Source organism: Delftia sp. ASV31 (genome assembly GCF_016428765.1).
In the GTDB taxonomy this organism is placed as follows: domain Bacteria; phylum Pseudomonadota; class Gammaproteobacteria; order Burkholderiales; family Burkholderiaceae_C; genus Comamonas; species Comamonas acidovorans.
The window spans coordinates 1-56,827 of the sequence record NZ_JAELTK010000032.1 but is presented as its reverse complement, the minus strand read 5'-3'; the positions used below and the strand labels follow the sequence as shown (position 1 = coordinate 56,827).

46 protein-coding genes (1 of these 46 cut by a window edge) are annotated in these 56,827 nt (G+C 67.8%); 25 read left to right on the top strand and 21 right to left on the bottom strand.

Going from position 1 to position 56,827, the window contains the following annotated elements; all coding sequences use genetic code 11:
* Window positions 1–320, bottom strand: partial view of an ureidoglycolate lyase gene (locus tag JHD82_RS13740; RefSeq protein ID WP_034396397.1) — the 5' portion only. 223 nt of this gene lie to the left of the window's left edge; the window shows 320 of its 543 coding nt (coding positions 1–320); the start codon lies at window positions 318–320; the stop codon falls past the left edge of the window.
* Window positions 321–523: 203 nt separating this feature from the next.
* Here JHD82_RS13740 and JHD82_RS13735 point away from each other — a divergent pair, with 203 nt between their 5' ends.
* The 3 genes from JHD82_RS13735 to JHD82_RS13725 all read left to right on the top strand — a co-directional run bounded on the left by JHD82_RS13735 (window position 524) and on the right by JHD82_RS13725 (window position 4,072).
* Window positions 524–1,858 (top strand): MFS transporter, encoded by a 1,335-nt coding sequence (locus JHD82_RS13735; protein WP_013801125.1) that lies wholly within the window; start codon window positions 524–526, stop codon window positions 1,856–1,858.
* 97 nt (window positions 1,859–1,955) lie between these two features.
* Window positions 1,956–2,675, top strand: a complete 720-nt coding sequence (locus JHD82_RS13730) for a FadR/GntR family transcriptional regulator (protein WP_123690737.1) — start codon at window positions 1,956–1,958, stop codon at window positions 2,673–2,675.
* A 98-nt stretch (window positions 2,676–2,773) separates the two neighbouring features.
* Entirely contained in the window at window positions 2,774–4,072 is a 1,299-nt protein-coding gene (locus JHD82_RS13725; protein WP_199136980.1) for a sensor histidine kinase, read from the top strand.
* A 94-nt stretch (window positions 4,073–4,166) separates the two neighbouring features.
* On the opposite strand, the gene bfr is transcribed toward JHD82_RS13725, so the two are convergent.
* Complete coding sequence (gene bfr, locus JHD82_RS13720; RefSeq protein ID WP_012206872.1) at window positions 4,167–4,643, bottom strand: bacterioferritin; 477 nt, start codon at window positions 4,641–4,643, stop codon at window positions 4,167–4,169.
* A 368-nt stretch (window positions 4,644–5,011) separates the two neighbouring features.
* Here bfr and ahpC point away from each other — a divergent pair, with 368 nt between their 5' ends.
* The 5 genes from ahpC to JHD82_RS13695 all read left to right on the top strand — a co-directional run bounded on the left by ahpC (window position 5,012) and on the right by JHD82_RS13695 (window position 11,485).
* A complete protein-coding gene (gene ahpC / locus JHD82_RS13715) occupies window positions 5,012–5,575 on the top strand; it encodes an alkyl hydroperoxide reductase subunit C (RefSeq protein WP_012206871.1) in 564 nt (187 codons plus the stop codon).
* A gap of 103 nt (window positions 5,576–5,678) precedes the next feature.
* On the top strand, window positions 5,679–7,235 hold the full coding sequence (ahpF, locus tag JHD82_RS13710; RefSeq protein WP_012206870.1) for an alkyl hydroperoxide reductase subunit F: 1,557 nt from the start codon (window positions 5,679–5,681) through the stop codon (window positions 7,233–7,235).
* 402 nt (window positions 7,236–7,637) lie between these two features.
* On the top strand, window positions 7,638–9,926 hold the full coding sequence (locus JHD82_RS13705) for a TonB-dependent hemoglobin/transferrin/lactoferrin family receptor (protein WP_199136978.1): 2,289 nt from the start codon (window positions 7,638–7,640) through the stop codon (window positions 9,924–9,926).
* A gap of 66 nt (window positions 9,927–9,992) precedes the next feature.
* Window positions 9,993–10,364, top strand: coding sequence for a hypothetical protein (locus JHD82_RS13700; RefSeq protein WP_233174725.1), 372 nt, complete (start codon window positions 9,993–9,995; stop codon window positions 10,362–10,364).
* Entirely contained in the window at window positions 10,361–11,485 is a 1,125-nt protein-coding gene (locus JHD82_RS13695; protein ID WP_199136974.1) for a hemin-degrading factor, read from the top strand. Before JHD82_RS13700 ends, JHD82_RS13695 begins: the two co-directional genes overlap by 4 nt.
* Window positions 11,486–11,533: 48 nt before the next feature.
* Here JHD82_RS13695 and JHD82_RS13690 read toward each other — a convergent pair whose 3' ends face one another.
* Complete coding sequence (locus tag JHD82_RS13690; RefSeq protein WP_071956558.1) at window positions 11,534–11,824, bottom strand: DUF2798 domain-containing protein; 291 nt, start codon at window positions 11,822–11,824, stop codon at window positions 11,534–11,536.
* Window positions 11,825–11,968: 144 nt separating this feature from the next.
* On the opposite strand from JHD82_RS13690, the gene JHD82_RS13685 reads away from it, so the two are divergent.
* Window positions 11,969–12,913, top strand: a complete 945-nt coding sequence (locus JHD82_RS13685) for a LysR family transcriptional regulator (protein ID WP_199136973.1) — start codon at window positions 11,969–11,971, stop codon at window positions 12,911–12,913.
* A 15-nt stretch (window positions 12,914–12,928) separates the two neighbouring features.
* Here JHD82_RS13685 and JHD82_RS13680 read toward each other — a convergent pair whose 3' ends face one another.
* The gene (locus tag JHD82_RS13680) at window positions 12,929–13,750 is read right to left on the bottom strand and encodes a pyruvate, water dikinase regulatory protein (RefSeq protein WP_012206864.1); all 822 of its coding nucleotides are present in this window, start codon (window positions 13,748–13,750) and stop codon (window positions 12,929–12,931) included.
* A gap of 209 nt (window positions 13,751–13,959) precedes the next feature.
* Between JHD82_RS13680 and ppsA the strand changes: the two genes are divergently transcribed.
* The 4 genes from ppsA to JHD82_RS13660 all read left to right on the top strand — a co-directional run bounded on the left by ppsA (window position 13,960) and on the right by JHD82_RS13660 (window position 19,551).
* Window positions 13,960–16,350, top strand: a complete 2,391-nt coding sequence (gene ppsA, locus JHD82_RS13675) for a phosphoenolpyruvate synthase (RefSeq protein WP_012206863.1) — start codon at window positions 13,960–13,962, stop codon at window positions 16,348–16,350.
* A gap of 17 nt (window positions 16,351–16,367) precedes the next feature.
* Entirely contained in the window at window positions 16,368–16,748 is a 381-nt protein-coding gene (locus tag JHD82_RS13670; RefSeq protein WP_012206862.1) for a DUF4212 domain-containing protein, read from the top strand.
* Complete coding sequence (locus JHD82_RS13665) at window positions 16,741–18,840, top strand: VC_2705 family sodium/solute symporter (protein WP_199136971.1); 2,100 nt, start codon at window positions 16,741–16,743, stop codon at window positions 18,838–18,840. The genes JHD82_RS13670 and JHD82_RS13665 overlap by 8 nt, the downstream gene beginning before the upstream one ends.
* Window positions 18,841–19,026: 186 nt before the next feature.
* Window positions 19,027–19,551, top strand: a complete 525-nt coding sequence (locus tag JHD82_RS13660; protein WP_199136969.1) for a hypothetical protein — start codon at window positions 19,027–19,029, stop codon at window positions 19,549–19,551.
* Window positions 19,552–19,668: 117 nt separating this feature from the next.
* Here JHD82_RS13660 and JHD82_RS13655 read toward each other — a convergent pair whose 3' ends face one another.
* From JHD82_RS13655 to JHD82_RS13645, 3 genes are all read right to left on the bottom strand, one after another.
* Window positions 19,669–20,022 carry an FKBP-type peptidyl-prolyl cis-trans isomerase gene (locus tag JHD82_RS13655; RefSeq protein ID WP_012206859.1) on the bottom strand — a complete coding sequence of 118 codons (354 nt, stop codon included), beginning with the start codon at window positions 20,020–20,022 and terminating at the stop codon, window positions 19,669–19,671.
* Window positions 20,023–20,131: 109 nt separating this feature from the next.
* Window positions 20,132–20,437 (bottom strand): helix-turn-helix domain-containing protein, encoded by a 306-nt coding sequence (locus tag JHD82_RS13650; RefSeq protein ID WP_012206858.1) that lies wholly within the window; start codon window positions 20,435–20,437, stop codon window positions 20,132–20,134.
* Between the two features lie 220 nt (window positions 20,438–20,657).
* The gene (locus JHD82_RS13645; RefSeq protein ID WP_199136967.1) at window positions 20,658–21,737 is read right to left on the bottom strand and encodes a tripartite tricarboxylate transporter substrate binding protein; all 1,080 of its coding nucleotides are present in this window, start codon (window positions 21,735–21,737) and stop codon (window positions 20,658–20,660) included.
* Between the two features lie 395 nt (window positions 21,738–22,132).
* On the opposite strand from JHD82_RS13645, the gene JHD82_RS13640 reads away from it, so the two are divergent.
* From JHD82_RS13640 to JHD82_RS13615, 6 genes are all read left to right on the top strand, one after another.
* Entirely contained in the window at window positions 22,133–22,771 is a 639-nt protein-coding gene (locus JHD82_RS13640) for a PepSY-associated TM helix domain-containing protein (protein ID WP_012206856.1), read from the top strand.
* 20 nt (window positions 22,772–22,791) lie between these two features.
* Complete coding sequence (locus tag JHD82_RS13635) at window positions 22,792–23,319, top strand: DUF2271 domain-containing protein (RefSeq protein WP_034396360.1); 528 nt, start codon at window positions 22,792–22,794, stop codon at window positions 23,317–23,319.
* A 100-nt stretch (window positions 23,320–23,419) separates the two neighbouring features.
* Window positions 23,420–24,238: a DUF4198 domain-containing protein gene (locus JHD82_RS13630; protein ID WP_199136965.1), complete on the top strand. Its 819-nt coding sequence runs from the start codon at window positions 23,420–23,422 to the stop codon at window positions 24,236–24,238.
* Between the two features lie 53 nt (window positions 24,239–24,291).
* Window positions 24,292–25,368, top strand: a complete 1,077-nt coding sequence (locus tag JHD82_RS13625) for an FAD:protein FMN transferase (protein ID WP_199136985.1) — start codon at window positions 24,292–24,294, stop codon at window positions 25,366–25,368.
* 45 nt (window positions 25,369–25,413) lie between these two features.
* Window positions 25,414–26,799: a sulfite reductase subunit alpha gene (locus JHD82_RS13620; RefSeq protein WP_199136963.1), complete on the top strand. Its 1,386-nt coding sequence runs from the start codon at window positions 25,414–25,416 to the stop codon at window positions 26,797–26,799.
* A 212-nt stretch (window positions 26,800–27,011) separates the two neighbouring features.
* Window positions 27,012–29,192 carry a TonB-dependent receptor domain-containing protein gene (locus JHD82_RS13615; protein WP_199136961.1) on the top strand — a complete coding sequence of 727 codons (2,181 nt, stop codon included), beginning with the start codon at window positions 27,012–27,014 and terminating at the stop codon, window positions 29,190–29,192.
* On the opposite strand, the gene JHD82_RS13610 is transcribed toward JHD82_RS13615, so the two are convergent.
* The 3 genes from JHD82_RS13610 to gabT all read right to left on the bottom strand — a co-directional run bounded on the left by JHD82_RS13610 (window position 29,180) and on the right by gabT (window position 33,084).
* A complete protein-coding gene (locus tag JHD82_RS13610; protein WP_012206850.1) occupies window positions 29,180–30,157 on the bottom strand; it encodes a ketopantoate reductase family protein in 978 nt (325 codons plus the stop codon). The two genes, JHD82_RS13615 and JHD82_RS13610, sit on opposite strands and share 13 nt — an antisense overlap.
* A 128-nt stretch (window positions 30,158–30,285) precedes the next feature.
* Complete coding sequence (locus JHD82_RS13605; RefSeq protein ID WP_199136959.1) at window positions 30,286–31,743, bottom strand: NAD-dependent succinate-semialdehyde dehydrogenase; 1,458 nt, start codon at window positions 31,741–31,743, stop codon at window positions 30,286–30,288.
* Window positions 31,744–31,773: 30 nt separating this feature from the next.
* Complete coding sequence (gabT, locus tag JHD82_RS13600; protein ID WP_199136957.1) at window positions 31,774–33,084, bottom strand: 4-aminobutyrate--2-oxoglutarate transaminase; 1,311 nt, start codon at window positions 33,082–33,084, stop codon at window positions 31,774–31,776.
* Window positions 33,085–33,229: 145 nt separating this feature from the next.
* On the opposite strand from gabT, the gene JHD82_RS13595 reads away from it, so the two are divergent.
* Window positions 33,230–34,738 (top strand): PLP-dependent aminotransferase family protein, encoded by a 1,509-nt coding sequence (locus JHD82_RS13595; protein ID WP_199136956.1) that lies wholly within the window; start codon window positions 33,230–33,232, stop codon window positions 34,736–34,738.
* Between the two features lie 41 nt (window positions 34,739–34,779).
* Window positions 34,780–35,286 carry an N-acetyltransferase gene (locus tag JHD82_RS13590; protein ID WP_199136954.1) on the top strand — a complete coding sequence of 169 codons (507 nt, stop codon included), beginning with the start codon at window positions 34,780–34,782 and terminating at the stop codon, window positions 35,284–35,286.
* A gap of 85 nt (window positions 35,287–35,371) precedes the next feature.
* Here the strand turns inward: JHD82_RS13590 and JHD82_RS13585 are convergent, their stop codons facing one another.
* From JHD82_RS13585 to JHD82_RS13565, 5 genes are all read right to left on the bottom strand, one after another.
* A complete protein-coding gene (locus JHD82_RS13585; protein WP_199136952.1) occupies window positions 35,372–35,851 on the bottom strand; it encodes a CYTH domain-containing protein in 480 nt (159 codons plus the stop codon).
* Between the two features lie 149 nt (window positions 35,852–36,000).
* Window positions 36,001–38,442, bottom strand: coding sequence for an RNA polymerase sigma factor RpoD (gene rpoD / locus JHD82_RS13580; RefSeq protein WP_199136950.1), 2,442 nt, complete (start codon window positions 38,440–38,442; stop codon window positions 36,001–36,003).
* Between the two features lie 263 nt (window positions 38,443–38,705).
* Window positions 38,706–40,739, bottom strand: a complete 2,034-nt coding sequence (gene dnaG, locus JHD82_RS13575; RefSeq protein ID WP_199136948.1) for a DNA primase — start codon at window positions 40,737–40,739, stop codon at window positions 38,706–38,708.
* A gap of 41 nt (window positions 40,740–40,780) precedes the next feature.
* Complete coding sequence (locus JHD82_RS13570) at window positions 40,781–43,003, bottom strand: HAMP domain-containing sensor histidine kinase (RefSeq protein ID WP_199136946.1); 2,223 nt, start codon at window positions 43,001–43,003, stop codon at window positions 40,781–40,783.
* The gene (locus tag JHD82_RS13565; protein WP_012206841.1) at window positions 43,000–43,725 is read right to left on the bottom strand and encodes a response regulator transcription factor; all 726 of its coding nucleotides are present in this window, start codon (window positions 43,723–43,725) and stop codon (window positions 43,000–43,002) included. The genes JHD82_RS13570 and JHD82_RS13565 overlap by 4 nt, the downstream gene beginning before the upstream one ends.
* Window positions 43,726–43,991: 266 nt before the next feature.
* Here JHD82_RS13565 and JHD82_RS13560 point away from each other — a divergent pair, with 266 nt between their 5' ends.
* The 3 genes from JHD82_RS13560 (at window position 43,992) to JHD82_RS13550 (ending at window position 48,920) form a co-directional block, all read left to right on the top strand.
* On the top strand, window positions 43,992–45,326 hold the full coding sequence (locus JHD82_RS13560; protein WP_199136944.1) for an SPFH domain-containing protein: 1,335 nt from the start codon (window positions 43,992–43,994) through the stop codon (window positions 45,324–45,326).
* Between the two features lie 3 nt (window positions 45,327–45,329).
* Window positions 45,330–46,802 carry a hypothetical protein gene (locus JHD82_RS13555; RefSeq protein ID WP_199136942.1) on the top strand — a complete coding sequence of 491 codons (1,473 nt, stop codon included), beginning with the start codon at window positions 45,330–45,332 and terminating at the stop codon, window positions 46,800–46,802.
* A 471-nt stretch (window positions 46,803–47,273) separates the two neighbouring features.
* Window positions 47,274–48,920: an acyl-CoA synthetase gene (locus JHD82_RS13550; protein WP_012206838.1), complete on the top strand. Its 1,647-nt coding sequence runs from the start codon at window positions 47,274–47,276 to the stop codon at window positions 48,918–48,920.
* A 27-nt stretch (window positions 48,921–48,947) separates the two neighbouring features.
* On the opposite strand, the gene JHD82_RS13545 is transcribed toward JHD82_RS13550, so the two are convergent.
* Genes JHD82_RS13545 through JHD82_RS13535 form a run of 3 tightly spaced genes read right to left on the bottom strand, consistent with a single transcriptional unit; the run spans window position 48,948 to window position 50,364 of the window.
* Window positions 48,948–49,283: an SMR family transporter gene (locus JHD82_RS13545; protein WP_012206837.1), complete on the bottom strand. Its 336-nt coding sequence runs from the start codon at window positions 49,281–49,283 to the stop codon at window positions 48,948–48,950.
* A gap of 2 nt (window positions 49,284–49,285) precedes the next feature.
* Window positions 49,286–50,092, bottom strand: coding sequence for a type I methionyl aminopeptidase (map, locus tag JHD82_RS13540; protein WP_199136940.1), 807 nt, complete (start codon window positions 50,090–50,092; stop codon window positions 49,286–49,288).
* Window positions 50,089–50,364: a ParD-like family protein gene (locus JHD82_RS13535; protein ID WP_012206835.1), complete on the bottom strand. Its 276-nt coding sequence runs from the start codon at window positions 50,362–50,364 to the stop codon at window positions 50,089–50,091. Before JHD82_RS13535 ends, map begins: the two co-directional genes overlap by 4 nt.
* Before the next feature lie 397 nt (window positions 50,365–50,761).
* Here JHD82_RS13535 and JHD82_RS13530 point away from each other — a divergent pair, with 397 nt between their 5' ends.
* The gene (locus tag JHD82_RS13530) at window positions 50,762–52,084 is read left to right on the top strand and encodes an NAD(P)/FAD-dependent oxidoreductase (protein WP_013801159.1); all 1,323 of its coding nucleotides are present in this window, start codon (window positions 50,762–50,764) and stop codon (window positions 52,082–52,084) included.
* 16 nt (window positions 52,085–52,100) lie between these two features.
* Here JHD82_RS13530 and JHD82_RS13525 read toward each other — a convergent pair whose 3' ends face one another.
* From JHD82_RS13525 to JHD82_RS13515, 3 genes are all read right to left on the bottom strand, one after another.
* A complete protein-coding gene (locus JHD82_RS13525; protein WP_199136938.1) occupies window positions 52,101–53,744 on the bottom strand; it encodes a phospholipase D family protein in 1,644 nt (547 codons plus the stop codon).
* A gap of 23 nt (window positions 53,745–53,767) precedes the next feature.
* A complete protein-coding gene (gltS, locus tag JHD82_RS13520) occupies window positions 53,768–54,997 on the bottom strand; it encodes a sodium/glutamate symporter (RefSeq protein ID WP_071956542.1) in 1,230 nt (409 codons plus the stop codon).
* Between the two features lie 137 nt (window positions 54,998–55,134).
* Window positions 55,135–56,769 (bottom strand): alkaline phosphatase, encoded by a 1,635-nt coding sequence (locus JHD82_RS13515; RefSeq protein WP_012206831.1) that lies wholly within the window; start codon window positions 56,767–56,769, stop codon window positions 55,135–55,137.
* Between the last annotated feature and the right edge of the window lie 58 nt (window positions 56,770–56,827).

Here is a 56,827-nt window from a genome sequence, read left to right as displayed (position 1 = left end):
GGGGCCACCACCACGATGAAGGGCTGTGCATCCAGCGGCATGAAGGCCTGGCTGCCCAGAGGGTGGCGCTCCATGCTGGTCAGCCGCAGGGGCAGCGCATAGGGCCGGGCATGGAACAGGTTGATCAGCCCATGGCCTTCGCTGCCGCCCGTGTCCACGCGGGCCAGGGCGTGGTAGCGCTCGGTCATGCCATCGTTGATGAGCAGCGGTGTGTGGCCCGTGCTGTCCAGGACCTCGCCAAACTCGGCAAAGGCCTCGGCGGTCAGCGGCTGGGCGCGCAGGCAAAGGCTGGCGGGGCGGGTCTCTGACAAGGTGTTCACGAAGTTTTGCCTCTTGTTTTCATACTGGTAATACCAGTTTGCAGTTGGACCGGTTTTTTGTCAAACCTCGGGGAATTAGTTTTGCTTGCGTTGAATTGGGGTAAATGCGAGTGCACATGGCAAAGCGCTGGGGGTACCGTTCGCTTCGTAATTTCATACCGGTAATACCAGTTGGTCGCAACTCCTCAACCAAGGACTCCCTGATGTCATCTCTTCCCGCATCTGCCGAGGTCGCCGGCGCGGCGCCGGCGCTGGCCAGCGAAACGCCGGCCGAGGCCGCCGTCTACCGCAAGGTGGCCTGGCGCCTGCTGCCCTTCATCATGGCCTGCTATGTGGCGGCCTACCTGGACCGGGTGAACGTGGGCTTCGCCAAGCTGCATATGCTGGCCGACCTGCAGTTCAGCGAGGCCATGTACGGCCTGGGTGCGGGGCTGTTCTTCATCGGCTACTTCTTCTTCGAGGTGCCCAGCAACATGCTGATGCACCGCATAGGCGCCAAGGCCACCATCTCGCGGATCATGATCATGTGGAGCCTGATCTCGGCGGCCATGATGTTCGTGAGCACGCCCACGCAGTTCTACGTGCTGCGCTTTCTGCTGGGCGCGGCCGAGGCGGGCTTCTACCCCGGCATGATCCTGTACATGACCTACTGGTTTCCGTCGTACCGGCGCGCCCGCATGGTGGCGCTGTTCATGTGCGCGATTCCGGTCTCGGGCATCCTGGGCGGCCCGCTGTCGGGCGGCATCATGGACCTGATGCAGGGCGTGGCGGGGCTGCGCGGCTGGCAATGGCTGTTCCTGCTCGAGGCCATCCCCTCGATGATCCTGGGCCTGGCCGTGCTCTGGTACCTGGACAACGGCATCCGCGCCGCACGCTGGTTGACCGAGGCGGAAAAGACCCTGCTGGAGCGCAACATCGCCCGCGAGAACGCCAGCAAGAGCGATAGCCATGTGACGCTGCGCGCGCTGTTCTCCGACCCGCGCATCATCAAGATGGCCCTGATCTGCTTTTGCACCGTCATGGGCCAGTACGGACTCACGTTCTGGCTGCCCAGCCTGATCCGCCAGTCGGGCGTGGAGGGGGCCTTTCACATCGGCCTGCTGACGGCCGTGCCGTTCTCGGTGGCCGTGGTGTCCATGAACCTGGTCAGCCGCAGTTCGGACCGCATGCGCGAGCGCCGCTGGCACCTGATCGTGCCGTTTTGCGTGGGCGCAGCGGGCCTGATGCTGTCGGCCATCTTCAGCGGCAACGTCTATCTGTCGCTGGCCGCCCTGGCGCTGGCCGCGGGCGGCAGCCTGGCGACCTCTCCGCTGTTCTGGAGCCTGCCCACGGCCATCCTGTCCAGCGCGGGTGCGGCAGCCGGCATTGCGTTGATCAACTCCTTTGCCAACCTGGCCGGCTTCATCAGTCCCTACATGATCGGCCTCATCAAGGATGCGACACAGAGCACCAATGCCGCCATGTTCGTGCTGGCCGGCGTGCTGCTGTTCGGCGCCTTCCTGACCTATACGGTGCCGGCCAAGCTGGTCAACAAGTAGAGGCACCAACGCTGCACGACCCACGACCATGCGGCAGCGGTGCGCAGTCGCTAAGATCAGCGCACCTGCCGCCCCCGACCCCGAGACCTGCCAACGCATGGAACCCAGCACCGCTTCCAGTCCTTCCGCCAGCACCGCCGTTGCCGGCAATGCCGCCCGCGTGATCCGCGAGTGGATCGAGGGCGGCGTGTATCCGGTGGGCGCGCTGCTGCCGTCGCAGCGCGACCTGTCGGAGCAACTGGGCATCAGCCGGACCTCGCTGCGCGAGGCGCTGTCCACGCTGCAGGGGCTGGGCCTGGTCGTGGCGCGGCCCGGCAAGGGCATGTACGTGACCGAGGCCACCGACGCCCCGGCCTCTGCCGCAGAGGCCTGGCGCTTTGCCGACTCGCATGCGCTCACCGATGTCTATCAGCTGCGCTATGCGCTGGAGGGCTTTGTCGCACGCCTGGCCGCCCTGGTGGTGCAGCCCGAAGACGTGGCGGCCCTGCAGGCCAACCTGCAGGCCATGCAGCAGAGCATTGAGCTTGCCGATTTCGTGCAGGCCACGCGCCTTGATTTCGAATTTCACCTGCAGATCGCCACCATCTCGGGCAACCATGCGATTGCCGACGTGCTGCGCGGCAGCGGCGAGGTCATGCAGGAAAGCCAGCGCCTGCCGTATTACAAGCGCGGCGCGCGCCATGCGACCGCCGAGGAGCATGCCGCCATCATCGACGCCCTGTCCCAGGGCCGGCCCGAGCTGGCGCAGCAGGCCATGGCCACGCACATCGTGCAGGCTGCCCAGCGCGCGGGCGTGCACTTTCCCACCGGCCTGTAGGCGCGCCGGCACGAGCCCGATCGGCCGGGTTTTTGGCCTTACCATCCTTGGCGCAACGCATTTTTTCCCTCTCTACAGACCGCCACGGATGCCGATCCATGACAAGCCAAGGAAATGAACTCTGCATACTGGCAGACGCCCTCGCGGCGCAGCGCGAAGGACTCTTGCAGACTTGGCGCAAGGCCGTCAGGCGGGACCCGGCACTGACCGCCGGCGAGGCGCTTCCCCGCACCCAGTTGAACGATCACATTCCGGCCGTGCTGGCCGCGTTCGAGCAGCAATTGCGGGCCCTCGGCGGTGCCCCGGCAGGCGCTGCCGAGCAGCCGGTCGATGGCGAGCAGGCTGCCGCCCACGGCCTGCACCGCTGGCAACAGGGCTATGACCTGCATGAAGTCGTGCGCGAGCTGGGCCTGCTCAACGAAGTCATGGTGGCGCAACTGGAGGCCTATGCCGAGGAGCATCCCGATGCGCATGGCGCCATGCCCGTTGCGCGCAAGGCCTGGGCCGCCACCTACACGCGCGACGTGCAGGACAGCAGCACCCAGTATTTCCGCCTGCAGCAGCAGGAGGCCGAGGGCCATGTCCGGGACCTGGAAGCGGCGCTGCATGACGTGAGCACGCTGGACCTGCAGCGCTCGCAACTGTGGGAGCAGGTCGCGCATGACCTGCGCAGCAACGTCGGCGTGGTGGCCAATGTGACGCATGGCCTGGGCATGCAGCATGCGCCGGCGCAGTCGCGCGAGAAACTCCTGCGCATGCTGGACCGCAACGTCCAGTCGCTGCGCCATCTGCTGGATGACGTGACGGAGCTGGCCAAGCTGCACGCCGGGCGCGAGCATCGCCAGCTGACCTCCTTTGACGCAGCCGAGGTGATCACCCATCTGTGCGAGGGACTGCAGGCCCTGGCCAACGATCGCGGCCTGTACCTGCACCTGCAGGGGCCGGGGACGATGCCGGTGGAAGGCGATGCCTTGAAACTGCGCCGCATCGCGCAGAACCTGATACTCAACGCGCTCAAGTACACCCAGGAGGGCGGTGTCACGGTGAAGTGGGCTCTGGGCGATGGGGAGGACCGGCGCCGCTGGATGCTCTCCATCGGGGACACGGGCCCTGGCATGGCGCCTGCGGCGCCTTTGGTTGCCGCCCTCAAGCAGGCCACGGACATGGACCCTTCGGGCCACCTGGGGACGGCGGCGTCCGGGGAGGTCCGCACCGGGGGCGCGCCGCAGCAAGGCGGTGCGGCGGCCAGCTACCGCAGCGGCGCAGGCGAGGGGATCGGCCTGTCCATCGTCAAGCGGCTGGCGGAATTGCTGGACGCCACGATCGAGGTGCAGTCGGCCGCGCAGACCGGCACGACCTTTCTTCTGTTGTTTCCGCTGCGATATGCCGACGAGTGACCGATAGCCGGGCCAGAGGATGAAAAAACGGGCACACAGGCCCGTCGTTTCGAGTGCGGGGTGCGGCCTGTGCCGCCGCCCCTGAGTCCGATGCTCAGGACTCTTCGTCCATCTGCGACTGCAGGTAGTTCTGGATGCCGACCTTGTCGATCAGGTCCAGCTGGGTTTCGAGGTAGTCGATGTGCTCCTCGGTATCGTCCAGGATCTTTTGCAGCAGGTCGCGCGAGACATAGTCGCGCACGCTTTCGCAGTGGGCGATGCCGTCCTTGATGGTCTGCTGCGCGGTTTTCTCGCTGCTCAGGTCGCAAGCCAGGGCTTCGGGCACGTCCTCGCCGACTTGCAGCTTGCCCAGGTCCTGCAGGTTGGGCAGGCCGTCGAGCACGAAGATGCGGTCCATGAGCCAGTCGGCGTGCTTCATCTCGCCGATGGACTCCTTGTATTCCTTCTTGGCCAGCCTGTCGAAGCCCCAGTGCTTGTACATGCGGTAGTGCAGGAAGTACTGGTTGATGGCCGTCAGCTCGTTCTTGAGCTGGGCTTGCAGCCAGGTGATGACTTGTGCGTCGCCTTGCATGGGGAACTCCTTTGTTGTACGTGGGGGACCGCGCCGATCGCCGGCCGCTATAGGGGTGGATTGTCTAGGGTTTCTGCGTCAGATCAAGCAAACCCCTGTTATCGCGCATTGGCTGCTTATGAGGCGCGTTCTCGTTTGCGGGCCGGCTGCCGACGCGGCTGCGGGGTTGCTGCATTGCCTTGTCATATTTCGGCCCAAAATAGCCTCTTCAGGCCGGTGGCAGGCTGGTCAAGCCCGCAGGCCTGGAGACCAAGGATGTTCACATAGTTTTTGGCAATCGGATAAATTCAATCAATTCATTGGATCAATCGATTGCCTGGGCCTAGACTTCGTCCTGTGTTCACTCACCAACCACAAAGGAAACAGCAATGTCCGTGATCAACACCCAAATCAAGCCCTTCAAGACGCAGGCCTTCAAGAATGGCAAGTTCATCGAAGTGACCGAAAAGGACGTCCTGGGCAAGTGGGCCGTGTTCTTCTTCTACCCCGCTGACTTCACCTTCGTGTGCCCCACCGAACTGGGCGACGTGGCCGACCATTACGACGAACTGCAAAAGCTGGGCGTGGAAGTCTTCTCCGTGTCCACCGACACCCACTTCGTGCACAAGGCATGGCACGACACGTCGGACACCATCCGCAAGATCAAGTACACGATGCTGGGCGACCCCACCTGGGAAATCAGCAACAACTTCGAAGTCCTGCGTCCCGGCCAGGGCCTGGCTGACCGCGGCACCTTCATCGTCGATCCCGATGGCGTGATCCAGGCCGTGGAAATCACCGCCGAAGGCATTGGCCGCAACGCCGTCGATCTGCTGCGCAAGGTCAAGGCTGCCCAGTACGTCCGCAACCACCCCGGTGAAGTCTGCCCCGCCAAGTGGGAAGAAGGCGACAAGACCCTGGCTCCCTCGCTCGACCTGGTCGGCAAGATCTAAGCGGTACACCGCTTCCTGTTCACAGTTGAACTGTTGAAGACGCCCGGGTGCCTGGCGCCCGGGCTTTTTTTTCCGAAAATTCGTATTTCCCTAGGAGTCCGACATGCTTGACAACAACCTGAAAGCCCAATTGCAGGCCTACCTGGAGCGCCTGCAGCGTCCGGTGGAGCTGGTGGCTTCGCTGGATGACAGCCAGGGTGCGCGCGAGCTGAAGGAACTGCTGCTGGAAATCCGCGAGCTGAGCGACAAGATCACCGTCGTCGAGCACAACGACGCCGAGGTGCGCAAGCCCTCGTTCCTGATCACCAATCCCGGCGTGGACAGCGGCGTGCGTTTCGCAGGCGTCCCCCTGGGCCATGAATTCACCTCGCTGGTGCTGGCCCTGCTGCAGGTCGGCGGCCATCCGTCCAAGGAATCGGCCGAGCTGCTGGAGCAGGTGCGCAATATCGACGTGCCGCTGCACTTCGAGACCTATTACTCGCTGTCCTGCCACAACTGTCCCGACGTGGTGCAGGCGCTGAACCTGATGTCCGTGCTCAACCCCAAGATCAGCCATACCGCCATCGACGGCGGGCTGTTCCAGAAGGAAGTCGAGCAGCGCGAAGTCATGGGCGTGCCCACCGTCTTTGTGAACGGCGAGCGCTTCGGCCAGGGCCGCATGGAGCTGGCCGAGATCGTGGCCAAGGTCGATACCGGCGCCGCTTCGCGTGAAGCGGCCAAGATTTCCGCCAAGGATGCCTTCGACGTGCTGATCGTCGGTGGCGGCCCGGCCGGCGCGGCGGCTGCCATCTATGCGGCACGCAAGGGCATCCGCACCGGCATTGCCGCCGAGCGCTTCGGTGGCCAGGTGCTGGACACCGTGGACATCGAGAACTTCATCTCGGTCTCCAAGACCGAAGGCCCGCAACTGGCCGCCGCCATGGAGCGCCATGTGCGCGACTACGAGGTGGACATCATGAACCTGCAGACGGCGTCCAAACTGATTCCGGCTGCCACGGAAGGCGGGCTGATCGAGGTGCAGACCGCCTCGGGCGCCAGCCTCAAGGCCAAGACCGTCATCCTCTCGACCGGCGCGCGCTGGCGCAACATGAACGTGCCCGGCGAGGACAAGTACCGCACCAAGGGCGTGACCTACTGCCCGCACTGCGACGGTCCCTTGTTCAAGGGCAAGAATGTGGCCGTCATCGGCGGCGGCAACTCGGGCGTGGAAGCGGCCATCGACCTGGCCGGCATCGTGCGCAGCGTGACGCTGCTGGAGTTCGCCAGCGAGCTCAAGGCCGACGCCGTGCTGCAAAAGAAGCTGCGCAGCCTGCCCAACGTCACGGTCATCCTCAACGCCCAGACCACCGAGGTCAACGGCGATGGCAAGAAGGTCACCGGCCTGACCTACAAGGACCGCACGACGGAAGAGGTCAAGACCGTGGCGCTGGAAGGCATCTTCGTGCAGATCGGCCTGCTGCCCAACACCGACTGGCTCAAGGGCACGGTGGAGCTGACACGCTTCGGCGAGATCGTGATCGACGCCAAGGGCCACACCAGCGTGCCCGGCGTGTTCGGCGCAGGCGACTGCACCAACGTGCCGTACAAGCAGATCATCATCGCTGCCGGTGCCGGCTCCACGGCTGCGCTGTCGGCCTTCGACCACCTGATCCGCCACTGACCAGCCATTGACCAGTTGCTGCTCCGCCATGGTGCGGAGCAAGCCGGAGAAAGGGCTCGGATGCCATGGCATCCGGGCCCTTTTTTCATCGCCCGACCAGTGGCAGAAGGCCTGGCGCAGCAAGGGGAGGGCGGGGGCTGTTTTTCATGCCCGCGTCTTCAGGCGCGGGCCTTGTCGCTGTGGGTGTCGCACAGATAGCTGCCTGGCGGCGCGCGGCTCCAGCAGGGTTTGTTCCGGGGCCCATGCGCCAGATCAAACCAATAAATGAGAACTATTCGCATATAATTTTTCTTCATCCAGCCAGCACATGACGCGCCAACGGCTGGCGGGCCACCCGCCAGCCGCTGCAAGCAGAAGCCAGCTCTCGCACATCCATGTTGATCAGAGAGAGAGGGCTTCGCAATGGCTTACGACTTCGCAATGCAATCAAGCGCCCGGCGGGCGCGTCATCCCCTGGCCGCCGCCTGTGCGCTGCTGTGCGCCTCCGCTGCCCTGGCGCAGGAGCCGGGGCAGGCCGCCGCAGACGCCGCAAACGTTGCAAATGCCGGAGATGCCGACACGCAATTGCTGGCGCAGGCCGCGTCCGGGGCACGGACCCGCGCCCCGGCCCTCAAGGAGATGGTGATCAGCGCTTCGCGCGAAGTGCAGGACCCTGACACCCTGCCCATGAGCATCGACGTGATCGACGCCGGCCGCATGGAACGCGAGCAGGCCAGCGACATCCGCGAGATGGTCAACCTGCTGCCCAATGTCGAAGTGCCGCGCGCCCCGGCCCGCTTCTCGCTGGCGGCCTCGTCGGCCGGGCGTGACCAGAACAGCGGCTTCAACATCCGTGGCCTGGATGGCAACCGCGTGCTCATGCTGGTCGATGGCGTGCGCCTGCCGCGCAGCTACAGCTTCAGCGCCAACAGCTTCGGCCGCGACTACCTGGATCTGGGCCTGGTGCAGCGCGTGGAAATCCTGCGCGGCTCCACGCCCGCGCTGTATGGATCGGACGGCATGGGCGGCCTGGTCAACTTCGTGACCGTGCAGCCGGACGATCTGCTGGGCAAGGACAAGCGCATCGCCGGCCGCGTGGCTGCCGGCTACGACGGCTCGGACAACGGCCGCAAGCTGGGCGCCACCGTGGCGGGCCGTGCCAGCCCCGAATGGGCATGGCTGCTGTCGGCGGGCCTGGGCCGCTCGCACGCGCTGGAGAATATGGGCACGAACAACGTGACGGGCGCGGCGCGCACCACGCCCAATCCCGAGAAAGACCGCAGCGAATCGCTGATGGGTCGTCTGGTCTTCACGCCCAGCGCCGTGCAAAAGCATGTCTTCACCTTCGAGAACGTGGACAAGCGCGCCGACTACGCCCTGCTGTCCGCGCGCTCGGCCACCGTGGCCAATTCCGACTCGCGTACCGACATGAAGCGCTGGCGGGCCAGCTGGCAGGGCCAGTGGCAGCAACTGGGCACGGCGCTGGCCGACGAACTGCAGCTGATGGCCAGCTACCAGAAGTCCGACGCGCGCGAATTCGTCACCGAGACGCGCATCGGCCTGCCCTACCGCGAGCGCGACGTGACCTATGACGAGGACGCGATCCAGCTGCACGCCCAGGCCAGCCGCCTGCTGCGCTGGAGTTCTTCGGCCAGCGGCAAGTTCACCTACGGGCTGGACTACCTCCGCAACAAGGTGGTCAACGCGCAAAACGGCATCACGCCGCCCGTGGGCGAGAGCTTCCCGCTCAAGCGCTTCCCCGACACCACCGAAAGCGCCACCGCCCTGTTCGCCCAGGCCGAACTGCACAGCGGCCCCTGGAGCGTGACCCCGGGCCTGCGCGCCGAGCACTACAGCATCAAGCCCCGGCAGAACGGCTTTGTGCCCACCGTGGTCAGCAACTCCGACTCCGCGCTCTCGCCCAAGCTGGGCGTGATGCTGCAGGCCAGCCCGGTCTGGTCCGTCTATGGCAACTATGCGGCAGGTTTCCGGGCGCCCAATGCCGGCCAGATCAACGCCTTCTTCGAGAACCCGGTGGCGTTCTACCGCAACATCCCCAACCCCAATCTGCGGCCAGAAAAGAGCCAGACCTTCGAGCTGGGCCTGCGCGGGCGCATGGACAGGCTGCGCCTGGACGCCGCCGTGTTCACGGGGCGCTACAAGGACTTCATCGTCGACCAGCAACTGGTTGCGGGCCAGCCCGGCAACGCGGCCAACCCCGCCATCTACCAGTCCATCAACGTGGGCCGTGCCCGCATCAGCGGCTTCGAACTCAAGGCCGATTACGACTGGGGCCGCTGGGCCGGCGGCGACTGGCAGACGCGCCTGGCCTACGGCTATACCGACGGCAAGGACACGCAGTCCGACAAGCCGCTGGACACCATCTCGCCCCAGCAACTGGTGCTGGGCGTGCGCTATGAGCGCTCTGCCGTGGGCGTGCAGTTCAACGTCTCGCACTGGAGCGGCAAGAAGGCCGGCGACGTGTCCAACGGCAGCGCCGCCTGGCTCAGCCCCTCGGCCACCGTCGCCGACCTGAGCGCCCAGTGGCGCATACGCCCCGACCTGCGCCTGAACGCCGGCATCTACAACCTGACCGACAAGAAGTACTGGCGCTGGGCCGATGTGCGCGGTCTGGCTGCCAGCACGGCGATTGCCGACGCCTACAGCCAGCCCGGCCGCCATGTGCGGGTGTCGATGGTCAAGGATTTCTGAAGCATGCGCCTGTGGCGCGGGCGCATGCATGTGCAACGCTGCCAACTGAAACGCAAGGAGAACCCCATGCATCCATCCAAGAGTGAGAGCCTTGCCCAGGACGAGGAATACCTGCTGCCCGAGAACGAGGCCGCGCTGGCTGCCACGCTGGCCCTGATGACCGGCTTCGGCCACGGCTGCTGCGACACCCATAGGCCGGCCATGGCCGCCCGGGTGGCCGAGCAGCTCGAAAACCTGGCCTGCGCGGGCGGCTTGTCCCATGACATGCGCGCCCTGCTGGGGCGGCTGCAGCAACGCTGGCAGGCGGTGGCCGATGCGGGCGCGCCATCGCGCTCGCACCGCGCCGTGTCGGGGGCCGGAGTGTCCCTGCCTGGAGCCCATGCAGCCCAGCCGGTGCCCCATGCGCTTTGGCACGCACCGCTGGACACCCTGCAATGAGCAGCGCCGTCCACCATGCCGAGGAGGGCGGGCTCCTGATTCCCGTCGATGCTCCCGCAGTCCGGCAGCGCTTTGCGCGGGTGCGCCAGGGTGGCCTGCGCGCCAAGGAGGCCTCCGATTCCCTGGGCCTGCCGGAAGGCGCGGCCATTGCCGCGCATGCGGGCCAGCATGAGGGCAGCCTCCAGGCCGTGCCGCTGCGCGCCGAATGGCTGGCCATCCTGAAGGGCTTGCAGGACTGCGGCCCCGTGATGGCGCTGACGTGCAACGAGTCCACGGTCCACGAAAAGACCGGGGTCTACCAGAAGCTTTCGGCCAACGGCGGCGTGGGCCTTGCCCTGGGCCGCGACATCGACCTGCGAATGTTCTTTGCCCAATGGCATGCCGGCTATGCCGTGACCGAGCAGCCTGCCCAGGCCGGCAGGCCAGCCATGCGCAGCCTGCAGTTCTTCAATGCGCAGGGCCGTGCCGTGCACAAGGTCCATGCGCGCGAGTCCACCGACCTGCAGGCATGGGAGGCGCTGGTGCAGCGTTTCGCCGAGCCCAGCGCTGGTTACCTGTTCCGCCATGCCCGCCCGCGTGCGCTGCCGCAGGCCGACGAGGCCATCGACGTGCCCGGCCTGAGCACTGCCTGGGCCGCCATGCAGGACACGCATGAATTCTTCGATCTGCTGCGCCGGTTTGGCGCCGAGCGCCAGCAGGCCTTCCGCCTGGTGCCCGGCCATTGCGCGCGGCTGGCGCCCGAGTCCGTGGCCCAGTTGCTGGGCGATGCGGCCGTGGACGGCCTGCCCATCATGGTCTTCGTGGACAGCGGCGGCTGCATCCAGATCCACACCGGCCCCGTGCACAACATCCAGCCCATGGACACGCCCGGCGGCGCGCAGTGGATCAATGTCATGGACCCGGGTTTCAACCTGCATCTGCGCTGCGATCTGATCGCCAGCGTCTGGGCCGTGCAAAAGCCCACGGCCGATGGCGTGGTCACCTCGGTCGAGGCCTTCGATGCCCAGGGCGACCTGATGGCCATGTTCTTTGGCGAGCGCAAGCCGGGCCGGGCCGAGTTGCCCGGCTGGCGCGAACTGGTGGCGGGCCTGCCGCGCCTGGCAGCGCAGGCGCTGGTCTGAGCGGACCAAGGCCCTGAAAAGAAAGATGCGGCCCTGCGTCGGGCCGCGTCAGAGATGCACGGTGGCGGCCACCAGCTTGCCCACCAGCGGACGCACCACCATCACGCAGACAAAGGCCACGGGCATGGCCAGCACATAGGCCTGTATCACGCGCCGCAGGTAGTCGGCGCCCAGGCCGCTGTTGGCGCCGACGATGGCGCAGCACATCAGAAACGCCATGATGGCCGACATGTAGAAGGCAAAGACGATGGGTGCGAAGCGGCGGTGCAGCTTGCGGCTGCGGGGGGCTGCAGGGGAAATGGAGGCAGAGGCAGAGGTAGATGCGGAGGTAGGAGGCATGGACACGGATCCGGTCAGGCCGCTTGTCGATTCGGCGCGGCAAGTGCACGACTGTAGGCAAGGCCCGTGCTGCCGTGTAGAGGGCTGCAGCTTGGTGCACTCGTAAGCTATATTGATGAATTGATTTTTCATCCATAGTTTTTTGTGCCTAATCTGCGTTCCATCGAGACCTTCGTCAAAGCCCTGGAAGGCGGCTCCATCGCCTCGGCTGCGCGCCAGCTGGGCATTTCTCCGGCGGCGGCCAGCCAGAACATCGCCCGGCTGGAGCGTGAGCTGGGCACGCGGCTGATCACGCGCACCACGCGATCCATGGCGCTGACCGAGGCGGGCGAGCGCTATCTGGCGCGCGTGGGCCCCGTACTGCAGGAGCTGGACAAAGCGCAGTCCGACCTGTCCCAACTGCACGGCGAGTTGCAGGGCCGGCTGCGCATCGCCTGCATGGCAGCCTTTGGCCGCCATGTGCTGGCGCCGCTGCTGCCGGCCGTTGCCGCGCAGCATCCCCGGCTGGAGCTGGAGTTGCTGGTGGTGGACCGGCAGGTGGATGTGCTCAAGGAAGACGTGGACATCAGCGTGCGTTACCGCGATGTGCTGGAGCCCGGCATGACCGTGCGCCAACTGGCGGCCGTGCCGCGCGTGCTGTGTGCATCACCGGCCTATCTGCAGGCCCATGGCAGTCCACGGACGGCCCAGGACCTGCTGGACCATGCCTGCCTGCTGTACCGGCGCGAGGCAGATGGCCGTTTCATGCGCTGGCCGTTTTCACGCGACGGCAAGCGCGTGGACCCGCAGCTGCGCGTGACCGCCATCGCCAGCGACGTGGATGCCCTGACCGAGATGGCCGTGGCCGGGGGCGGCATTGTGTGGATCGGCAGCTTCATTGCCCACCGCTACATGCGCGAAGGACTGCTGCAGCCGCTGGCCCTGGGCCCGGCCCGCAAGGGGCAGCTGCATTTCGAGGACACCACGCTGGATTTCTTCGCCTGCTTTCGCGACCGCCAGTACGTGCCGACCAAGGTGCGTGCCCTGGTGGACTACCTGGTCGAGACGCTGCCGCAGCAGCCCATGCTGCGCTGGAACGTACCGGCCTGAGCAGCGCAGGGGAGGCTAGTGCCCCAGGTGCTGGGGCAGCACCTCCTGCAGGATGGTGGTGGCGATTTCCTCGATGGACTTGGTCGTGCTCGACAGCCACGGTATGCCGCTGCGGCGCATCATGGATTCGGCCTCGGCCACCTCGTAGCGGCAATTGACGAGGCTGGCGTACTTGGAGTCGGGCCGGCGTTCGTTGCGGATGCTGGACAGGCGCTGCGGATCGATGGTCAGGCCGAACAGCTTCTTGCGCGAGGGCACCAGGGCGGGCGGCAGCTGCTTGCGCTCGAAATCCTCGGGGATCAGCGGGTAGTTGGCCACCTTGAGGCCGAACTGCATGGCCAGGTACAGGCTGGTGGGGGTCTTGCCGCTGCGCGACACGCCGACCAGGATCACGTCGGCGCCCGTCAGGTCCTGGTGGGTCTGGCCGTCGTCATGGGCCAGCGTGTAGTTGATGGCCTCCATGCGCTCCAGGTATTCCTTGCTCTCGCTGATGTCGGCGAAGCGGCCCACGCGGTGCAGCGATTTCTGGCCCAGCTCCAGCTCCAGCGGCCGCACGAAGGTGCCGAACATGTCGAACACCTTGCCCTTGCACTGGCTCTCGATCAGGTCGAGCATGTCCTGGTTGACCAGGGTGGTGAAGACGATGGGCTTGTGGCTTTCCGACTCGGCCACATGGTTGATCTGGCGCACGGCCTGGTGGACCTTGTCCATGGTGTCCACGAAGGGGATGCGGACCAGGCGCGACTTGGTGTCGAACTGGGCCATGATGGCCGTGCCGAAGGTCTCGGCTGTAATGCCAGTGCCATCGGAGATGACGAAGATGGTGTGGGTGTGCATGGTGGTCGGACTCTGGACAGGGGGGCTGCCGTCGGTTCACGGCAAACGCCTACAATGGCGCCCATTATTCCCAATTTCCCATCCATGCTCGCTGCCGGCCTCCAACCAGAACAGCAAAGCCTCGCGCACGCCTGCGTGGATGGATCGACCGTGCCCGGCTTTGGCAGCCGGGGCGGCGCACGACGGTTTTCAACTTCTGGAGCTTTCCCATGTCTCAACTGTTCGAGGCCACCGCCCTCGTCGTTCCGTTTGAACAACTGAGGATGACCGATGTCGAGTCCGTAGGCGGCAAGAACGCCTCGCTCGGCGAAATGATCTCGCAGCTGCCGCAGGGCGTGCGCGTTCCCACGGGCTTTGCCACCACGGCCCACGCCTTCCGCCAGTTCCTGGCCCACGACGGCCTGGCCGACAAGATCAGCGCCAAGCTGGCCGCCCTGGACGTGGAAGATGTCCGCGCCCTGGCCCAGGTCGGTGCCGAAATCCGTGCCCTGGTCGAGAACCAGCCCTTCCCGGCCGATCTGGAGCAGGCCATCCGCGAGGAATTCGTGCGCCTGCAGGGCGGCAACGAGGCAGCCTCGTTCGCCGTGCGTTCCTCGGCCACGGCCGAAGACCTGCCCGACGCTTCGTTCGCGGGCCAGCAGGAAACCTTCCTGAACGTGGTGGGCATCGAGTCGGTGCTGCACAAGATGAAGGAAGTGTTCGCCTCGCTGTACAACGACCGCGCCATCTCCTACCGCGTGCACAAGGGCTTTGCCCACGACGTGGTGGCCCTGTCGGCCGGCGTGCAGCGCATGGTGCGTTCCGACCTGGGCGCGGCCGGCGTGATGTTCACCATCGACACCGAATCGGGCTTCGAGGAAGTGGTCTTCATCACATCCAGCTACGGCCTGGGCGAGACCGTGGTGCAGGGCGCCGTCAATCCTGACGAGTTCTATGTGCACAAGCCCATGCTCAAGGCCGGCAAGAAGGCCCTGATCCGCCGCAACCTGGGCTCCAAGCTGATCCAGATGGTCTTTGCCTCGCCCGAGGAAAAGGCCGCCAGCGGCAAGCTGGTCAAGACCACCGACGTCGCCCATGAGCTGCGCAATCGCTACTCGCTGTCCGATGAGGACGTGCAGCAGCTGGCCCACTATGCCCTGGTCATCGAGCAGCACTATGGCCGCCCCATGGACATCGAGTGGGGCAAGGACGGCACGGACGGCCAGCTCTACATCCTGCAGGCCCGCCCCGAGACCGTGAAAAGCCAGGCCAAGGGCCAGGCCGAGCAGCGCTACGCCCTCAAGGGCACGGGCAATGTGCTGGCCGAAGGCCGTGCCATTGGCCAGAAGATCGGCACGGGCCCCGTGCGCCTGGTCAATGACATCGCCAACATGGACCAGGTCCAGCCCGGCGACGTGCTGGTGACCGACATGACCGATCCCAACTGGGAGCCGGTGATGAAGCGCGCCTCGGCCATCGTCACCAACCGTGGCGGCCGTACCTGCCACGCGGCCATCATTGCGCGCGAACTGGGCATTCCGGCCGTGGTCGGCTGCGGCAACGCCACCGACCTGCTCAAGGACGGCACCCTGGTCACCGTCAGCTGCGCCGAAGGCGATACCGGCAAGATCTACGACGGCCTGATCGAGACCGAGATCACCGAAGTGCAGCGTGGCGAGATGCCCGCCATCAAGACCAAGATCATGATGAACGTGGGCAACCCCCAGCTGGCCTTCGACTTCGCCCAGCTGCCCAACGAGGGCGTGGGCCTAGCCCGCCTGGAGTTCATCATCAACAACAACATCGGCGTGCACCCCAAGGCCATCCTGGACTACCCCGCCGTCGATGCCGACCTCAAGAAGGCCGTCGAGTCCGTGGCCCGCGGCCATGCCTCGCCGCGTGCCTTCTATGTGGACAAGGTTGCCGAAGGCGTGGCAACGATTGCCGCCGCCTTCTGGCCCAAGCCCGTCATCGTGCGCATGTCGGACTTCAAGTCCAACGAGTACCGCAAGCTCATCGGCGGCAGCCGCTACGAGCCCGAGGAAGAGAACCCCATGCTGGGCTTCCGTGGCGCCGCGCGCTACATCTCCGAGGACTTCGGCGAGGCCTTCCGCATGGAGTGCGAGGCACTGCGCCGCGTGCGCGAGGACATGGGCCTGACCAACGTGCAGATCATGATTCCCTTCGTGCGCACGCTCAAGCAGGCCGAGCGCGTCACCCAGCTGCTGGCGGCCAACGGCCTCAAGCGCGGCGACAACGAACTCAAGCTCATCATGATGTGCGAGGTGCCCTCCAACGCCATCCTGGCCGACGAGTTCCTCGAGTTCTTCGACGGCTTCTCCATCGGCTCCAACGACCTGACCCAGCTGACGCTGGGCCTGGACCGCGACTCCGGCCTGGAGCTGCTGGCTGCCGACTTCGACGAGCGCGACCCCGCCGTGCGCAAGATGCTGTCGCGCGCCATCAAGGCCTGCCTGGACCAGGGCAAGTACGTGGGCATCTGCGGCCAGGGCCCTTCGGACCACCCGGACTTCGCCCAATGGCTGGCTGACGAAGGCATTGCCTCCATCTCGCTGAATCCCGACAGCGTGGTCGCCACCTGGCAGCGCCTGGCGCAGTAAGGGCTGGCAGCGTCGCCATGCATACGCCGAAAGCGCACTTGCATGACGACGCGGTCGGGGGACCGTCCGAAGGCGAGACCTTCGCCCCCGACCTGCACGACATCCGCCATCTGTGGCTCAAGGCCGTGCTGTTCGCGGTCTGGGTCGCCGTCTCCTTTGGCGCCTGCTACTACGCGCGCGACCTGCAGGCGCTGATGCCGGACTGGCCGCTGGCCTACTGGTTCGCGGCCCAGGGGGCAGTCCTGATGTTCCTGGCCATCGTCATCGTCTATTGTCTGTCCATGGACCATTTCGAGCGCCGCGAGGCCCGGGCCGCTTTTGCGACGGCACCGGCTCCCGCATCCCCATCGGCCGATACGCAACCGTCCGCACCGCCATCGCCTCCTGGCCATGGCTGAGCGCGCCCCGCTGACGGCGGCCTCCCACTCTTCCCACTGGCGGCTGCACCGCATCGTGGCCCTGTACACGCTCGGCGTGCTGGGTTTTCTGGCCCTCATGTTCTGGGCCGAGCAGCAAGGCCTGTCGCGCCACTGGATAGGTCCCATCTTCCTGTTCTTCACCGTCATGGTCTATGCGGCCATCGGCGTGTACCTGCGCACCAGCGACCCCGAGGAGTACTACGTCGCGGGCCGGCGCATTCCGCCCTTCTACAACGGCATGGCGGCTGCGGCGGACTGGGTCAGCGCGGCCTCGTTCATCAGCCTGTCGGGGGCGCTGTACCTGCAGGGCTTTGCCGGCGTGCCGGGCCAGGCCGGCGGACTGGCCTACCTGCTGGGATGGACGGGCGGCTTTTGCCTGGTCGCCATGCTGATCGCGCCGCACCTGCGGGCGATGAAGCTCTACACCATTCCCGATTTCTTCCAGCAGCGCTACGGCGGGCGCTGGCCGCGCGTGATCGCGGCGCTGGCGGCCGTGATCTGCTCGTTCACCTATGTGGTGGCGCAGATCTACGGCGTGGGGCTGATCGCCTCGCGGCTGACGGGCGTGCAGTTCGAGATCGGCATCATGCTGGGCCTGGGCGGCGTGCTGCTGTGCTCCTTCCTGGGCGGCATGCGCGCCATCACCTGGACCCAGGTCGCGCAGTACGTGGTGATCCTGCTGGCCTTTCTGATCCCCGTGTCCTGGCTGGCCTACCGGCAGATGGGCAATCCCGTGGCGCCGCTGGCCTATACGGCCCAGCTCAGCCAGATTGCAGAGATGGAGCAGCGCCTGCTCGACTCGCCGGCCGAGCAGGAGGTGATCGCCGCCTACCGCCTGCGCGCCGAGGTGCTGGAGGACAAGCTCAAGGACGTGCCGCGCGTTCTGGCCGCCGAGCGCCATGCGCTGGCCGAGCGCATACGCGATCTGCGCACGCGCAGCGGCGATATCGGCGCCATCATGGCCGCCAGCCGCGAACTGGCCGCCATGCCGCGCGATGAAGCGGCCGCGCGCGCGCTGTGGACACGCCAGCTGCAGGAAATGCGCGAGCGCGAGAAGCCGCTGGGCGGCATCCCGCTGCACAGCCTGCCATTCGCCGGCAACCCCGATGGATCGCCCCAGGAGCAGCAGATCTACGAGGACAGCCGGCGCAACTTCCTGGCGCTGATGTTCTGCCTCATGGCCGGCACGGCCGGCCTGCCGCACCTGCTCACGCGCTACTACACGGCGCCCTCGGTGTCGGGGGCGCGGGCCTCGGTGGGCTGGACGCTGTTCTTCATCGGCGTGCTGTACATGAGCGCGCCGGCCCTGGCCGTGCTGGTCAAGTTCGAGGTCATGAACAACCTCGTGGGCATCCGCTTTGACGAGCTGCCCAACTGGATGGCGCAGTGGGCCAGGGTGGATGCCTCCTTGCTGGCCGTGGAGGATGTCAACGGCGACGGCGTCCTGCAGTTCGGCGAGATCCGCATGGGCGCCGACCTCATCATGCTGGCCACGCCCGAGCTGGGCGGCATGCCCTACGTGGTCTCCGGCCTGGTGGCGGCCGGCGGCCTGGCTGCGGCGCTGTCCACGGCCGATGGACTGCTGCTGACCATCAGCAACGCGCTGGTGCGCGACCTGTACTTTCGCGAGCGCCGCCGCCGCGCCTCGCCCGAGCAGCGCGTGATCCTGTCCAAGTTCGCGCTGCTGGTGATGGCGCTGTCGGCCGCCTTCGTGGCCTCGCGCCGTTCCTCGGACATCCTGCCCATGGTCACGGCATCGTTCTCGCTGGCGGCCTCGGCTTTCGTTCCGGCCATGGTGCTGGGCATCTTCTGGCGTGGCACCACGCGCCGGGGGGCCGTGGCCGGCATGCTGGCCGGGCTGGGCGTCACGCTGTACTACATGGTCTCGCATGTGCCGGCACTGCAGCCCGTGCTGCCCGAAGCACTGCACGCGCGCCTGTGGTGGGGCATACAGCCGATTTCATCGGGCGTCTTCGGCGTGCCGGCCGGCCTGCTGGTGACCTGGCTGGTCAGCTGCCTGGACCCGCGCCGCCGGGCACCGGCGCGTTCCGTGCCCGCAAAAGCGTCCTGACGGCAGAGGCCGCCGGGCGGGAGGATGGCCATTTTCTGCCCCGTTTTTGCGCTTTTGGCAGATCTGGATCATTGCCGGCCCCACTGAAGCCCGTGCGTGCTGGAAAACCCGCTTTTGGGAGCCGGAGGCTCATGACACGCTGCGAGCCGTGTCCGATCCGATCCCTTGCAGAGAATCCCGCCCGCCATGCATTTTGTGAAAACGTCCGCCGGCCAACAGGCATTCAAGGAACGCCATGCCGATCTCTCGCCCCGGTTGCGCTCGGCCTTTTTGCTGTTTGACGGGCAACGCAGCCTGGCGCAGGTGCTGCAGGCCGTTGCCGGCATGGGCGTGACGCAGGACGAGATTCTGGCGCTGGTGGAGCGCGAATGGCTGGCACCGCGCGACGCGGCCGAACCCCGGCTGGGCGTGGTGGCCGTCGCGGTGCCTTCGGTCCCTGCCGCGCCTGCTGCAGCGGCTTCGTCCACGGATTCGGCAGGCGATGCCCCCGCGCAGTCCGAGCCATCGCTGGCCTTGCGCTATCGCAACGCCTATCCGCTGGCCGTGGCCATCACGGCCAACCTGGGCCTGAAGGGGTTCCGGCTCAACCTTGCCGTGGAAGCGGCCATGGGCTACGACCAGCTGGTGGCGCTGGCACCGCGCCTGCGCGAGGCGGCCAGTCCTGCCAGCTACCTGCCGCTGCACGAGGCGCTGTTCGGCAAGGCACCTTGAATGAGGAATGGCCCGCACGCTCGCCGAGGGTGCGCTTTTCATCTTGGGGCGGCCCGGCAATGAAAAAGGGCAAGGCGCCTTCGCACCTTGCCCTTGCATGAACCTGTGTGTGCAGGCTCAGACGGCCAGCAGCTCCACGTCGAACTTCAGCGTGGCGTTGGGGGGGATCACGCCGCCGGCGCCGCGGGCGCCATAGCCCAGTTCGGCCGGGATGATCAGGGTGCGCTGGCCGCCCACCTTCATGCCTTGCACGCCTTCGTCCCAGCCCTTGATCACCATGCCGCCGCCCAGGGGGAAGACGAAGGGATCGTTGCGGTCCTTGCTGGAGTCGAACTTGGCGCCCTGCACGCCGTTGTTGTAGAGCCAGCCCGTGTAGTGCACGGTCACGCTGCGGCCGCGCTGGGCTTCGGCGCCGTCGCCCACGACGGTGTCTTCATACTGCAGGCCGGATGCGGTGGTGGTGAAAGCCATGGTGGTATTCCTTGAGAGAGAAACGGTAGGGGGAAAGGAGACGACCCGGCGGGCCGGTGGCCCTGCGCGGGAAGAGGCCGTGGCGCCTGGTGCCGCGCCCGGCCTGACATCACTTCTTGGCGCGCGCGGCCACCCAGCGGTTGGCAAAGGCCTGCACATCGGACAGGCGCTTGAGCAGGTCCTGGCCGGCCAGCGTCACGGTGTAGCCGTCGGAGCCATGCTCCAGCAGCCCGCACTCGCGCAGCTCCTTGATGCGGGTGTTCAGCGTGTTGGGCGTGATGCCGCCCACGCTGTCTTGCAGCAGTCGAAAGGTCTGAGGATGGCCGTCACGCAGCGCCCACAGCACGCGCAACGCGTAGCGGCATTCGAGTTTCTCGAACAGCTGGTTGATGGCGGCGTTTTCCTTGGAGCTCATGACGCTTCTCCTTGCGCAATGGTGTGGGTGAGCCGGCGGGTGCGTCCGGGTGGGACGCGCGCCGAGCCAAGTCCCGGGGAACTATAGCTCTGGATCCATTCTGCTACAAGTTTGGTAGCTCAAAACCCACAGCGGCAATGCCCCACGCTAGAGGAATACGCGTATGACCAAGCCAGTGTTGCAGGCCCGCCACGTGGCTTGCCCGCTGCGCGGCGGTTTCTCAGCTCTTGAGTTTGAGCAGATAGGTCATCACGCTGGCCGTGGTGTGCTCCAGCTCCAGAAAGCCGTTGAAATCGCGGCCCGCCTGCCAGGAAGGCTCCCAGCGGTTCTGGCGCAGGGCGCGTTGCCAGCTCTCGTGCTGTGTGGCCTGCTCCACGGCGCCCAGCAGGGCCTGGGCACGTGCGGCGCTGACCTGCTTGCCGGTGAAGACGGCGCGCCAGTTGGCCATGTCCGCATCCAGCCCCTGCTCGCGGAACGAGGGCAGGCCGAACAGGCTGCGGCGCGAGGACACGCCGATGGCGCGCAGCTTGCCGCTGGCCAGCGCCTCGCTGAACTCGCTGTAGCCGGACACGCCCATGCGCGCATCGCCCTTGAGCAAGGCCTCCACCACCTGGGCGCCGCCCGGAAAGGGCTTGTAGACCAGTTGCTCGGGCGCCGCCTTGGCCGCGCGCGTGAGCAGGCCGGCGAACATGTGGTCCACGCCGCCTGCCGAGCCTCCCGCAAACGACTGGTGGGCCAGGTCGCTGCGCAGCGCGGCCACCAGGTCCTTGGCATTGCGGATGGGGGAGTCGGCCGGTACGGCCACGACCAGGTAGTCGCTGGTCAGGCGGGCAATCGGCTGCACATGCGACATGTTGACAGCCGGCTTTTGCAGTGCCACCGCACCGACCATCACCATGCCGCCTATCAGCAAGGCGTCGGGGTCCTTGCCATGGCGCTCGGCAAACTGGGCCAGGCCGATGGTGCCTCCCTTGCCGCCCACGTTTTCATACTCCACGCGCTCGGCCGCGCCGCTGGCCACGAGGGCCGCGCCCAGCGCGCGGCCGGTCTGGTCCCAGCCGCCGCCGGCATTGGCCGGAATGACGATGCGTAGGCTGGTCGCCACGCGCGCGGCGCCTGCCCCTGCGGCGCGCGGCGCATGGCCTGCAGGCGGTGCAGTGGGCGGCGCGGCATGGGCCAGCGGAGAGCACAGCATGGCCAGGGCAGCGCCCTGGGCCAGCATCTGGCGGCGGTTCTGGCGCGTGCCGTCAGCGGCAGGGGTGGCGTCGGCGGCGGTTTGCGAAAAGCTCGGAAGGCGCATGCAGTCTCCAATCGGGTTCGCGCGCCATTGTGGGCGCAAATGAATCAGAAAGGCGGATTATGTAAGCATATGCGTCAGCTGGCTGACATAACGCAGGCTGCCTGGGGGCCTGGGGGCCTGGGGGCCTGGGGGCCTGGGTGCCAGATGCGTCAGGTGCAGGCCAACCGACGGTGCATCGCTGTCCCGGGATGCGCGGCGGCTCGCCCGTCCCGGGGGCAAGGAGCGGAAATGGAGCGCCGTGACACAGATGTCGATTAAGCCGGTAAAGCTTGTGTAAATGCGATCAATTCTTATTTGTGGGCGGTAGAATCCCCGGGCCTTTCCTTTCCTGGGCTCCCGTGCCCGCCATCCGTGATGGTTGACGCCGCGTGGCGCTGCCGCCTTTTTCTGTTGCGATGACATCCCCCAAACCGGACCCTCGGCGCCGTTCCTACTGGCTCAAGACACTGCACGAGTGGCACTGGGTCAGCTCCGCGCTGTGCCTGATCGGCATGCTGCTGTTCGCCGTCACGGGGTTCACGCTCAACCATGCGGGGCAGATCGAGTCCAGGCCGCGCATCGTGCGGGGCGAGGCGGCATTGCCCGATGCGCTGCGCGTGCAGTTGGTCCAGCAGCAGGCCAGCCAGCCGCGCGACCGGGCGCCCGTGCCTGCGCCGTTTGCGGACTGGGTGCGCGGCCAGTGGGGCCTTGAGGCCGAGGGCCGCGAGGCCGAATGGACGGCCGACGAACTCTATGTCTCCCTGCCACGCCCCGGCGGCGATGCCTGGGTGCGCGTTGCCCTGGCCGATGGCGAGGCCGAATACGAGCGCACCGACCGGGGCTGGATCGCCTATCTGAACGACCTGCACAAGGGCCGCAACACGGGCGCCGCCTGGAGCTGGTTCATCGACATCTTTGCCGCAGCCTGCCTGGTGTTCACCGTCACGGGCCTGTTCATCCTGAAGATGCATGCAGGCAACCGCCCCTTCACCTGGCCCATGGTCGGCATGGGGCTGGTGATTCCCATGCTGCTGGCCCTCCTGTTGATCCACTGAGAACCGAAAGAGCCTTGCCAATGAATCCGCACTTCTCTCTGCGCTACACCATGGCGCTTGGCGCCTGCCTGGGCGCGGTCCCGGTCTTTGCCGCCGGCCTGAACGTGGGCGTGGAAATTCCGCGCCTGGATGTCGCCGAATACCACCGCCCCTACGTGGCCGTGTGGATCGAGCGCGCCGACGCCTCGGTGGCCTCCACGCTGTCGGTCTGGTACGACGTGAAGATGCGCAATGCCGAAGGCACGAAGTGGCTCAAGGACATGCGCCAGTGGTGGCGCCGCACGGGCCGTGACCTGACGTTGCCGATCGATGGCGTGACCAGCCCCACGCGTCCCGTGGGCAAGCACCAACTGAGCTTCACCGAAGGCGCCAATCCCTTCGCCAAGCTGCCGCCCGGTGAATACAAGCTCGTGGTCGAGGCCGCGCGCGAAGTCGGCGGCCGCGAAGTGGTCACCGTGCCCTTCAAGTGGCCCGCGGCCAAGGCCGAGCAACTGAGCGCCAAGGGCAGCAGCGAGCTGGGCGAGATCAGCGTCGAGCTCAAGCCTTGAAATTGAAAGCCGCCGAGGCGCTGTGCGCCTTCCCCCTCACGAGGGGGGCGACGCCATCGCTGCACGTGCCAGACCCATCCACGAACCAAGGAGATTTTTCATGAAGTCCAAGACCCGCTTTGCCGTCCGTCTGGCTGCCAGCCTCGCCATTGCCTGCGGCGCCTTCCAGGCCGCGCAGGCCCACAACCTGTGGCTGCTGCCCTCGACCACGGTGCTGTCCAAGGCCGAATGGATCACGGTGGATGCCGCTGTCTCCAACGACCTGTTCTTCTTCAACCACGTGCCGCTGGGCCTGGACAACCTCGTTGTCTCGGCGCCGGACGGCTCGGCCGTCGCGCCGCAGAATGCCCATCGCGGCAAGCTGCGCAGCGTGTTCGACCTGGACCTGCAGCAAAGCGGCACCTACCGCCTGGCCATCGTCAACGACGGCCTGTTTGCCTCCTGGAAGGACAAGGCCACGGGCCAGAACCGCCGCTGGCGCGGCTCGCCCGAGAAGTTCGCCGCCGATGTGCCCGCCGACGCGCAGGACCTGAAGGTGACCCAGTCCGTGGGCCGCATCGAGACCTTCGTGACCGTGGGCAAGCCCAGTGCCGTCAAGCCTTCCGGCAAGGGGCTGGAGCTGGTGCCCGTGACCCATCCCAACGACCTGGTCAAGGGCGAGAAGGCCACCTTCGCCTTCCATGTGGACGGCAAGCCCGCCGCCAACCTGGAAGTCGTGCTGGTGCCCGGCGCCACGCGCTACCGCGACAACAAGGGCGAGATCAAGGCCACGACCGACGCCAAGGGCGAGTTCAGCGTGACCTGGCCCAGCGCCGGCATGTACTGGGTGGATGCCGATGCCCAGGACAGCAAGACATCGCTGCCCCAGGCCAAGGAGCGCCGCCTGTCCTACGTGGGCACGTTCGAGGTGCTGCCCTGAGCCTTGCGTCCCCACCCGGGGCTCCGTCTGCGCCCGTGCCCGTGCCCGTGGCCGTGCGCGTGAGCTTCGCGCCCGCCCTGTTGCAGGGCAGCGCAGGCCGGGGCCTTGCCGCGCCTGTGCCCACAGGCGCGGCGTCCTTTGCCGTCTCCGGCTACGCGCCGCAGGCCGTGCGGCGGGCAGACCCCGCCGCGCTGCAAACACTCACCGGCGAGGCCATGGGCACGACCTGGAGCGTGCGCCTGCACAACCCGGATTTCCGCCCGCTCGATGAGGCGCACCAGGCCATAGAGGCTGCGCTGGCCCTGGTCGTGCGCCAGATGAGCAACTGGGAAGCCGACTCCGACATCTCGCGCTTCAACCGCGCCGAGCCCGGCAGCTGGCATGCACTGCCGCCCGAATTCTTCACCGTGCTGACCTGCGCACTCGAGTGGGCACAGGCCAGCGGCGGCGCCTGGGACCCTACCGTGGGGCCGCTGGTCGATCTGTGGGGCTTCGGCCCGCGCGCGGCAAAGGCGCGGGGCGCCGGCATCCCCGATGCCGATGCGCTGCGGCGGGTGCGCGAGCGCGTGGGCTACCAGCGCATCGTGCTGGACCTGGCGGGCCTGCGCGCGCTGCAGCCCGGCGCCGTCCATGTGGACTTCAGCGGCATCGCCAAAGGCTATTCGGTGGACCTGGTCGCCGAGCGCCTGCAGGCGCTGGGCCATACCGATTTCCTCGTCGAGGTGGGCGGCGAGCTGCGTGCCTGCGGTCAGCGCCCTGGCAACCAGCCCTGGCGCGTGGCCGTGGCCAGCATGGCGGACCAGTCCACGCCGCTGGCGCTGCCGCTGCGCGACATGGCCATCGCCACCTCGGGCGACCACTGGCATGCCTTCGAGCAGGGCGGGCGCCGCTACTCCCACACCATCGATCCGCGCAGCGGCGAGCCCGTGGCGCATGGCCTGACCAGCGTCACCGTGCTGCATGCCGAATGCATGCAAGCCGACGCCCTGGCCACCGTGCTCACCGTGCTGGGGCCGCGCGAGGGCCTGGACTTTGCCGAGCAGCGCGGCGTGGCGGCGCTGCTGTGCGAGCGCACTGCGCAAGGCCCTGCCATGGCGATGACAACGGCTTTTGCCGCGCTGCTGCCGTGAGCGTTTCCTTCCCTTTTTCCGCCGTGTAGATTTCCGGTCCCTGCCATGACCTTGTCCGAAACCGGGCTGCGCGTACTCGCAGCCGCCGTGCTGGTCCTGCTCTATGCGGCCATGTGCGCCGCCATCTGGTGGCGCGAGCGCCGCCAGCGCATGCGGGCCCGGCAGGAGGCGGCTGCGCTGACCAGCGCACGCGAGGGCGCGCTGCCCCTGCTCGTGGCCTATGCCAGCCAGACCGGCCAGGCCGAGGAACTGGCGCGCGAGACCGCCCGACTGCTGCACACGGCCGGAGAAAGCGTGCACCTGTGCGCCCTGGACGCTGTGGATGCCGACCTGCTGGCGCGCACGCAAAGGGCGCTGTTCATCGCCAGCACCTATGGCGAAGGCGATCCGCCCGACAACGCGGCGCTGTTCCTGGCGCACGCCATGGCCGATGCACGGCCGCTGTCCCATCTGCAATACGGCCTGCTGGCGCTGGGCGACCGGCAGTACGCGCAGTTCTGCGGCTTTGGCCGCGCGCTGGACAGCTGGCTGCGTGCCGGTGGCGCCAGTCCCTGGTTCGAGCGCATTGAAATGGACAACGGCGCGCCGCAGGCCCTGACCGCCTGGCAGCACCAGCTGACCCAGATCAGCAGCCTGGGCGACATGCCGGCATGGGAGCAGCCGGTCTTCAGCGAATGGACGCTGGCCGCGCGCCGGCACATGAACCCGGGCAGCGCAGGCGAGCCGGTGTTCCACATCGAGCTGCAGCCCCCTGCAACGGAGCGCGCGCTGTGGGAGTCCGGCGACCTGGCGCAGGTCTGCATTCCTGCGGACCCGCAGCATCCGCGCGAGTACTCCATCGCCTCCATCGCCCAGGATGGCTGCGTGCACCTGCTGGTGCGCCAGGCGCGGCGCGAGGATGGCTCGCCGGGCCTGGCCTCGGGCTGGCTCACGCAGGGCGCGCCCCTGGGTGCAGCCATCACCCTGCGGCTGCGTGCGCACCGCAATTTCCGGCTGGAAGACAACCTGCAGCGCCCGCTGGTGCTGATCGGCAACGGCACGGGCCTGGCCGGCCTGCGCAGCCACCTGCGCGCGCGTGCTGCGGCGGGCCTGGGTCCCAACTGGCTGCTGTTCGGGGAGCGCAATGCGGCGCACGACCGGCTGTACGGCGACGAGCTTCAGGCATGGTGCGATGGCAGCGTGCTGCAGCGCCTGGACCTGGCCTTCTCGCGCGACCGCAGCGAAGGCGCGCCGCGCGCCTATGTGCAGGACCTGCTGGCGCAGTCCGGCGATGTCTTGCGCCAATGGGTGGCGCAGGGCGCAGCCATCTACGTGTGCGGCAGCCTGCAGGGCATGGCCCAGGGCGTGGACCAGGCGCTGCACGCCGTGCTGGGCGAGGCGCAGATGGAGCTGCTGGTGCGCAGCGGCCGATACCGGCGCGATGTGTACTGAACGCCGCTTGCGCCAGCGCAAAGATGGGCCCGGTTTGCTCCTAGGAACGTAGCATCGGCACGACAGATAAATCCTATTGTGCTCATGAGAATGGAAATGATTCTCAATGTTCATATAATTTCGTTACATATCCCCATCCCATCGCATAACCAATCATTTCAAAGCGAGTTTCACGGGCCCCACAGCCCGTTTTCCGTTTCTGGAGTGTTTGCATGTCGTATCGCGATCTGCGCGGAGTTCTTCCGTCGCGTCCTTCCCATCTGGCCCTTGTGGTGGCTGCCGTCTGCGCTTCGGGCGCCGTCTGTGCACAGACGGCAACAGGCAATGCCGCGCCCGCCACGGAGCTGCGCGAAGTCGTGGTCTCCGCCTCGGGTTTCGAGCAGGACATCAAGGAGGCGCCGGCCTCCATCACCGTCATACCGCGTGAGGAACTGGCCAAGGGCCGCTTCGGCAGCCTGACCGACGCGCTGGAAAGCGTGGAAGGCATCGACGTGGGCGCCCCCGCAGGCAAGACCGGCGGCCTGAACATCAGCATCCGCGGCATGCCCAGCGACTACACGCTGGTGCTCATCGACGGCCGCCGCCAGAACTCGGCCGGCAACGTCACGCCCAACGGCTTTGGCGAGACGCAGACCAGCTTCATGCCGCCCATCGGCGCCATCGAGCGCATCGAGGTCATCCGCGGCCCCATGTCCACGCTCTACGGCTCCGACGCCATGGGCGGCGTGATCAACATCATCACCCGCAAGGTCGGCAAGACCTGGACGGGCAGCGTCAGCGCCGACTACACGCTGCAGGAAGAGTCGGAGTTCGGCGACATCAAATCCGGCAAGTTCTACCTGAGCGGCCCCATCAAGGAGGACCTGCTGGGCCTGTCGATCCGCGGCAGCACGCAGCGCCGGGCCGCTTCGGACATCACCTATGCGGGCGCCAACGGCCAGCCCGCCGTTCCCCTCATGGGCGGCAACCCTGTCAAGTCCGAGATCAACAACCTGGGCCTGCGCCTGGCGCTCACGCCCAACAGGTACCACGACATCACGCTGGACCTGGACTCGGGCCGCCAGACCTATGACAACTCGCGCGGCCAGCTCGGCACGCTGGGGCTGCAGGGCGGCTACGGCCCCGAACAGAAATACAACCGCGACCAGCTCACGCTGGCGCACACGGGCCGCTTCGGCTTCGGAACCTGGGACACCAGCTTCATGGTCAACCGCACCGAAACCATGGGCCGCACCATTCCCCCGGGAACGCCGGGCGCGACACCGGGCGCTGCGCGCACGCTGGAGGTGGAAAGCAAGGTGCTGGACAGCAAGCTGGTCCTGCCCTGGGGCGCCCACCTGACCACGCTGGGCGGCCAGTGGTGGGATGCCGAGATGAAGGACGGCGTGGCGCCGAACAAGTTCGCCTTCACGCAGAAGGCCCTGTTTGCCGAGGACGAGTGGAGCCTGACCGACGCCTTCAAGCTCACGCTGGGCGCGCGCTATGACCGCCACAGCCTCTTCGGCGGCAAGCTCAGCCCGCGCATCTACGGCGTGTGGAATGCCGCGCCGCAGTGGACCGTGAAGGGCGGCATCAGCAACGGCTACAAGACGCCGCGCGTGGAACAGCTGGCGCCCGGCATCAACGGCTTCGGCCAGCAGGGCCGCCTGCCGCTGGTGGGCAGCCCCAACCTCAAGCCCGAAACCAGCCGCACCACCGAACTGGGCGTCTATTTCGACAGCCCCACGGGCTTTGCAGGCAGCGCCACGGTGTTCAACAACGAGTTCAAGGACAAGATCACCAGCGGCCCGGGCCTGATCAACTGCGACTTCGCGGCAGCGCCCAACCGGCCCGGCTGCGTGAGCTTCGGCAACTGGCCCCTGGTGGATGCCTTCGGCCAGTCCATCAACGTGGACGAGGCCGTCACGCGCGGGCTGGAGCTGAGCGCGCGCATGCCGCTGGCGCGCGGCTGGAATGCCAGCGCGAACTACACCTTCACCAGGAGCGAGCAAAAGAGCGGCCCCAACCGCGGCAACCCGCTGAGCGACACGCCCAAGCATGCGCTCAACGCCCGCCTGAACTGGGAGCCGGGTGCCCAGTGGAGCCTGTGGCTGCGTGCCGAATACCGCAGCGAACGCTTCCGCGACCCCGGCACCAGCGCCAGCTCCCAGGCCGCCAAGGCCGCGCTGGGCAACTACAAGCCCTACACGCAGTTCCACCTGGGTGGCAGCTACCGCGTGAGCAAGCAGTTCACCATCAACGCGGCCATCTACAACCTGTTCAACAAGGGTTTCGTGGACTACCAGCCCTACAACGTACCGGGCCAGGTCCAGGGAGCCCTGCTGTTTGGCAACCGCTACGCGAACAGCCAGGAAGGCCGCCGCCTGTGGGTGTCCGCCAACTACGAGTTCTGAGGCGGGTTCCGGGGCGCCTGGCTGGCCTGCACGCGTGACGGGGCCAGCCTGACCAGCACCTGCAGCGTGCGGTTCAGCGGCACGGGCACGCCCAGGGCCTCGCCGCGCCGCACCACGTAGCCGTTCAGGTGGTCGATTTCGCTGGGCTTGCCCAGCGCCAGATCCTGGGCGGTGGACGAGAACTGGCCCGGCATGGTGGCCGGCAGGCCGCGCACGGCAGCGGGCACGTCGCCGGGCAGGGCCACGCCGTCGGCCCTTGCCACGGCGAGGCATTCGGCCACCACGTCGTCCACCACGTGCGCCACGCCGGGCGCCTGCACCAGCGGGCCGTAGGGCAGCTGGCACAGCGCCGACAGCGCGTTGTAGGCGCAGTTGATCACCAGCTTGGCCCACAGCGCGCCGCGCACATCGGGTGATACCTGCACGGCAATGCCCGCCGCGCCAAATTGCCGGGCCACCTGTTCGCTGAGTGCAGAGGGCGCGATGACCAGCTCGCCACGCCCGAAGTGGCGCACATGGCCGGGACCGGCCATGGCCGTGGCCACATAGACCACGGCGGCCGCCACGGAAACGGACGGGCCCAGCACGGCGCGCACTCGCTCGTCGTTGTCCACGCCGTTTTGCATGGTCAGCACCAGGGCGCCCGGCGCCAGGTGCGGCTGCATCTCGCGGGCCGCTTCCTCGGTGGCCGTGGACTTGACGCAGAACATCACCACATCGGCATCGCGCACGGCGCTGGCCTCGGTCGATGCCTGCATGGGTACCTGGATGTCCAGCGCCGCCGTCTCCAGCCGCAGGCCATGCTGCTGCACGGCCTGCACATGGGCGGGACGGCCAATCAGCGTGACCTGGTGGCCGGCGCGTGCCAGCAGTGCGCCGAAATAGCAGCCCACGGCGCCTGCGCCCATGACGGCGATGCGCAGCGGCGCGGTGGGGGAGGAGGGGCTGGCGGAAGAAGCGTCCATGGTGCGAATCGGATAGGCCTTTGATGGCGCCCAGTCTAGCCAGGCTGCCGTCAAGGGCCCATGCTGTCTTCCCTGCCGGGGGGGCACTTTGGACTTCAGGCCGTCCTCATGCCGTGCTCATACCATCCTCATGCCGTCTGCAGGCACAGGTACTTGGTTTCCAGGTATTCCTCGATGCCGTGGCGCGAGCCCTCGCGGCCCAGGCCGGACTGCTTGACGCCGCCGAAGGGCGCGACCTCGTTGGAGATCAGGCCGGTATTGATGCCCACCATGCCGTACTCCAGCGCACGCGATACGCGCCAGATGCGGCGGTTGTCGTTGGTGAACAGATAGGCGGCCAGGCCGTAGATGGTGTCGTTGGCGCGGCGCACCACTTCGTCCTCGTCGTGGAAACGGAACAGCGGCGCCAGCGGGCCGAAGGTCTCTTCCTCGCAGACCCGCATGCTGTCGTTCACATCGGCCAGCAGCGTGGGCTCGAAGAACAGCTTGCCCGGCACCGGGCGCCTGCCTCCGGCCAGCAGGCGTGCGCCCTTGGACAGCGCGTCGGCCACATGGCTTTCCACCTTTTGCACGGCGGCCTCGTTGATCAGCGGGCCATGCGTCACGCCGGGCTCCAGGCCGTTGCCGACCTTGAACTCCGCCATGGCCCGCGCCAGGCGGCGGGCCAGTTCGTCGTGGATGCGGTCGTGCACATAGATGCGGTTGGCGCATACGCAGGTCTGGCCCGCGTTGCGGAACTTGGAGGCCAGGATGCCGGCCACGGCCTGGTCGATATCGGCATCGTCGAACACGATCAACGGCGCATTGCCGCCCAGCTCCAGCGACAGCTTCTTGACCGTGTCGCTGCACTGGCGCATCAGCAGCCGCCCGGTGGCCGTGGAGCCCGTGAAGCTGAGCTTGCGCACCACGGGGCTTTGGGTCAGTGCCTGGCCGATGTCCTGCGGGTGGCCGGTCAGCACCTGGAAGACGCCGGCGGGAATGCCGGCCTCCTCGGCCAGCACGCCCAAGGCCAGGGCGGTGAAGGGCGTGCTTTCGGCCGGCTTGACCAGCATGGTGCAGCCGGCGGCCAGCGCCGGGCCGGCCTTGCGCGTGATCATGGCGGCCGGAAAGTTCCAGGGCGTGATGGCGGCGCACACGCCAATGGGCTGGCGCAGCGTGAGCAGTTGCTGGCTGGCATTGGGGGACTGCAGCAGTTCGCCGTCCACGCGCTTGCCTTCCTCGGCAAACCATTCGATGAAGGAGGCCGCGTAGGCGATCTCGCCGCGTGCCTCGGCCAGGGGCTTGCCCTGCTCCAGGGTCATCAGCCGCGCCAGATCGTCCTGGTGCGCCAGCATCAGGTCGAACCAGCGGCGCAGGATGCCGGCGCGCTGCTTGCCCGTCAGCGCGGCCCAGGCGGGCAGGGCGCGCTGTGCGGCGGCAATGGCGGCTTCGGTCTCGCCGGCCTGCAGGGCGGGCACCTGGCCCAGGCGCTCGCCCGTGGCGGGGTTGAAGACGTCGATGGCGGGGCCGGAGCCCACGGCTCGCCAGCCCTCGGCGAGCAGGCAGGCCTGGCGGAACAGATCGGGGCGTTGCAGTGAAAGACTCATGGTGCGGCAGGGTGTGGCTGGGATGGGGATTCAGGCGGCGACTGGCTGGGACGCGCTCTGGGTGATGGCGCTGTCGATGATGTCCAGGGCCCTGGCGAACAGCGGCTGTGGAATCGTCAGCGGATAGAGAAAGCGGATGGCGTTGCCGTACAGGCCGCAGGTGAGCAGCAGCAGGCCCTGCTCCTGCGCGTGCCGGACGACGGCGGCCACGCGCTGCGCATCGGGCTCGCCGCTGCCGGGAAGGCGGAACTCCACGGCCAGCATCGAGCCCAGGCCGCGCACGTCGGCAATGCCGGCATCCTGCGTCTGCAGGGCTTGCAGGCGCGCGCGCAGCTGGTTGCCCAGTGCATGGGCGCGCTCGCACAGCCGTTCTTCATCGATCACGTCGAGCACGGCATGGGCTGCGGCCACGGCCAGCGGGTTGGCGGCATAGGTGCCGCCCAGGCCGCCGGGGTGCGGCGCGTCCATGACGGCCGCGCGGCCCACCACGCCCGAGATCGGCAGGCCGCCGCCCAGGCTCTTGGCCATGGTGATCAGGTCGGGCTGCACGCCGTAGTGCTCCATGGCGAACAGCTTGCCCGTGCGAGCGAAGCCGGTCTGCACCTCGTCGGCGATCAGCAGCATGCCGTGCTGGTCGCACAGCTGGCGCAGGCCGGTGAACAGGGCGGCAGGCACGGGGTGGAAGCCCCCTTCGCCCTGGACGGGCTCCACGATGATGGCGGCCACGCGCTGCGGGTCCACCGAGGTCTTGAGCAGCATGGCAATGGCGTCCAGCGACTGCTGCACGCTCACGCCCGCCTGCTCGCCGGGGAAGGGCGCGTGGAAGACTTCGCCCGGCATGGGGCCGAAGCCCTGCTTGTAGGGCGCCACCTTGCCCGTCAGTGCCATGCCCAGCTGGGTGCGGCCATGGAAGGCGCCCTGGAAGGCGATCACGGCCGAGCGGCCCGTGGCATGGCGCGCGATCTTGACGGCGTTCTCCACGGCCTCGGCGCCCGTGGTGAAGAAGGCGGTCTTGGCCGGGCCGGCGATGGGCGCCAGCGCATTGATGCGCTCGGCCAGCGCAATCGCGCTTTCGTAGGGAACGATCTGGAAGGCCGTGTGCGTGAAGCGCTCCAGTTGCTGCTGCACGGCCTGGACCACGCGCGGATGGCGGTGGCCCGTGTTGAGCACGGCAATGCCGGCCGCGAAATCGATGTACTGCCGGCCCTCGGCATCGGTCAGCAGGGCGTTGTCGGCCTGCACGGCATGGAAGCCGCACATCACGCCCACGCCGCGCGGCATGGCGGCGTTGCGCCGGTTCTGGAGTTGCTGGTTCGGGGAAGAGGCGGTGGCGCTGGACATGAGAGGGTTCTCCGTTGATGGGGATGCAAGGCTTCCCGTTATAGTGGCCATTGGTTCCATGACTGGAGCCATCTTTTGAAAAGATGGTGGTGCCAATTGAGCGCGCCTCCACCTCCAGCTCTATCCTCACTCCACCAAGGCAGGCATGGCAAAACCCTCCGTGTGCGCGGATCTCATCCTCCAGATGGACTGGCGCGGGCTGGGCGGAGACCGCACCCATCTCAACCGGGGCCTGTACCTGGCCATCCGCCAGGCCATAGACAGCGGGGCCCTGTTGCCGCGCAGCCGTCTGCCTGCCTCGCGTGACCTGGCGCGCGAGCTGGGCGTGTCGCGCAACACCGTCAACCACGCCTACGAGCAGCTGCAGGTGGAGGGCTATGTGCGCAGCCAGGTGGGGCGGGGCACGCATGTGGTGGACACCCTGCCCGCGGCCTTGCTGCTGAGCGGCGGGCGTGCGCCCGCACGCCGCGCCACCGCCGCGGCGCCCGCACCGGGCGGCGGCCTGTCTGCACAGGCGCAGGCCCTGCTGAGAACGGCCCAGGCCTCCGAGCAGCAATGGGGCGCCTTCATGCCCGGCGTGCCCGACGTGACCGAATTCCCGCGCGCCACCTATGCGCGCATCCACAACCGCCTGCTGCGCCACGCCGGGCCGCAACTGCTGACCTACGGCACGCGCGGTGGCGTGGACGCGCTCAAGCAGGCCCTGGCCGAGCACCTGCGCGTGGCGCGCTCGGTGGACTGCGGGCCGGGCCAGGTGCTGATCACCGAAGGCGTGCACCAGGCCATCGACCTGGTGGTGCGCAGCCTTGCCGATCCCGGCGACTGCGTGTGGATGGAGGAGCCCGGCTACTGGGGCATTGCCAATGTGCTGCGCATGCAGCACGGGCTGCACCTGCACAGCGTGCCCGTGGACGAGGAGGGCATGCAACTGCCCGAAGGCCTGCCCGCGCCCCGGCTGATTTTCGTCACGCCCTCGCACCAATATCCCCTGGGCGCCGTCATGAGCATGGCCCGGCGCCGTGCGCTGATTGCCTATGCGCGCCGCGTGGGCGCCTGGATCGTGGAGGACGACTACGACAGCGAATTCCGCTTCTCCGGCAGTCCCGTGCCCAGCATGCAGGGCATGGAGGAAGGTGCGCCCGTGATCTACATAGGCACCTTCAGCAAAACCCTCTATCCGGGGCTGCGCATGGGCTACATGGTGCTGCCACCGGCGCTGGCCGAGCCCCTGCGGCGCATCCATTCCGAGCTGTACCGCGAGGGGCACCAGCTGCCCCAGCAGGTGATTGCCGAGTTGATCACCGAAGGCCACTACGCCGCCCACATCCGCAAGATGCGCCTGCTCTACGGCAAGCGCCGCCGCATGCTGCTGTCCCTGATCGAGCGCTACCTGGGCGCCGACCACCTGCCCTGGGTGGAAAGCAGCGCAGGCCTGCATTTCGTGATGCAGCTGCCGGGCCAGGACGACGATGTGGCGCTTGCCGAGGATCTCCGGCAGGCCGGCATCTTCGTCAAGCCGCTGTCGCGCTATTACGCAGGCCCGCACAAGCGGCGCGGCCTGCTGCTGGGGTACGCCTGCGTCTGCGAGGAGGAGATCGGTGCCGCCTTCTTCCGCATGCTGGCGGTGCTCGCAGTCCGGCATGGCCGGGGCTGAGGTTCTCTTTCCCAGCCCCTTTGCCTGACGCAGAAGGTTCCATGATCTCCATCCGCCCCGTTGACCCCCATGAATGGCCGCAGTACCGGGATATCCGCCTGCGTGCCCTGCGCGATGCCCCCGACGCCTTCGGCAGCACCTGGGCGGCAGAGGCTGCAAGGGCTGACCCGGACTGGGCTGCACGGCTGCAGGCCGCTGCTGCCGGGGGCAGGGACAGGGTGCTCTTCGCCGTCAACGGCGAACAGGCCTGCGGCCTGGTCTGGTGCAAGCTGTGTGCCGACGAGCCCGGCGTGGCCGACCTCTTTCAGATGTGGGTCGATCCTGCCGCGCGTGGCCGGGGTGCGGGCCAGGCGCTGCTGGCGCAGGCCGTCGCCTGGGCCTGGCAGATGGGCATGCGGCGTGTGCGGCTGGGCGTGACCGCAGCAGACTCTCCCGCCATGCGGCTGTATTTGGCGCATGGCTTCCGGGCGCAGGGCGGTCTGCAGCCGCTGCGCGAGGGCTCCGGATTGCAGGTGCAGGCCATGGCCCTGGACCGGGCCGGCGGCTGAACCGCTGCACAGCGCAGGCAGTTCCTACAGTCAGTCCCGGCCGTCAGTCCCTATAGCCCCGGGGCGTCCACAGGGCCGTCCTGCGTCAACCCGGCAGCACGGCCGGTGAGGGCAACTGCCGGGTCTTGGCCAGTTGCGAATTGCTGTAGCGCAGGTCGGTGGTGACCTCCGCGCCCAGCCAGGCGGGCGATGGCGGCTGGATATCCTCGCTCGCCAGTTCGATCTCGGCCGTGACCAGGCCGGCCAGGGGGCCTTCGAACACATCGACCTCGAAGTCGAAGCCGTCCACCGGCACGATGTAGCGCACCTTGTCGATAGCGCCATGCGCGCAGTGCTGGGCCAGCAGCGTCTCGGCATCGGCCCGCGGGATCTGGTATTCGAATTCGGCCCGGCTCATGCCGCGTGCCGGGCCCTTGAGCGTGAGAAATCCGGTGTCTCCGGCGATGCGCACCCGCACCCACATGCCGTTGTCGGCGATGTATCCCTGCGCCATGCGCACGCCGGTCAGGCCTGCCACGATGCCAGGGTCGGCCACCAGGTATTTGCGTTCGATTTCGAGAGCCATGCTGTTGCCCGTGCAGACAAAGGCGGCAGTCTATCGCGCCACCGTCGCCCTGCCCGGCAGATGGCCCGCCACAAACAAAAAGCCCCGCAGGGGAGTGCGGGGCTTTCCAGGGGGCGGTTGCCGGCCCGGGGGGCGGCATCCACAGCGCCTTACAGCGAGTCGATGAAGCTGCGCAGCTTGTCCGAGCGGCTCGGGTGCTTGAGCTTGCGCAGGGCCTTGGCTTCGATCTGGCGGATGCGTTCGCGCGTGACGTCGAACTGCTTGCCCACTTCTTCCAGCGTGTGGTCGGTGGACATTTCGATGCCGAAGCGCATGCGCAGCACCTTGGCTTCGCGCGGGGTGAGGCCGTCGAGGATGTCCTTGACCACGTCGCGCAGGCCGGCCTGCATGGCGGCGTCCACGGGAGCGGTGTTGTTGGTGTCCTCGATGAAGTCGCCCAGGTGCGAATCGTCGTCGTCGCCGATCGGCGTTTCCATGGAGATCGGCTCCTTGGCGATCTTCATGATCTTGCGGATCTTGTCCTCGGGGATCTCCATCTTGGCCGCCAGGATGGACGCATCGGGCTCGAAGCCGAACTCCTGCAGATGCTGGCGCGAGATGCGGTTCATCTTGTTGATGGTCTCGATCATGTGCACCGGGATGCGGATGGTGCGCGCCTGGTCGGCGATCGAGCGCGTGATGGCCTGGCGGATCCACCACGTGGCATAGGTCGAGAACTTGTAGCCGCGACGGTATTCGAACTTGTCCACCGCCTTCATCAGGCCGATGTTGCCTTCCTGGATCAGGTCCAGGAACTGCAGGCCGCGGTTCGTGTACTTCTTGGCGATGGAGATCACCAGGCGCAGGTTGGCCTCGATCATCTCCTTCTTGGCGTCACGGCTGGCGCGCTCGCCATCGTTCATGCGCTTGTTGATGCGCTTGAGCTCGTCCAGCGGCACGACCACGCGCGATTGCAGGTCGATCAGGTTCTGCTGCAGCTCCTGCACGGGCGGGATGTTGCGCTCGAGCACGTTGCTCCAGGGCTTGCCGGCCGCGACCTGCTGCACCACCCACTGCAGGTTCAGCAGGTTGGGCGGGAACTGGGCGATGAAGGTCTCCTGCGGCATGCCGCACTTGTCCACGATGATCTTGCGCAGCTCGCGTTCCTTCTTGCGCACGTCATCCACCTGGGCGCGCACGAGGTCGCACAGCTTCTCGATGGTCTTGGCCGTGAAGCGGATGGTCATCAGCTCTTCGGTCAGGGCCTTCTGCACCTTGATGTACGTGGGCGTGCCGTAGCCTTCCTTGTCGTACACCTTGTGCATCTTGTCGAAGTTCTCGCGCATGGCGTCGAAGCGGCGCAGCGCCTCGTTCTTGAGTTCTTCGAGCTTCTTGGTCAGCGCCTTGGAGCCGCCCTTGCCGTCGTCGTCGTCCTCTTCGTCGTATTCGTCGAAGTCTTCTTCGGCCACGTAGTCGTCGTTCTCATTGGCGTTGACGAAGCCGTCGACGATGGTGGAGATGACGACCTTGCCTTCGCGGATTTCCTCGGACATGGCCAGGATCTCGGCGATGGTGGCAGGCGAGGCCGAGATGGCCTCCATCATGTCCATCAGGCCGCCTTCGATGCGCTTGGCGATTTCGATTTCGCCTTCGCGCGTCAGCAGCTCGACCGTGCCCATTTCGCGCATGTACATGCGCACGGGGTCGGTGGTGCGGCCGAACTCGGAGTCCACCGTGGACAGGGCGGCTTCGGCCTCTTCCTCGGCTTCCTCTTCGGTGGTGGCGGACTGGCCCGTGTTGTTCAGCAGCAGGGTTTCCGCGTCGGGCGTCTGCTCGTAGACGGCCACGCCCATGTCGTTGAGCATGGAGATCACGACTTCCAGCGTCTCGGCATCGACCAGCTTGTCGGGCAGGTGGTCGTTGATTTCGCTGTGCGTCAGGTAGCCGCGCGTCTTGCCCAGCTTGATCAGCGCCTTCAGGCGCTGGCGGCGGGTGGACATTTCCTCTTCGGTCAGGACGGTTTCGTCCAGGCCGAATTCCTTCATCAAGGCGCGTTCCTTGGCCTTGCTGATCTTCATGCGCAGGGGCTTGACCTTTTCGGCCGGGGCCGAAGTGGTCTCGACCTCGACTTCCACTTCGGTCTCGACCTCGGACTCGCCTTCACCTTCGCCGTCGATGTCGCCATCGATATCGGACAGGTCGGCATCATCGATGTCGTCGCCGCCTTCCTTGGCCTTGGGCTTGCGGCCGCGCTTGGCGGGGGTCTTGGCAGCGGCGGTGGAGCTGGCGGCTGCCTTGGCCGGCGCCTTCTTGGCAGCGGCAGGCTTCTTTTCGGTCTGGGCGGGGGCGTCGTCGCCTTCGGCTGCCTTCTTGCGGCCGCGCTTGGGGGTCGCGGCGGCGAGCAGCTCGTCGGCCATGGCTTTGAGTTCGGCTTGGGACTTGGTTACCACGTCGGTATCTTTCTTTGCTTTGGCCGCAGATGCGGCGCTCTTCGGTCCTGCAGCGGCTTTGCCGGCACCGGCCTTGGCCGGGGCTGAAGAGGTTGTCGAAGTCTTGGGCTTCGCTGGAGCTTCGGGGGCCTGCTTGGACTTCACGGACTTTGAAACGGGCATGAACACCTCACGGTCAGGAGCGAACACACACAAAGGGAAACTCAAACAAGCGCCACCTAGGCGCACGCGCGGACGGACTAGGTCCGCCAGGGAAGCGAAAAACGTTCCAGGCAAGATGTCTGGGCGAACATTTGGTGTGCAGTCCTTGCGGGAAATTGGGCCGTGCAGTTGCTGCAATCACGTGAGTTCTTCACGGGGCCCGGTCCGGAGGTGCTGCTGTCGCTCTTGCCGATAGCCCCTAATTATATCTGCTTACCTCGATTTCAAGAGGAAGTGCGCATCTGGTTTTCCAGGGCCTGCTGTCGGGCAAAGAGATCGCGATAGCGCTGGGCGGCGCTGGGGTCCCGTGCCATGTCGCGCAAGGCTTCGTCGATCTGGGCCTTGATGTGGACGATGACCATGCGATTGAGGACATCACGCAACTCACGGCGCAGCTCGGGCAGTTCGCCCTCGGGATGCGCGTGGGGGCCGCTCATGAGCCTGTCTGCCAGCGTTTCGTGAGGCAGGCCGCGCAGTTGCTCGCGCAGCACGGCAAAGGGCCGGGCCCCGGATTCCTGGAACTGTGCCTCCATCCAGCGGAACATGGCGCCATGTTCGCCTGAGCAGTGCGCCAGTGCCTCGAAGTCCTCATGGGTGAGTTCTTCCATGAATTCCATGTGCGCCATGAGCAGGCGTGCCGCCTGGTCGGTGCGTGTGGCTGGCGCGCCACGCGGTCCCATGGGGGGCGGGTTGAAATCGGCCCGGCCATTCTTGTCCCAGGGCTTGCGCGGCCAGGGCTTTTTGCCGCCGCGCCCGGGCTCGCCGCTGCGCCAGCCGCCCGCGCCGCCGCCCTGGCTGCCCCGCTCGGGCCAGCCCGAAGGCGCGCCGTATTCGACAGGCTGGCCCCAGTCGGGCGCGGCCGGTGCATGGCTGGCCTGGCCCGGATGGGGGGCGCCGCCGGCCATGGAGCCCCGTGCCGGGCCGCTGCGGGCGGCTTCCTGCGACCACAGGTCCGAGAGATCGCGCGCATCCAGCTGCACGAGTTCGGCGATCTCGCCCAGCAGCTGGCGCTTGAGCGCGCCGTCGGGCAGGGCCGTCCACAGCGGGCGGGCATTGCTGGCCATGTGGGCGCGGCCTTCGGCCTGGCCCAGGTCGCAGCCTTCGCTGGCCGCCTCGATGAGAAAGCGGCTCAGCGGCAGCGCGTCGCCCACGTAGCGGGCAAAGGCTTCGCTGCCGTACTCGCGGATGAAGCTGTCCGGGTCGTGCTCGGCGGGCAGGAAGAGGAATTTGACGCTGCGCGTGTCGCTGGCATAGGGCAGGGCGGCATCAAGCGCCTTGCGCGCGGCGCGTCGTCCCGCCGCGTCGCCGTCGAAGCTGAAGACGACGGCTTCGGTAAATCGAAACAGTTTGTGAATATGGTCGGGCGTGCAGGCCGTGCCCAGCGTGGCGACGGCGTTGGCAAAGCCCAGCTGGGCCAGGGCCACCACGTCCATATAGCCTTCGGTGACCAGCGCATAGCCCATGTCGCGCAGGGCGGTGCGGGCCTCGAACAGGCCATAGAGCTCGCGCCCCTTGTGAAAGACCGGGGTTTCGGGCGAATTCAGGTATTTGGGCTTCTCGTCGCCGAAGACGCGGCCGCCGAAGCCGATGCACTCGCCCTTGACGTTGCGGATGGGAAACATCAGCCGGTCGCGGAAGCGGTCGTAGCGCTTGTCGTCGCCCTCGCCAACGATGACCAGGCCCGATTCTTCGAGCTGCGGATCGTCGTACTGCGGGAACACGCTGGCCAGCGACCGCCAGCCCGCAGGCGCGTAGCCCAGGCCGAAGCGCTTGGCGGTCTCGCCCGAGACGCCGCGGCGCTTGAGGTAGTCGATCGCCTGGGGCGATGCCTTGAGGTGCTTGCGGTAGGCGTCGCCTGCCTTTTCCAGCACGTCGGTGAGGGTGGCCTGTTTCTGCTTTTGCGCGGCCTGGCGCTCGCGCTCGGCGGGGCTGATGTCGTCCTGCGGCACCTGCAGGCCGACCTGGCCGGCAAGATCCTGCACGGCTTCGACGAAGCCCATGCCGGCATGGTCCATCAGAAAGCCGATGGCGTTGCCATTCTTGCCGCAGCCAAAGCAGTGATAGAACTGCTTGCTGGGACTGACGGTGAAAGAGGGCGACTTCTCGCTGTGGAACGGGCACAGGCCCATGAAGTTGGCGCCGCCCTTCCTGAGCTGCACGTAGCGTCCCACGATATCGACCACGTCGACGCGCGAGAGCAATTCCTGGATGAACGATTGGGGAATGGACACCCGCGTATTGTGCCTTCGCGGGGCCATCCGGCCGTGCCCCGGGGGCACTGGCCGGCGGTGCCCGGCCCTCAGCCCAGGCGCTGGAAGGTCAGCGTGAAGGCCACGCCATCGCGCGTGTTGTGCGCCTTGATCGTGCCGCCCATCTTCGCCATATAGGTCCTGGCCACGAACAAGCCCTGGCCCCGGTGCTCGGCGCTGCCGGCGGCCACCGGCTCCTGGGGGGCGGACACGCCCAGCTCGAAGATGCGCTCCAGCAGGTCCTCCGCAATGGTGGCGCCCTGGTTGTGCAGCGTGGCGCTGGCGGCGGACTCCGAGGCCGACAGCGACAGCGTGATGGCCGTGCCCGCGGGCCGGTAGCTGTCGGCATTGCGCAGGATGTGGGTGACCACGTCTTCCAGCGCAAACTCGTCGGCGCGCACGATCACGGCGCCCGTGACGCCCCTGTTCCCGCCCTCGCCCTCGCTCCCGCCTTCGTAGACCACGTTGGCAATGCCCGCGAAGTGCGCGTTGGCGGCCACGTGGGACAGGAAGGCGTTCAGGTCCAGCCGGCCTTCGGGCACGTTGGCGGCCTGCAGCGCCTCGGCCGGCGATGCCGTGCCGTAGAGCACATGCACGGCCTGCTGCATGCGCTGCACGTAGCGGTGGCCGGGGTCGTCGGGCCCGTAAAGCACCATCAGCGATTGCAGGGGCGACATGATCTCGTGGCCCACGGCATGCCACATGTCGCGTTCCTGCTGGGCGCGCAGTTGCTCGCGCTGCAGGTCGTCCTTCACGCGCTGCAGCAGGTCGGCCAGTCCGCCGGCCAGAATGCCCAGCTCGTCGGAACCACGAAGGTCCGACACTTCGAGGTCGCCCAGGCGCGGGCCGACATGGCCGTCCTGCACGTTGTAGGACACGGCGGCGGCGCGCCGGGTAAGGGCGGTCACGCGGCGGATCAGCCCCAGCTCGACGATCAGCCAGGCCAGCGCAATGGCCGCCAGCATGGCGCCCAGGTACCAGGACAGGCGCGTGGCCACGGCGGCCAGGCCCTGCTCCACATCGCGCGGGTGGCCGGTGAAGCTGACGGTGTAGTTGCCCGTGGGCGTGTCCAGGATGTCCTGGCCCGTGGGCACGGCCGGGGTCATGGTGGCGGCGGAGACGCCGGCCGCATCCAGCGGCAGCCAGCTGATCAGGCGCAGCAGCCAGGGTGCCGACGGCGCGGCCTGCACATCCACGCCCTTGAGGGTGATGGCGCTGGCCTCGTCGGCACCCACCTTGCGGATCTGCACGCGCTCGCCGGGCAGCAGGCTGCGCGAGATGTCGTTGAGCGAGGCCGCAAGCTGCGCTCCCGGCGCATTGCTGTCGAACAGCGGCGGCTCCGTGTCCCCGGGGGCCAGCATTTCCACGCGCACACGCATGCTGCCCAGGTCTTCAGGCGGCCAGACGGGGCGCACGTCCCTGCGGAACAGGGCTTCGCGGAACAGCTCGACCGGCAGGCGGATGGAGTAGTGCGTGCGGCGCAGGCAGTCGGCTGCAGGGGGGGTCTTGTCATTGCCCGCATAGCCCTGCACGCCAGGCGGCAGGTCGCGGCAATGGCCGTTCTGCCAGAGCCAGCCACGGAAATCGCGCACGGGCCGCGCGCGGGCCTCAAGCTGGGGCGTGCCGTTGTCCACAAAGCCGGTGAGCCGGCCGTGCTCGCCGTTGCCGGACTTGTTGCCCTGCTGCGGCATGGCCTCATAGGGGGCGATCCAGCGGTAGGTGCTGCCGCGCATGTCCAGCGTGATGCGGGCGCGGTGCGCCTGGGCGGGCTCGCGCGAGCCGCGTTCGCGCGGTGTCAGCTCGCCTGCGAAGAAGCTGCCCACCAGATAGATGAATCCGCCTGCGTAGGGATTGTTGCCAATGGCCGCGCACAGCGAGGCGCCATCGGGATATTGCACCGAGCAGCCGGCCATCTCCACGGCCTGCTGGGACTTTTGCGGATCGTCGAAGTCGATGGCCGCGTAGGGCAGCAGCAGCGGCGCCAGCGGCGTCACGCCCTGGCCCAGGTGGCCGGCGTTGAGCAGGGCCAGCCGGCCCGAAGGATGGCGCAGCCGCGCCATGACCTCGGCCTGGCTGCGCACAAAGCCGTGCTGGTAGGCCTGCCAGGCGCGTTCCTTCTCGTCCTTGAGCACCACCACGCTCAGCGCCACCGTGGCCACGGCCAGCAGCACGAACACGCCGCGCAGCAGGATGCGTTGGCGGAAGGCGGCCAGGCCCAGGCGCGGCACTTCCAGCCGGGGCAGCTCCAGCCTGGGATTGAGCAGGCGCTTCATGTGCGGACGGCGGCGCCGGCCTGGCCCACCCAGCGAAAGCCGCGCATGGGCACGTTCTCTATGCCTTCGAAGCCCGGGTCCACCTCGCGCAGGGCCTCGCGGATGGTGCTCACGTGCTTGCGCACGTTGTCGCGGTTGCGGCCGCTTTTGACCACCTCGAACAGCTCGTCGTAGGACACCACTTCGCCGCTGCGCTGGTGCAGCGTGGCCAGGATGCGCTGGGCCGTCAGCGGCAGGTTGATGCGCTCTCCGCGCCAGGTGGGCGTGCGCTGCCACAGCGGGTCCAGCACCAGGGCGTCGCCTGCGGGCGCTGCGGCGGCCTGCGCGGCCACGGGCGCCGCGCGCTGCGTGGTGCGCAGGATGTCGAGGAAAGTCTCGATGAAGTCCGCCTCCTCGAAGGTGGTCTTTTGCAGGTAGTCCCAGGCGTCGAGCGCTTTCATGATGCTGCGGTAGATGGCGGCCGGCATGGCCGAGACCACCAGCACCGGCGTGCCCTGGCCCAGCTTGTTGATGGCGTTGATCAGGGCCACGCCCGCATGGCGCTCGCGGCCCAGCTCGATGTCCAGGACCACGGCGTCGTAGTGCTCGCGCGCCAGGGCGGCCTCGGCCTCGTCGCGCGTGAACCATTGGTCGATCACGATGCCGCTGCGCGCACTGCGTATCCATCCCGCCAACTGGTTGCTGGTGGGCAGGTCGTCTTCGATCACGGCGATACGGGTCATGGGGCTGTGCAGGGGTGGGGTCGGGGGAGGCCGCCGTGGCGGTGTTCGCGGGATTATCTCGGCCCTGCGCCGGCCCGGGTGTGAGTTTTTCTTCCGGGGCCGGAGCGTTTGCGCTGCCGGTGTGAGCGCTTTGGTCCGTGCGCTGCGTTGTTGCTTCCGGGGTGGATCCGAACAATCGGTCCTCAATGAGCCACCCCTGTTTCCGGTGCCTCAGAAACAGCCAACAACAGCCAACAACAGCCATCACAGCCGAGAGAGAGAACACCATGAAAGCCACCTGGAACCGCATCATGCAGGCCCTGACGGGCCGCAAGTCCGCCCGCCTGGACGAAGCCGGCTCTGCCGCGCCCGCAGCCGGGTCCGATGCTGCAACGCTGCCGGGCAACGCGCCCCGCCGCCAGCCCGTGGACTGGGCAGTGCTGCTGCCCACGGCACGTACCGTGCGCTGGCTGGCCATCGGTGCCGTGGTGGTGGCGGCAGGTCTGGTGGTGGTGCGCAACCCGCCCGTGCAGCACCTGGAGCAGGGCACGCTGGGCGTGCGCCTGAACCAGTTCACGGGCTCCGTCAGCCTGTGGCGCGATGGCAGCGTGTGGGTTGTGCCGGGCCTGCACACGGTGCGCGTGTTCTCCCTGCGCGACCAGAGCTACCGCCCGGAGGCCATGCGCCAGGCCAATGGCAGCGCACCCCTGCAGTCGGTCGAGGGCCTGTCCCTGGGCCTGGACCTGAACGTGCGCTATGCGCTTGATCCCGCATCGCCCGCCGTCAAGGCCGGCAACCTTCCTCTGGACATAGGCGGCGACATCGTGGAGCCCGCCGTGCAGGGCCTGGTCTACAAGGTGTTTGCGCGCTACACCGTGCGCGAAATCTTCTCGACCAAGCGCGCCGAGATCGCCCAGATCATGGAGACCGAACTGCGCACGCGCCTGGCGGCCGACGGCGTGACGCTGCGCAGCATCCAGATCGGCAAGGTGGACCTGCCCGCCGAGTACCGCCGCGGCATGGACAGCCTGCTGGCCGAGGAGCTGGCCTCCGAGAAGATGCGCTACACGCTGGAGCTCAAGGACAAGCGCGTCAAGGAAACCGAGCTGGATGCCAATGCCGACAAGGTGCGCCGCGAAGTGGCCGCCGAAGCCGCCGCACGCGAGCAGGTGATTGCGGCGCGTGCCCAGGAAGAGGCCATGAAGCATGTGCTGCCCTTCAAGCAGCGCCAGATCGAGCAGCGCCAGCTGGAGGCCGAGGCCGAGCGCGTGGCCCGCGTGAAAGCCGCCGAGGGCAGCGCCCAGGCCCGCCGCATCGAGGCCAACGGCGAAGCCGATGCACGCCAGAAGCTGGCCGAGGCCGAGGCCTTCCGCATGGACCGCCTGGGCAAGGTCAACGCCGAGCAGATGGCGCGCGAAGGCACCCTGGTCACGCGCTACCCGCTGCTCATCCAGAAGACGCTGGCCGACAAGCTCTCGGACAAGATCCAGGTCATCATCGCGCCCCCGCCGACCAATGGCGACTTCATCGGCGCGGCCCTGCTGGGCGGCAGCCGCAATGCACAGGCCGGCGCAGCCTCCGTGGCGGCCGAAGATGCCAACGCAGCCGTTCAGGAGCAATAAGCCATGCTGACCGTATCGACCTTGGCCGCCGCAGCGCTGGCCACCGGCATGGGCAGCGCCATCGTGGTGCAGGACCAGGCCAGCCTGCGCGCCGCGCCGCGCGATGGCGCCCAGCAGCAGGCCAGCCTGTGGCAGGGCGAGGTGCTGGAGATCAGGGGCGAACGCCTGGACTACCTCCAGGTCTGGGACCACAAGCGCGAGCGCGGCGGCTTCATCCGCGCCGGCGATGTGCGCCGCGTGGCCATGACCGAGGCCGATGCCCCCGCCTTGCTGGCCGTGCTGCGCTTCGTGCAGGACACGCCCGGTGCCGAGGCGCTGGGCATCGGCCTGGCGGCCGCCTACCTGCAGGCCGCGCCCGCCAGGACCCTGGCCGGCGCCGAAGGCGCGCAGGCCTTCGACGCACTGGGCGGCTTTGCCGACCGGCTGGCGCGACGCGCCTCCGCCGCGGCGCCCGGCAAGGCCTCGGGCGCCACGCTGTCGGCCCACCTGGATGTGGCCAACGGCTACGGCCTGCGCTTTGCGACCTATGAGGTCGAAGGCCGCATGCAGGTCTGCTATGAAGGCGAATTCTTCCGCCGCGTGCTGGCCATGCCCGCCGCCGACGCGCCGCAGCGCGCCCGCGCCGCCCTGGCGCTGACACGGCCCGAATGCGTGGACCCCGATCTGCCGGCCCATGAGCGCGCCCGCATGCATGCCTGGCAGGCCGATGTGCTGGAGCGCGTGGACGTGACCGGCCTGCCGCCCTACCTGCGCGGCCGCGTGCAGATGCGCCGCGCCAGCGTGTGGGCGGCGCTGGCCTTTCAGCAGGCGCGCAAGAGCATGGCCGACCCTGCCGTGGCGGCATCGGCCGCCCGGGCGCTGGCCGAGTTCACGGGCGTCGGCAAGTCCGAGCTGCCCGATGAAGACCAGAGCGCCTACAACGACGCGGCCATGCGGGTGAGCGCCGTGCGCTGGGCGCTGTCGCCTGTTGCTGCTGCGGCTCCTGCTGCCGGAGCCCGCCCGACGCTGCTGACCGAGCCCGGTGCTGCCGGCGAAACCTGCGTGCTGCTGGTGGACGCCCAGCACGGCGCCAAGGCGCCTTTGCTGCGCCGCTGCACCTATGGCGTGGTATGGGCCGCATCGGCCAGCACCAACCGCGAGGGCACGGCCGTGGCCCTGGCCGTGCAGCCGCTGGAAGGCTGGCGCGAACTGTGGGTGCTGCGCAAGACCGAAGGCGGCTGGCTGGCCGACGTGCTGCCCCCGGCCGCCACCGCCCCGGAGACCGGCGTGGCCGAATGGGCGGGCTGGGTGCCTGGCGGCCAGCTGATGCTGGTGGCGCGCGAGGCCCGTGGCCAGGGCCGCTACCGCAAGAGCTTCGAAGTGGTGCGGCTGGACGGCCTGGCCACCGAGCGCGTGACCGGCGATGTATCGGCCCTGCCGCTGTTCCAGCGCTGGCAGGACCCGGCCTGGAAGCGCCAGTCCCTGAGCCTGCGCTGAAGCAAAAAAAAGCCTGCACCGGTGGGGTGCAGGCTCGTCTCCAACGATGCCTGGAGCGTTGCCAGGCGACTCCTCTAGGAACTCCTTGTTCACCTTCCAGCGGTGCTGGCCGGCGAATCCAAGCGGCGATTCTACGAGTGAAGCCGGGGCCGTGCGGCCGAGTCATCTGATAAATGATGTCTTATAGAGGACTGTGGTTGTGCAGTCGCCTGGGGGACAGGCTGGGGCGCGTCTGCAGGCAGGTCAAGTGATTGCTCTGCATAGGTATTTTCAATTTCCATGAAATTCTGAAAGTTGTGATGCCCTGCAAAGACCATGCATGCCGCTTTGGTTATCCGCGCCTGTGCGGTGGCGAGCCGGGTGGATGCGCATCAAGCTTGTGTAAGCCTGTCTTGCTATATCTTCAGGTTTCGCCAGCCTGCGGCGGCAGGCGGGCATCTCACCAGAAAACCCAGCGAACCGGAGACCACGATGACCCACATTTACGACCAGCATCTGGAGCGCAACAGCGCCAACCATGCGCCGCTCAGCCCCTTGGGCTTCATCGCCCGCACGGCCGAGGTCTATCCCGAGCGGCTGGCCGTGGTCCACGGCACGCTGCGCCGCAACTGGGGCGAGACCTATGCGCGCTGCCGCCAGCTGGCCAGCAGCCTGCACAAGGCTGGCGTGGGCAAGAACGACACCGTGGCCGTGATGCTGCCCAATACGCCGCCCATGGTGGAGGCGCATTTCGGCGTGCCCATGGCGGGGGCCGTGCTCAATGCGCTGAACACGCGGCTGGATGCGGAAACCATTGCCTTCATGCTGGACCACGGCGAGGCCAAGGTGCTGATCGTGGACCCGGAGTTCACGGGCGTGGTGGCCAAGGCGCTGAAGCTGCGCCAGCGCAGCGCGCCGCTGCTGGTGATCCAGGTCGAGGACGCGCTGTACGGCCCGGCCGCTGAGCAGGTGGGCAGCCTGGACTACGACGACTTCGTGGCCGGTGGCGATGCCGGTTTCGACTGGCAGCTGCCTGCCGACGAGTGGGATGCCATTGCGCTGAACTACACCAGCGGCACCACGGGCAACCCCAAGGGCGTGGTCTATCACCACCGGGGCGCGGCCATCAATGCCATCAGCAATGTGCTGGAGTGGGACATGCCCAAGCACGCCGTCTACCTGTGGACTCTGCCCATGTTCCATTGCAACGGCTGGTGCTTTCCGTGGACGGTGGCGGCACGCGCGGGGGTCAATGTCTGCCTGCGCAGGGTGGAGGCGCAGGCCATCTTCGACGCCATCCGCAACCACGGCGTCACGCATTACTGCGGCGCGCCCATCGTGCACGGCCTGCTGGTCAATGCGCCGGCCGCCATGAAGGAGGGAGTGCCCGCCGGAGTCAAGGCCATGGTGGCAGGCGCGGCGCCACCGGCGTCGATGATCGAGGGCATGGAGCAGCTGGGCTTCGACATCACCCATGTCTATGGCCTGACCGAGGTCTATGGCCCGGCCACGGTCTGCGCCAAGCACGCAGCCTGGGATGCGCTGGACATCGGCGAACGCGCGCGCCTCAATTCCCGCCAGGGCGTGCGCTACCACCTGCAGCGCTCGGCCAGCGTGCTCGATCCCGAGACCATGGAACCCGTGCCCCATGACGGCCAGACCATGGGCGAGATCATGTTCCAGGGCAACATCGCCATGAAGGGCTACCTGAAGAACCCGCAGGCCACGGACGAGGCCTTCCGCGGCGGCTGGTTCCACACGGGCGACCTGGCCGTGCAGCATCCGGACGGCTATATACAGATCAAGGACCGCAGCAAGGACATCATCATCTCGGGCGGGGAGAACATCTCGTCCATCGAGGTCGAGGACGTGCTCTACCGCCACCCGGCCGTGCTGGCCGCCGCCGTGGTGGCCAAGCCCGATCCCAAGTGGGGCGAGACGCCCTGCGCCTTCATCGAGCTGAAGGCCGGCGCGCAGACCACGGCCGAAGACATCGTGGCCCACTGCAAGAAGCACCTGGCCGGCTACAAGGTGCCGCGCGCCGTGGTCTTTGGCGAGCTGCCCAAGACCAGCACGGGCAAGATCCAGAAGTTCGAGCTGCGCCGGCAGGCCGGATCGGTCCAGGCCATCACGGGCTGAGGGCCGGGCCGCAGCGCGGGCAGCGGCTCAGTGTCCGGCCGTCTTGGAAAACAGCTGGATGACCAGCACGCCCGCCACGATCAGGCCCATGCCCGCCAGCGCGGGCAGGTCCAGCGTCTGGCCCTGCCAGAGCCATCCGACCAGGGAGATCAGCACGATGCCCGCGCCGGACCAGATCGCATAGGCCACGCCCGTGGGCACGGTGCGCAGCGTCAGCGACAGGAAGTAGAAGGCCAGCGCGTAGCCCAGGACCGTGACCACGCTGGGCCACAGCCGCGTGAAGCCTTCGGACTGCTTGAGGCAGGAGGTGGCCGCCACCTCGGCGACGATGGCCAGGCCCAGGTACAGGTAGTTGGACGCCATGCTCAGATGGCCGCGTAGCTGCCCGAGCCCTCGGGCCAGCGTGTGAGCACGTCGAAGCCCGTGTCGGTCACCACCACCATGTGCTCCCACTGGGCGGACAGCGACTTGTCGTTGGTGATCACCGTCCAGCCGTCGGCCAGTTCGCGCGTGGCCGCCTTGCCGGCGTTGAGCATGGGCTCGATGGTGAAGATCATGCCGGCCTCCAGCACCATGCCCTGGCCGGGCTGGCCGTAATGCAGCACCTGGGGGTCGTCGTGGTAGACCTTGCCGATGCCGTGGCCGCAGTACTCGCGCACCACGCTGAAGCGCTCGCGCTGGGCCACGGTCTGGATGGCATGGCCGATGTCGCCCAGCGTGGCGCCGGGGCGCACGGCGCGGATGCCGGCCAGCAGGGCCTCGTAGGTGGTCTCTACCAGGCGGCGCGCCTGGTTGGAGGGCTGGCCTACGTAGTACATGCGGCTGGTGTCGCCGATCCAGCCCTCGGGCGTGGTCACGGCCACATCGACATTGAGGATGTCGCCCTCGCGCAGGATCTGCCGGGCGTCGGGAATGCCGTGGCAGACCACGTGGTTGGGCGAGGTGCAGACCGACTTCGGAAAGCCGTGGTAGCCCACGTTGGTGGGCACGCAGCGCAGTTCGTCGACGATGAAGTCATGGCAGAGCTTGTCCAGGTGCTCGGTGCTGACGCCCGGCTGCACGTGGGGCACCAGCATCTGCAGGACACGGGCGGCCAGGCCACCGGCCTTGCGTGATTGCCCGATATCGAGGGCATCGTGCAGCGGAACGCCGCGCAGCTTGGCGCCCCTCATTGCAGGCCTCCGGACAGGCGCACGGGGCGCGGGCGGCGTGCTGCCGTATCGGCGGGAGCCGGTGCCGCCTCGGGCTCGCCCAGCTTCAGCGTGGCCGCGGCCTCTTGCAGCAGCAGGGCGCAGATGCCTGCGTAGTCGAGATGGGGATGGTGTTCGGCCAGCTGGCCGACACGCAGCCAATGCTCGGCCTGGGCGTTGATGGATCGACCCAGGGCCGCGCTGGACAGGCGGATCTGGTCGTGCAATTGGTCGGATATTTTGACGATTCCCATGGGGTGGCGATCATACGGGGAATATACGTTTCGTATATTGACAATCGCAAATCGCGGGCCCGGCGGCGGGGCATTCGTGCAGGCCTGCAGATGCAGGTCGTCATGTCGTCGTCCATGCTGCGTGACGGACGGGGCGGATGCTCTTGTGTTGATAGCGCAATGATCACGTCCGGCTGGCCATCCGGCAGGGATGATGTTTTTCCTGCAGAGCGGTCCTGTACAAGACTGGGCCTTGCGCGATCTGCGGTCTTCTATCAGATATCTGTTGCAGATCTGGGGCTTACCCCTAGCAAGTCGCCTGCTGCCCAAACTGACAAGAATCAAGACTGTCTGGAAGCGAATGTCCTGCAAGCCGGCGCATGGTGCGGCCGGCCGGGCCTTCCGGCAGGGAGCAGCAATGGGCAAGGAACAAGAAGCGGGTTCGGCAACGGGATCGGGCGGCGCGCGCATCGTCGTCGTGGGCGGTGGCGTGGCGGGGCTGGAGATTGCCACGGCGCTGGGCAAGGGGCGCACGGACGCCATCGGCTCCGTGACCCTGGTGGACAGCGACTCGGCCCATGTCTGGAAGCCCATGCTGCACACCATTGCAGCCGGCACGCGCGACCTGGCCCAGCAGCAGACCACCTACCTGGCCCAGGCCAGCGACGCCAGCTTTGCCTACCAGCCCGGCGAGATGTGCGGCCTGGACCGCGAGGCCCGCGAGGTGCTGCTGGCCCCCATCGAGGCGCCCGATGGCCGCGAGATCGTGCCGGGCCGGCGCATTGCCTACGACAGGCTGGTGATCGCCGTGGGCAGCGGCGCCAATGATTTCGGCACGCCGGGCGTGGACGAGCACTGCTTCATGATCGACTCGCGCCGCAAGGCCGATGCCTTCAACAGCGAGATCCGCTTGCGCATGGTGCGCTGCATGACCAGCGGCGAGCAGTTGCGCGTGGCCATCGTGGGCGGCGGCGCCACGGGCGTGGAGCTGGCGGCCGAGCTGGTGCAGCTGGCCGAGAGCGCCCGGGCATACGGCGCGCTGGGCGAGGCCGCGCGCTTCGGCATCGTGCTGATCGAGGCCGGGCCGCGCCTGCTGCCCGGTTTTCCTGAAGAGATTTCCGAAGCCACGCGCCTGCGTCTGCAGGCCCTGGGCGTTTCGGTGATCGTCAACGGCCGCGTGCAGTCGGCCAGCGAAGAGGGGTTCGTTCTGGCCAGCGGCGAGTTCGTCCCCGCAGGCCTGCGCGTCTGGGCAGCGGGCGTGAAGGCCCCGGCCTTCCTGGCGCAGCTGGGACTGGAGACCACGCAAGGCAACCAGCTCAAGGTCAACGGCCAGCTGCAGACCAGCGACCCCCATGTCTACGCCGTGGGGGATTGCGCCAGCTTCACCCTGCCCGGCGCCAGCGTGCCGCTGCCGCCCACCGCCCAGGTGGCGCACCAGCAGGCCCGCTATCTGGTGGAGACGCTGCCGCGCCTGCTGAAGGAGCCGGGTTTCCGTCCCGAAGGCTTTGCCTACCGCGACTTTGGTGCCCTGGTGTCATTGGCCCATTACGACGCCTATGGATCGCTGGGCAAATTCGGCCTGTTCAACGGCGGCGTGATCCGCGGGCGCATGGCCATGCTGAGCCACATCATGCTGTACCGCTCGCACCAGGCGCGGATCTACGGCTTTTGGCGCGGCGGGCTGCTGTGGCTGATCGATTTGATGAATTCGCGCCTGCGCCCGTCGATCCGGCTGGACTGAGCGGCCGGGCCCGGCATCAAAGCAGCCCCTCGATGGGAAGCCAGCCCAGCACGCGCAGCATCAGGCGCTTGAATGCACTGCTGCCGGGCTCGGTGGTGGTGGTGAGTGGCGCAGGCGGCGTGCCGCTTTCCGTGGTCCAGCTCAGGCGGCCCTGTGCATCGATCTGCACATGGTAGGCAGCCGCTGGCAGGCTCTGGTCGAGCATGCGGCTCATCTGCGAAGCCATCTCGGGGCTGTCGATCAGCAGGCCCATCTCGGTGTTGAGGTGGGCCGAGCGCGGGTCGAAGTTGAACGAGCCCACGAAGATGCGCTCGCCATCGACCGCAAAAGTCTTCGCATGCAGGCTGGAGCCCGAGCTGCCGGGGCGGCTGCCCGAACCCACGCCCGCCTTCCCGCCCGACTTCCCGCCCGAGGACGCGGCGGGCGACGGGGGGCCTTGCCGGGGCACGCCTGCATCGGCGGCGGGCGTGTCCGGCTCGCCGATCTGGCGTCGCAGCTCGTACAGCTGCACGCCTTCCTCGATCAGCGGGCGCCGGTACCGGGCATAGCCGGCGTGGACCACGGCCACATCGGTCGCCTCCAGGCTGTTGGTGAGCACGCGCACGGCAATGCCCTGGCGGCGCAGGCCGGCCAGGGCGCGCACACCGGCCTCGGTGGGCACGAAGTAGGGCGAGACCAGGTCCAGCTGGCGCTGCGGCTGGCCGATGGCGGGTGCCAGCTGGGTGATCAGCAGCCCCTGCCTGGGCACCTGGCCCAGCACCTTGGCCGGGTCGTCGCTGACCAGGGTGGTGCGGGCCCATTGCAGTGGCAGGCGGCCGGCCAGCAGCTCTTGCGTGAACGGGCTTTGCGCCACGGCGCGCACATAGGCCTGGGCCTCGGGGCGCTGCACCTCGGTGGCCAGGGCCTCGCTGGCGCGCGCCACCGCATAGTCGGGCAGCGGCGGCAGCAGGCTGGCCACGGGGTAGGCCGAGGCGCTGGCCCAGTACTGGTCGAACGAGTGCGCGATATCGGCCACCACCGGCCCCATGGCGACCACGTCCAGGTCGGCGAACAGCACGCCGTCGGTGGCCGCGAAGTACTCGTCGCCGATGTTGCGTCCACCCACGATGCTGGCCTGGCTGTCGGCCGTGAAGCTCTTGTTGTGCATGCGCCGCTGCGTGCGCGAGAAATCCGTCACATAGCCCAGCGCCTTGGGCGTGCGCTGCGCAAAGGGGTTGAACAGCCGCACCTCGATCTGCGGATGCCGGTCCAGCGCGCTGAGCTGCGTGTCCAGCCCCGCCGTGCCGCCGTCGTCCAGCAGCAGGCGCACGCGCACGCCCCGGTCGGCGGCCTGTCGCAGTTCGTCAAGCAGCAGGTGGCCCGTGGTGTCGTCACGCCAGATGTAGTACTGCACATCCAGCGTGCGCTGGGCCACGCGGGCCAGCAGGGCACGCGCCGCGTAGGCGTTGCGTGCATCGGAAAGCGCGTGGATGCCGGTAAGCCCCGGATGCTGGTCCAGCAGCGGTGCCAGCGCCTGGCCCAGCAGCGTGGCCTGTGCGGCCTCGGGCGGCAGCGCCGTGGATTCGCTGCGGCCGGCCAGCGGCGGCAGGCTGCAGCCTGCCAGCAGCAGGGCCAGGACGAGCGCCTGGGTGGTGGCAAGGGCGCGGCGCAGCAGGGGCATGGGGCGTTCGGTGTTGGCGGTGGTCAGTGCAGCCAGCGGATGAACAGCTGGATCACCGTGGCATTGACGATGTCGACGAAGAAGGCGCCCACCATCGGCACGATGAGGAAGGCCTTGTGCGAGGGGCCGTACTGGTTGGTGATGGCCTGCATGTTGGCCACGGCCGTGGGCGTGGCACCCATGCCGAAGCCGCAGTGGCCGGCGGCCAGCACGGCCGCATCGTAGTTGCTGCCCATGATGCGGAAGGTCACCAGCGCGGCATACAGGCCCATCACCAGGGTCTGGGCCGCCAGGATCACCATCAGCGGCGCCGCCAGCCCCGCCAGCTCCCACAGCTTGAGCGACAGCAGGGCCATGGCCAGGTAGATGGACAGCGAGGCATTGCCGAAGACGTCGATGGCCCGGTCGAATACCTGGAAGTGAAAGACATAGTCCAGCGTATTGCGGATCACGACGCCGCCTGCCAGCGCCCAGACGAAGGTGGGCAGGGAGAACAGGGTGCCGGCGGTGAACTGCGCCATGAACTCGGCAAAGCCCAGACAGCCTGCGAACAGGGCCAGTGTTTCTATGGCGGCGCTGGTGGTGATCAGGCGCGTCTGCTCGGGGTTCTCGAAGCCGCCGTGGCTTGCACTTTCGCCCAGCGGGGGCTGTTTTTCGGGGGCGGCTGCGGGGTCGTGCACGGCAAGCCTGCGGCGCGTGATCAGGGCCTTGGCCAGCGGGCCGCCGATCAGGCCGCCGATCACCAGTCCGAAGGTGGCACAGGCAATTCCCAGGGTGACTGCACCCTGGATACCGTATTCGCGCTCGAAAACCTGGCCCCAGGCGCCTGCCGTGCCATGGCCGCCCGTCAGGGTGACGGAGCCTGCGATCAGCCCGAACAGCGGGTCGAGCCCGAGCATCGTGGCCAGGCTCACGCCCACCAGGTCCTGCAGGCCGATGAAGACGGCGACCACGGCCAGGAACAGCAGCAGCGAACGGCCGCCTTCGCGCAGCTTGGCGAAATTGGCGCTCAGCCCGATGGAGGAGAAAAACACCAGCATGAAGGCCATCTGCAGCTCGCTGCTGAAGCTGAAGGTGTAGCCCAGGGCCTGGTTGAGCACGAACAGGGCGACGGCGACGACCAGACCGCCGGCCACGGGCTCGGGGATGTTGAATTCGCGCAGCAGGCGCAGGTGCTGCACCAGCCATTTGCCCAGCAAAAGGACGAGGGCGGCGAAGATCAGGGTGTAGTAGGCGCTGAAAGTCAGGTGCATGGCTTCCGTGTTCTGGTGGGCGGGCAAGGCAGCTCACCATACGATAGGCGGCATGCCGGGGGGGCGATGTCAGGATAGCCACTGATTCCGAGGCCTGCTGAAAGTGCCCTTCGGTCGTGCCCTGCGTCAGTGCCCTGTCAGCTGGCTACGGGGCCTGGCCGCCTGTCCTCGACGGTGAAGCGGGCCAGCGTGTAGATGCGGCTGTCGGCGCGCATGGGGTTGGCCACGGCACGCAGCTCGCTGGTCCAGCGTTCGGGCGTGATGTCTGCCAGGCCATAGCCGCGTTCCTCGCAGCGTGCGTACAGCACCTGCGGGTTGTGGGCGACGATGGCATCGACCTTGGCCTGTGTGGTGCCGCTGCGCGAGGTGATCGAGGTGCTGCAGAACTCGCTGGCCACGATGGGGTTGCGCCGTTCGGGCGCGGCCTCGGGATCGGCATGCACGGCACAGACGTAGTTCTGGTGCAGGTCGCCGCCCAGCAGCACGCTGTTGCGCGGCGTGGGCTGGGCGCCCGGCGTGAGGTGGCGCACCAGGCGCTGGCGCGCGGCCGGGTAGCCGTCCCAGCTGTCCGTGGCCTGCGATCCCGAGGGCGGCCGGTGCGCCGACAGCAGGGTGGGCTGGGCCAGGATGCTCCAGCGCGGCCCCTCGCTGCCCTGGTGGCGTGCGTCCTCGGCCAGTTGGCGGTACAGCCACTGCTCCTGGGTCCAGCCCAGGAAGCTGCGCGCCGTGTCCGACAGGGCGGCACATTGCGCAGGGCGCACGCTGCCCTTGTCTGCCTCGCCCTCGGTGCGGCAGGCCTGGGCGCTGCGGTACTGGCGGCCGTCCAGCAGATGCAGCCGGGCCAGCCGGCCCCATTGCAGGCTGCGGTACAGCTGCAGTCCGCCGCCGCCATGCGATGCGCCGGCGCCCGTCAGCGCACTGGCGCGCAGCGGCATGTTTTCGTAGAAGGCCTGCCAGGCGGCCATGCGCCGGGCCAGGAAACGCGCGGCATCGCCCTGGCCCTGGTCGCCCGCGTAGTTGTTCTCCACCTCATGGTCGTCCCAGCCCACGGACCAGTTGCACAGGGCATGCGCGGCCTGCAGCAGCGGGTCGCTCTTGTGCAGGGCGTAGCGGTCGCGGTAGTCCTGCAGGGTCTGCGCGGCGCGCAGGTTGTGCGTGCGGGCCAGGCCCAGCGTCATGGCGGGCGTGGCGTATTCGTAGATGTAGTCGCCCAGGAAGATCACCAGGTCCGGCGCATCCTGCACCACCTGGCGCCAGGCCGCGTAGTAGCCGTGCTCCCAGCGCTGGCAGGAGGCATAGGCCAGGCGCAGGCGCTGCGGCATGCTGCCGGGGGCGGGCGCCGTGCGGCAGCGGCCCGTGCCGCTGACCGCCTGTCCCAGCATGAAGCGGTAGTGGTACCAGCGGTCGGGCGCCAGTCCTCCCACCTGCACATGCACGCCGTGGCCCCATTCGGGCTGGGCCATGGCCTCGCCGCTGCGCACGATGTGGCGGAACAGCGGGTCGTGCGCCAGCTCCCAGCGGATCTTGAGCGCAGGCATGGCCGTGGTGTCGGTCTCGCCCAGCTGGGACAGCGGTGGCGTCAGCCGCGTCCACAGCAGCACGTTGTCGGGTTCGGGGTCGCCGCTGGCCACGCCCAGCGTGAAGGGGTTGTGCGCAGGCCGCTCGCCCAGCCGGGCCCAGGCAGGCAACTGGCCCAGCGCCGTGGCCAGGCCCGAGCCGACCAGAAACTGGCGCCGCGGTGCAGGGACGGAGGCGCTGAAGGGCAGGTGCATGGCGGTTCGGGGCAGGTGGCGCAAAAAAGCGGGGAAAGACGGGGCGTGGCCTTGGGTG

Excerpts from the sequence above, each read along its gene's own strand:
- JHD82_RS13735 (WP_013801125.1), top strand. The coding sequence starts at position 524 with ATGTCATCTCTTCCCGCATCTGCCGAGGTCGCCGGCGCGGCGCCGGCG.
- JHD82_RS13730 (WP_123690737.1), top strand. The coding sequence starts at position 1,956 with ATGGAACCCAGCACCGCTTCCAGTCCTTCCGCCAGCACCGCCGTTGCC.
- JHD82_RS13725 (WP_199136980.1), top strand. The coding sequence starts at position 2,774 with ATGACAAGCCAAGGAAATGAACTCTGCATACTGGCAGACGCCCTCGCG.
- bfr (WP_012206872.1), bottom strand. The coding sequence starts at position 4,643 with ATGCAAGGCGACGCACAAGTCATCACCTGGCTGCAAGCCCAGCTCAAG.
- ahpC (WP_012206871.1), top strand. The coding sequence starts at position 5,012 with ATGTCCGTGATCAACACCCAAATCAAGCCCTTCAAGACGCAGGCCTTC.
- ahpF (WP_012206870.1), top strand. The coding sequence starts at position 5,679 with ATGCTTGACAACAACCTGAAAGCCCAATTGCAGGCCTACCTGGAGCGC.
- JHD82_RS13705 (WP_199136978.1), top strand. The coding sequence starts at position 7,638 with ATGGCTTACGACTTCGCAATGCAATCAAGCGCCCGGCGGGCGCGTCAT.
- JHD82_RS13700 (WP_233174725.1), top strand. The coding sequence starts at position 9,993 with ATGCATCCATCCAAGAGTGAGAGCCTTGCCCAGGACGAGGAATACCTG.
- JHD82_RS13695 (WP_199136974.1), top strand. The coding sequence starts at position 10,361 with ATGAGCAGCGCCGTCCACCATGCCGAGGAGGGCGGGCTCCTGATTCCC.
- JHD82_RS13690 (WP_071956558.1), bottom strand. The coding sequence starts at position 11,824 with ATGCCTCCTACCTCCGCATCTACCTCTGCCTCTGCCTCCATTTCCCCT.
- JHD82_RS13680 (WP_012206864.1), bottom strand. The coding sequence starts at position 13,750 with ATGCACACCCACACCATCTTCGTCATCTCCGATGGCACTGGCATTACA.
- ppsA (WP_012206863.1), top strand. The coding sequence starts at position 13,960 with ATGTCTCAACTGTTCGAGGCCACCGCCCTCGTCGTTCCGTTTGAACAA.
- JHD82_RS13670 (WP_012206862.1), top strand. The coding sequence starts at position 16,368 with ATGCATACGCCGAAAGCGCACTTGCATGACGACGCGGTCGGGGGACCG.
- JHD82_RS13665 (WP_199136971.1), top strand. The coding sequence starts at position 16,741 with ATGGCTGAGCGCGCCCCGCTGACGGCGGCCTCCCACTCTTCCCACTGG.
- JHD82_RS13660 (WP_199136969.1), top strand. The coding sequence starts at position 19,027 with ATGCATTTTGTGAAAACGTCCGCCGGCCAACAGGCATTCAAGGAACGC.
- JHD82_RS13655 (WP_012206859.1), bottom strand. The coding sequence starts at position 20,022 with ATGGCTTTCACCACCACCGCATCCGGCCTGCAGTATGAAGACACCGTC.
- JHD82_RS13650 (WP_012206858.1), bottom strand. The coding sequence starts at position 20,437 with ATGAGCTCCAAGGAAAACGCCGCCATCAACCAGCTGTTCGAGAAACTC.
- JHD82_RS13645 (WP_199136967.1), bottom strand. The coding sequence starts at position 21,737 with ATGCGCCTTCCGAGCTTTTCGCAAACCGCCGCCGACGCCACCCCTGCC.
- JHD82_RS13640 (WP_012206856.1), top strand. The coding sequence starts at position 22,133 with ATGACATCCCCCAAACCGGACCCTCGGCGCCGTTCCTACTGGCTCAAG.
- JHD82_RS13635 (WP_034396360.1), top strand. The coding sequence starts at position 22,792 with ATGAATCCGCACTTCTCTCTGCGCTACACCATGGCGCTTGGCGCCTGC.
- JHD82_RS13630 (WP_199136965.1), top strand. The coding sequence starts at position 23,420 with ATGAAGTCCAAGACCCGCTTTGCCGTCCGTCTGGCTGCCAGCCTCGCC.
- JHD82_RS13620 (WP_199136963.1), top strand. The coding sequence starts at position 25,414 with ATGACCTTGTCCGAAACCGGGCTGCGCGTACTCGCAGCCGCCGTGCTG.
- JHD82_RS13615 (WP_199136961.1), top strand. The coding sequence starts at position 27,012 with ATGTCGTATCGCGATCTGCGCGGAGTTCTTCCGTCGCGTCCTTCCCAT.
- JHD82_RS13610 (WP_012206850.1), bottom strand. The coding sequence starts at position 30,157 with ATGGACGCTTCTTCCGCCAGCCCCTCCTCCCCCACCGCGCCGCTGCGC.
- JHD82_RS13605 (WP_199136959.1), bottom strand. The coding sequence starts at position 31,743 with ATGAGTCTTTCACTGCAACGCCCCGATCTGTTCCGCCAGGCCTGCCTG.
- gabT (WP_199136957.1), bottom strand. The coding sequence starts at position 33,084 with ATGTCCAGCGCCACCGCCTCTTCCCCGAACCAGCAACTCCAGAACCGG.
- JHD82_RS13595 (WP_199136956.1), top strand. The coding sequence starts at position 33,230 with ATGGCAAAACCCTCCGTGTGCGCGGATCTCATCCTCCAGATGGACTGG.
- JHD82_RS13590 (WP_199136954.1), top strand. The coding sequence starts at position 34,780 with ATGATCTCCATCCGCCCCGTTGACCCCCATGAATGGCCGCAGTACCGG.
- JHD82_RS13585 (WP_199136952.1), bottom strand. The coding sequence starts at position 35,851 with ATGGCTCTCGAAATCGAACGCAAATACCTGGTGGCCGACCCTGGCATC.
- rpoD (WP_199136950.1), bottom strand. The coding sequence starts at position 38,442 with ATGCCCGTTTCAAAGTCCGTGAAGTCCAAGCAGGCCCCCGAAGCTCCA.
- dnaG (WP_199136948.1), bottom strand. The coding sequence starts at position 40,739 with ATGGCCCCGCGAAGGCACAATACGCGGGTGTCCATTCCCCAATCGTTC.
- JHD82_RS13570 (WP_199136946.1), bottom strand. The coding sequence starts at position 43,003 with ATGAAGCGCCTGCTCAATCCCAGGCTGGAGCTGCCCCGGCTGGAAGTG.
- JHD82_RS13565 (WP_012206841.1), bottom strand. The coding sequence starts at position 43,725 with ATGACCCGTATCGCCGTGATCGAAGACGACCTGCCCACCAGCAACCAG.
- JHD82_RS13560 (WP_199136944.1), top strand. The coding sequence starts at position 43,992 with ATGAAAGCCACCTGGAACCGCATCATGCAGGCCCTGACGGGCCGCAAG.
- JHD82_RS13555 (WP_199136942.1), top strand. The coding sequence starts at position 45,330 with ATGCTGACCGTATCGACCTTGGCCGCCGCAGCGCTGGCCACCGGCATG.
- JHD82_RS13550 (WP_012206838.1), top strand. The coding sequence starts at position 47,274 with ATGACCCACATTTACGACCAGCATCTGGAGCGCAACAGCGCCAACCAT.
- JHD82_RS13545 (WP_012206837.1), bottom strand. The coding sequence starts at position 49,283 with ATGGCGTCCAACTACCTGTACCTGGGCCTGGCCATCGTCGCCGAGGTG.
- map (WP_199136940.1), bottom strand. The coding sequence starts at position 50,092 with ATGAGGGGCGCCAAGCTGCGCGGCGTTCCGCTGCACGATGCCCTCGAT.
- JHD82_RS13535 (WP_012206835.1), bottom strand. The coding sequence starts at position 50,364 with ATGGGAATCGTCAAAATATCCGACCAATTGCACGACCAGATCCGCCTG.
- JHD82_RS13530 (WP_013801159.1), top strand. The coding sequence starts at position 50,762 with ATGGGCAAGGAACAAGAAGCGGGTTCGGCAACGGGATCGGGCGGCGCG.
- JHD82_RS13525 (WP_199136938.1), bottom strand. The coding sequence starts at position 53,744 with ATGCCCCTGCTGCGCCGCGCCCTTGCCACCACCCAGGCGCTCGTCCTG.
- gltS (WP_071956542.1), bottom strand. The coding sequence starts at position 54,997 with ATGCACCTGACTTTCAGCGCCTACTACACCCTGATCTTCGCCGCCCTC.
- JHD82_RS13515 (WP_012206831.1), bottom strand. The coding sequence starts at position 56,769 with ATGCACCTGCCCTTCAGCGCCTCCGTCCCTGCACCGCGGCGCCAGTTT.